The organism is Geobacter sp. OR-1, from assembly GCF_000813145.1.
In the GTDB taxonomy this organism is placed as follows: Bacteria; Desulfobacterota; Desulfuromonadia; order Geobacterales; family DSM-12255; genus Geoanaerobacter.
The window spans coordinates 110811-166601 of the sequence record NZ_BAZF01000007.1 but is presented as its reverse complement, the minus strand read 5'-3'; the positions used below and the strand labels follow the sequence as shown (position 1 = coordinate 166601).

61 protein-coding genes, 2 pseudogenes and 1 riboswitch (2 of these 64 running past the window's edge) are annotated in these 55791 nt (G+C 56.9%); of the genes and pseudogenes, 54 read left to right on the top strand and 9 right to left on the bottom strand.

Translation table 11 applies throughout. The features are described from left to right. The 9 genes in view from OR1_RS09535 to OR1_RS09495 are tightly spaced (at most 37 nt apart) and all read left to right on the top strand, a layout consistent with a single transcriptional unit that may run on beyond the window. Nucleotides 1-828 carry the 3' portion of a flagellar basal body P-ring protein FlgI gene (locus OR1_RS09535; RefSeq protein ID WP_041971635.1) on the top strand. 273 nt of this gene lie to the left of the window's left edge, so only the last 828 of its 1101 coding nucleotides appear in the window; its start codon lies beyond the left edge, outside the window; it ends in the stop codon at nt 826-828. A gap of 13 nt (nt 829-841) precedes the next feature. Next, entirely contained in the window at nt 842-1216 is a 375-nt protein-coding gene (locus OR1_RS09530) for a rod-binding protein (protein ID WP_370543344.1), read from the top strand. A 17-nt stretch (nt 1217-1233) separates the two neighbouring features. Then, on the top strand, nt 1234-1731 hold the full coding sequence (locus tag OR1_RS09525; RefSeq protein ID WP_041971518.1) for a flagellar protein FlgN: 498 nt from the start codon (nt 1234-1236) through the stop codon (nt 1729-1731). A gap of 1 nt (nt 1732) precedes the next feature. Then, a complete protein-coding gene (gene flgK / locus OR1_RS09520) occupies nt 1733-3403 on the top strand; it encodes a flagellar hook-associated protein FlgK (RefSeq protein ID WP_041971517.1) in 1671 nt (556 codons plus the stop codon). Nucleotides 3404-3414: 11 nt separating this feature from the next. Further along, the gene (locus OR1_RS22015) at nt 3415-5709 is read left to right on the top strand and encodes a hypothetical protein (protein ID WP_052440365.1); all 2295 of its coding nucleotides are present in this window, start codon (nt 3415-3417) and stop codon (nt 5707-5709) included. Further along, nucleotides 5675-5989 carry a flagellin gene (locus OR1_RS09510; RefSeq protein WP_052440364.1) on the top strand — a complete coding sequence of 105 codons (315 nt, stop codon included), beginning with the start codon at nt 5675-5677 and terminating at the stop codon, nt 5987-5989. The genes OR1_RS22015 and OR1_RS09510 overlap by 35 nt, the downstream gene beginning before the upstream one ends. Before the next feature lie 6 nt (nt 5990-5995). Further along, a complete protein-coding gene (locus OR1_RS09505) occupies nt 5996-6262 on the top strand; it encodes a flagellar FlbD family protein (RefSeq protein ID WP_041971516.1) in 267 nt (88 codons plus the stop codon). Nucleotides 6263-6299: 37 nt separating this feature from the next. Continuing rightward, complete coding sequence (locus tag OR1_RS09500; protein WP_041971514.1) at nt 6300-7061, top strand: flagellar motor protein; 762 nt, start codon at nt 6300-6302, stop codon at nt 7059-7061. 9 nt (nt 7062-7070) lie between these two features. Further along, a complete protein-coding gene (locus OR1_RS09495) occupies nt 7071-7859 on the top strand; it encodes a flagellar motor protein MotB (RefSeq protein ID WP_041971513.1) in 789 nt (262 codons plus the stop codon). A 25-nt stretch (nt 7860-7884) separates the two neighbouring features. Here OR1_RS09495 and OR1_RS09490 read toward each other — a convergent pair whose 3' ends face one another. Continuing rightward, the gene (locus OR1_RS09490) at nt 7885-8667 is read right to left on the bottom strand and encodes a PilZ-like domain-containing protein (protein ID WP_041971512.1); all 783 of its coding nucleotides are present in this window, start codon (nt 8665-8667) and stop codon (nt 7885-7887) included. Nucleotides 8668-9009: 342 nt separating this feature from the next. Between OR1_RS09490 and OR1_RS23250 the strand changes: the two genes are divergently transcribed. The 17 genes and pseudogenes from OR1_RS23250 (at nt 9010) to pseI (ending at nt 24838) form a co-directional block, all read left to right on the top strand. Continuing rightward, nucleotides 9010-10797 (top strand): flagellin, encoded by a 1788-nt coding sequence (locus OR1_RS23250; protein WP_052440363.1) that lies wholly within the window; start codon nt 9010-9012, stop codon nt 10795-10797. Nucleotides 10798-10892: 95 nt separating this feature from the next. Continuing rightward, entirely contained in the window at nt 10893-11591 is a 699-nt protein-coding gene (locus OR1_RS09475; protein ID WP_041971511.1) for a hypothetical protein, read from the top strand. Between the two features lie 36 nt (nt 11592-11627). Continuing rightward, on the top strand, nt 11628-12026 hold the full coding sequence (locus OR1_RS09470) for a flagellar biosynthesis repressor FlbT (protein ID WP_041971510.1): 399 nt from the start codon (nt 11628-11630) through the stop codon (nt 12024-12026). Next, on the top strand, nt 12007-12438 hold the full coding sequence (gene flaF / locus OR1_RS09465) for a flagellar biosynthesis regulator FlaF (RefSeq protein WP_041971509.1): 432 nt from the start codon (nt 12007-12009) through the stop codon (nt 12436-12438). Before OR1_RS09470 ends, flaF begins: the two co-directional genes overlap by 20 nt. Before the next feature lie 102 nt (nt 12439-12540). Beyond that, complete coding sequence (locus OR1_RS09460; RefSeq protein ID WP_041971508.1) at nt 12541-13143, top strand: hypothetical protein; 603 nt, start codon at nt 12541-12543, stop codon at nt 13141-13143. After that, the gene (locus OR1_RS09455; protein WP_041971507.1) at nt 13130-15088 is read left to right on the top strand and encodes a motility associated factor glycosyltransferase family protein; all 1959 of its coding nucleotides are present in this window, start codon (nt 13130-13132) and stop codon (nt 15086-15088) included. Before OR1_RS09460 ends, OR1_RS09455 begins: the two co-directional genes overlap by 14 nt. Further along, nucleotides 15075-16086 (top strand): annotated as a pseudogene (gene pseB, locus OR1_RS23245) (UDP-N-acetylglucosamine 4,6-dehydratase (inverting)). The gene OR1_RS09455 and the pseudogene pseB overlap by 14 nt, the downstream one beginning before the upstream one ends. Further along, nucleotides 16087-17262 carry a UDP-4-amino-4,6-dideoxy-N-acetyl-beta-L-altrosamine transaminase gene (gene pseC, locus OR1_RS09445; protein WP_041971506.1) on the top strand — a complete coding sequence of 392 codons (1176 nt, stop codon included), beginning with the start codon at nt 16087-16089 and terminating at the stop codon, nt 17260-17262. Then, the gene (gene pseF / locus OR1_RS09440; RefSeq protein WP_041971505.1) at nt 17259-17954 is read left to right on the top strand and encodes a pseudaminic acid cytidylyltransferase; all 696 of its coding nucleotides are present in this window, start codon (nt 17259-17261) and stop codon (nt 17952-17954) included. Before pseC ends, pseF begins: the two co-directional genes overlap by 4 nt. Nucleotides 17955-17965: 11 nt before the next feature. Then, nucleotides 17966-18592: a pseudaminic acid biosynthesis-associated methylase gene (locus OR1_RS09435; RefSeq protein WP_041971504.1), complete on the top strand. Its 627-nt coding sequence runs from the start codon at nt 17966-17968 to the stop codon at nt 18590-18592. Nucleotides 18593-18612: 20 nt separating this feature from the next. Beyond that, nucleotides 18613-19767 (top strand): N-acetyl sugar amidotransferase, encoded by a 1155-nt coding sequence (locus tag OR1_RS09430; RefSeq protein ID WP_082002887.1) that lies wholly within the window; start codon nt 18613-18615, stop codon nt 19765-19767. Continuing rightward, a complete protein-coding gene (gene hisH / locus OR1_RS09425; protein WP_041971503.1) occupies nt 19760-20374 on the top strand; it encodes an imidazole glycerol phosphate synthase subunit HisH in 615 nt (204 codons plus the stop codon). Before OR1_RS09430 ends, hisH begins: the two co-directional genes overlap by 8 nt. Nucleotides 20375-20386: 12 nt before the next feature. After that, the gene (locus OR1_RS09420; RefSeq protein WP_041971502.1) at nt 20387-21397 is read left to right on the top strand and encodes a radical SAM/SPASM domain-containing protein; all 1011 of its coding nucleotides are present in this window, start codon (nt 20387-20389) and stop codon (nt 21395-21397) included. Between the two features lie 12 nt (nt 21398-21409). Then, nucleotides 21410-22183, top strand: a complete 774-nt coding sequence (gene hisF / locus OR1_RS09415) for an imidazole glycerol phosphate synthase subunit HisF (RefSeq protein ID WP_041971501.1) — start codon at nt 21410-21412, stop codon at nt 22181-22183. Continuing rightward, the gene (gene pseG, locus OR1_RS09410; RefSeq protein ID WP_052440362.1) at nt 22184-23245 is read left to right on the top strand and encodes a UDP-2,4-diacetamido-2,4,6-trideoxy-beta-L-altropyranose hydrolase; all 1062 of its coding nucleotides are present in this window, start codon (nt 22184-22186) and stop codon (nt 23243-23245) included. After that, nucleotides 23232-23777, top strand: a complete 546-nt coding sequence (gene pseH, locus OR1_RS09405) for a UDP-4-amino-4,6-dideoxy-N-acetyl-beta-L-altrosamine N-acetyltransferase (RefSeq protein WP_041971500.1) — start codon at nt 23232-23234, stop codon at nt 23775-23777. Before pseG ends, pseH begins: the two co-directional genes overlap by 14 nt. Nucleotides 23778-23788: 11 nt before the next feature. After that, nucleotides 23789-24838, top strand: coding sequence for a pseudaminic acid synthase (gene pseI, locus OR1_RS09400; RefSeq protein WP_041971499.1), 1050 nt, complete (start codon nt 23789-23791; stop codon nt 24836-24838). 42 nt (nt 24839-24880) lie between these two features. Here pseI and OR1_RS09395 read toward each other — a convergent pair whose 3' ends face one another. Next, a complete protein-coding gene (locus OR1_RS09395) occupies nt 24881-26074 on the bottom strand; it encodes a tetratricopeptide repeat protein (RefSeq protein WP_041971498.1) in 1194 nt (397 codons plus the stop codon). Between the two features lie 133 nt (nt 26075-26207). Between OR1_RS09395 and OR1_RS09390 the strand changes: the two genes are divergently transcribed. Then, nucleotides 26208-26432 (top strand): hypothetical protein, encoded by a 225-nt coding sequence (locus tag OR1_RS09390; protein WP_041971497.1) that lies wholly within the window; start codon nt 26208-26210, stop codon nt 26430-26432. Between the two features lie 6 nt (nt 26433-26438). Here OR1_RS09390 and OR1_RS09385 read toward each other — a convergent pair whose 3' ends face one another. After that, nucleotides 26439-27287, bottom strand: a complete 849-nt coding sequence (locus tag OR1_RS09385; protein WP_041971625.1) for an HDOD domain-containing protein — start codon at nt 27285-27287, stop codon at nt 26439-26441. Nucleotides 27288-27417: 130 nt separating this feature from the next. Here OR1_RS09385 and yihA point away from each other — a divergent pair, with 130 nt between their 5' ends. The 24 genes and pseudogenes from yihA to OR1_RS09265 all read left to right on the top strand — a co-directional run bounded on the left by yihA (nt 27418) and on the right by OR1_RS09265 (nt 47735). After that, entirely contained in the window at nt 27418-28017 is a 600-nt protein-coding gene (gene yihA, locus OR1_RS09380) for a ribosome biogenesis GTP-binding protein YihA/YsxC (RefSeq protein WP_041971496.1), read from the top strand. 37 nt (nt 28018-28054) lie between these two features. Further along, nucleotides 28055-28243, top strand: a riboswitch (cobalamin riboswitch). 74 nt (nt 28244-28317) lie between these two features. Further along, nucleotides 28318-28842 (top strand): bifunctional adenosylcobinamide kinase/adenosylcobinamide-phosphate guanylyltransferase, encoded by a 525-nt coding sequence (cobU, locus tag OR1_RS09375; protein WP_041971495.1) that lies wholly within the window; start codon nt 28318-28320, stop codon nt 28840-28842. A 12-nt stretch (nt 28843-28854) separates the two neighbouring features. Further along, nucleotides 28855-29913: a nicotinate-nucleotide--dimethylbenzimidazole phosphoribosyltransferase gene (gene cobT / locus OR1_RS09370; RefSeq protein WP_041971494.1), complete on the top strand. Its 1059-nt coding sequence runs from the start codon at nt 28855-28857 to the stop codon at nt 29911-29913. A 63-nt stretch (nt 29914-29976) separates the two neighbouring features. Beyond that, nucleotides 29977-30720 (top strand): adenosylcobinamide-GDP ribazoletransferase, encoded by a 744-nt coding sequence (gene cobS / locus OR1_RS09365; RefSeq protein ID WP_041971493.1) that lies wholly within the window; start codon nt 29977-29979, stop codon nt 30718-30720. 9 nt (nt 30721-30729) lie between these two features. Further along, complete coding sequence (cobC, locus tag OR1_RS09360; RefSeq protein ID WP_041971492.1) at nt 30730-31332, top strand: alpha-ribazole phosphatase; 603 nt, start codon at nt 30730-30732, stop codon at nt 31330-31332. A 15-nt stretch (nt 31333-31347) separates the two neighbouring features. Further along, nucleotides 31348-32742, top strand: coding sequence for a cobyrinate a,c-diamide synthase (locus OR1_RS09355; RefSeq protein ID WP_041971490.1), 1395 nt, complete (start codon nt 31348-31350; stop codon nt 32740-32742). Nucleotides 32743-32818: 76 nt separating this feature from the next. Further along, the gene (locus OR1_RS09350; RefSeq protein WP_041971622.1) at nt 32819-33079 is read left to right on the top strand and encodes a BrnT family toxin; all 261 of its coding nucleotides are present in this window, start codon (nt 32819-32821) and stop codon (nt 33077-33079) included. Then, a complete protein-coding gene (gene brnA / locus OR1_RS09345) occupies nt 33069-33293 on the top strand; it encodes a type II toxin-antitoxin system BrnA family antitoxin (RefSeq protein WP_041971488.1) in 225 nt (74 codons plus the stop codon). Before OR1_RS09350 ends, brnA begins: the two co-directional genes overlap by 11 nt. 506 nt (nt 33294-33799) lie before the next feature. After that, nucleotides 33800-34540: an energy-coupling factor ABC transporter permease gene (locus tag OR1_RS09340; RefSeq protein ID WP_041971487.1), complete on the top strand. Its 741-nt coding sequence runs from the start codon at nt 33800-33802 to the stop codon at nt 34538-34540. A 91-nt stretch (nt 34541-34631) separates the two neighbouring features. Next, nucleotides 34632-34841 (top strand): annotated as a pseudogene (locus OR1_RS09335) (cobalt transporter); the annotation flags it as partial. Next, the gene (gene cbiQ / locus OR1_RS09330; RefSeq protein ID WP_041971485.1) at nt 34841-35596 is read left to right on the top strand and encodes a cobalt ECF transporter T component CbiQ; all 756 of its coding nucleotides are present in this window, start codon (nt 34841-34843) and stop codon (nt 35594-35596) included. The pseudogene OR1_RS09335 and the gene cbiQ, both read left to right, overlap by 1 nt. Further along, on the top strand, nt 35584-36438 hold the full coding sequence (locus OR1_RS09325) for an energy-coupling factor ABC transporter ATP-binding protein (RefSeq protein ID WP_041971484.1): 855 nt from the start codon (nt 35584-35586) through the stop codon (nt 36436-36438). The genes cbiQ and OR1_RS09325 overlap by 13 nt, the downstream gene beginning before the upstream one ends. Further along, nucleotides 36435-36821 carry a sirohydrochlorin chelatase gene (locus OR1_RS09320; protein ID WP_041971482.1) on the top strand — a complete coding sequence of 129 codons (387 nt, stop codon included), beginning with the start codon at nt 36435-36437 and terminating at the stop codon, nt 36819-36821. Before OR1_RS09325 ends, OR1_RS09320 begins: the two co-directional genes overlap by 4 nt. After that, entirely contained in the window at nt 36821-37456 is a 636-nt protein-coding gene (locus tag OR1_RS09315) for a precorrin-8X methylmutase (protein WP_041971481.1), read from the top strand. The genes OR1_RS09320 and OR1_RS09315 overlap by 1 nt, the downstream gene beginning before the upstream one ends. A gap of 3 nt (nt 37457-37459) precedes the next feature. After that, on the top strand, nt 37460-38512 hold the full coding sequence (locus tag OR1_RS09310; RefSeq protein WP_041971480.1) for a cobalt-precorrin-5B (C(1))-methyltransferase: 1053 nt from the start codon (nt 37460-37462) through the stop codon (nt 38510-38512). 153 nt (nt 38513-38665) lie between these two features. Then, nucleotides 38666-39880: a bifunctional cobalt-precorrin-7 (C(5))-methyltransferase/cobalt-precorrin-6B (C(15))-methyltransferase gene (locus tag OR1_RS09305; RefSeq protein WP_041971478.1), complete on the top strand. Its 1215-nt coding sequence runs from the start codon at nt 38666-38668 to the stop codon at nt 39878-39880. Continuing rightward, complete coding sequence (gene cobI, locus OR1_RS09300; protein ID WP_041971477.1) at nt 39880-40602, top strand: precorrin-2 C(20)-methyltransferase; 723 nt, start codon at nt 39880-39882, stop codon at nt 40600-40602. Before OR1_RS09305 ends, cobI begins: the two co-directional genes overlap by 1 nt. Beyond that, nucleotides 40599-40967, top strand: a complete 369-nt coding sequence (locus tag OR1_RS09295; RefSeq protein ID WP_041971476.1) for a hypothetical protein — start codon at nt 40599-40601, stop codon at nt 40965-40967. Before cobI ends, OR1_RS09295 begins: the two co-directional genes overlap by 4 nt. A 1-nt stretch (nt 40968) precedes the next feature. Then, the gene (cobM, locus tag OR1_RS09290; RefSeq protein ID WP_041971475.1) at nt 40969-41736 is read left to right on the top strand and encodes a precorrin-4 C(11)-methyltransferase; all 768 of its coding nucleotides are present in this window, start codon (nt 40969-40971) and stop codon (nt 41734-41736) included. 4 nt (nt 41737-41740) lie between these two features. Beyond that, nucleotides 41741-42796 carry a cobalt-precorrin 5A hydrolase gene (locus OR1_RS09285; RefSeq protein ID WP_041971473.1) on the top strand — a complete coding sequence of 352 codons (1056 nt, stop codon included), beginning with the start codon at nt 41741-41743 and terminating at the stop codon, nt 42794-42796. Continuing rightward, nucleotides 42793-45117, top strand: coding sequence for a cobyric acid synthase (locus OR1_RS09280; protein WP_041971472.1), 2325 nt, complete (start codon nt 42793-42795; stop codon nt 45115-45117). The genes OR1_RS09285 and OR1_RS09280 overlap by 4 nt, the downstream gene beginning before the upstream one ends. Then, nucleotides 45117-46073, top strand: coding sequence for an adenosylcobinamide-phosphate synthase CbiB (cbiB, locus tag OR1_RS09275; protein WP_193377095.1), 957 nt, complete (start codon nt 45117-45119; stop codon nt 46071-46073). The genes OR1_RS09280 and cbiB overlap by 1 nt, the downstream gene beginning before the upstream one ends. Beyond that, complete coding sequence (gene cobD / locus OR1_RS09270; RefSeq protein ID WP_041971470.1) at nt 46070-47161, top strand: threonine-phosphate decarboxylase CobD; 1092 nt, start codon at nt 46070-46072, stop codon at nt 47159-47161. Before cbiB ends, cobD begins: the two co-directional genes overlap by 4 nt. A gap of 196 nt (nt 47162-47357) precedes the next feature. Next, on the top strand, nt 47358-47735 hold the full coding sequence (locus OR1_RS09265; protein ID WP_041971468.1) for a PilZ domain-containing protein: 378 nt from the start codon (nt 47358-47360) through the stop codon (nt 47733-47735). Nucleotides 47736-47810: 75 nt separating this feature from the next. On the opposite strand, the gene OR1_RS09260 is transcribed toward OR1_RS09265, so the two are convergent. After that, entirely contained in the window at nt 47811-48545 is a 735-nt protein-coding gene (locus OR1_RS09260; RefSeq protein WP_041971466.1) for a hypothetical protein, read from the bottom strand. Nucleotides 48546-48698: 153 nt separating this feature from the next. On the opposite strand from OR1_RS09260, the gene OR1_RS09255 reads away from it, so the two are divergent. The 3 genes from OR1_RS09255 to OR1_RS09245 all read left to right on the top strand — a co-directional run bounded on the left by OR1_RS09255 (nt 48699) and on the right by OR1_RS09245 (nt 51358). Beyond that, entirely contained in the window at nt 48699-49655 is a 957-nt protein-coding gene (locus OR1_RS09255; RefSeq protein ID WP_041971465.1) for a metal ABC transporter substrate-binding protein, read from the top strand. Continuing rightward, the gene (locus OR1_RS09250) at nt 49643-50392 is read left to right on the top strand and encodes a metal ABC transporter ATP-binding protein (RefSeq protein WP_041971463.1); all 750 of its coding nucleotides are present in this window, start codon (nt 49643-49645) and stop codon (nt 50390-50392) included. The genes OR1_RS09255 and OR1_RS09250 overlap by 13 nt, the downstream gene beginning before the upstream one ends. Before the next feature lie 141 nt (nt 50393-50533). Continuing rightward, nucleotides 50534-51358, top strand: coding sequence for a metal ABC transporter permease (locus tag OR1_RS09245; RefSeq protein ID WP_041971462.1), 825 nt, complete (start codon nt 50534-50536; stop codon nt 51356-51358). Here OR1_RS09245 and OR1_RS09240 read toward each other — a convergent pair. The 5 genes from OR1_RS09240 to fdnG form a co-directional block, all read right to left on the bottom strand. Further along, on the bottom strand, nt 51325-52800 hold the full coding sequence (locus tag OR1_RS09240) for a formate dehydrogenase accessory sulfurtransferase FdhD (protein WP_152609854.1): 1476 nt from the start codon (nt 52798-52800) through the stop codon (nt 51325-51327). The two genes, OR1_RS09245 and OR1_RS09240, sit on opposite strands and share 34 nt — an antisense overlap. 44 nt (nt 52801-52844) lie before the next feature. Then, on the bottom strand, nt 52845-53687 hold the full coding sequence (locus tag OR1_RS09235) for a formate dehydrogenase accessory protein FdhE (protein WP_041971618.1): 843 nt from the start codon (nt 53685-53687) through the stop codon (nt 52845-52847). 70 nt (nt 53688-53757) lie between these two features. Then, nucleotides 53758-54375: a formate dehydrogenase subunit gamma gene (locus OR1_RS09230; RefSeq protein WP_041971461.1), complete on the bottom strand. Its 618-nt coding sequence runs from the start codon at nt 54373-54375 to the stop codon at nt 53758-53760. Further along, nucleotides 54368-55159: a 4Fe-4S dicluster domain-containing protein gene (locus tag OR1_RS09225; RefSeq protein WP_041971460.1), complete on the bottom strand. Its 792-nt coding sequence runs from the start codon at nt 55157-55159 to the stop codon at nt 54368-54370. The genes OR1_RS09230 and OR1_RS09225 overlap by 8 nt, the downstream gene beginning before the upstream one ends. Before the next feature lie 3 nt (nt 55160-55162). Further along, nucleotides 55163-55791: the final stretch of a formate dehydrogenase-N subunit alpha gene (fdnG, locus tag OR1_RS09220; protein ID WP_082002883.1), read on the bottom strand. 2548 nt of this gene lie beyond the right edge of the window; only the last 629 of its 3177 coding nucleotides appear in the window; its start codon lies off the right edge, out of view — the gene reads right to left on this strand; its stop codon occupies nt 55163-55165.

Here is a 55791-nt window from a genome sequence, read left to right as displayed (position 1 = left end):
ACCGCTACCTTGCCGCCGTTTGCCAAGCAAGGGTCGAAGATCGACGCCCTGGTGTCATCAATGGGGGATGCCAAGAGTATTGCCGGAGGGACGCTCCTGATGACGCCGCTCAAAGGGGCGGATAATCAGGTCTATGCCGTAGCCCAGGGGGGCGTTATAACCAACTCGTTCTCATATGGCGGTCAGGCGGCGTCGGCACAGAAGAACCATCCCACTGCCGGACGGATTTCCGACGGGGCGCTGGTCGAGCGTGAGCTTCCCAATGTGCTTGCTGACAGGTCCCAGTTAAAGCTGAATCTGTTAAAGCCGGATTTTACCACTGCGGCACGGATTACCGCATCGGTAAACGATAAGTTCAATGCGCCGGTCGCGGCCAGTCGTGACGCCGGATCTATCATGGTATCGATTCCCCCGGCCTACCAGGGGCGGACCGTTGAGTTTATTGCCGAGCTAGAGCGGTTGGAGATCAGGCCTGACAGCGTTGCCAAGGTAGTGATGAACGAGCGGACCGGAACGATTGTGATCGGCGAAAATGTCAGGATTTCTTCGCTGGCCGTTTCCCATGGCAACCTGACGCTGTTGATCCGTGAAACACCGCAGGTTTCCCAGCCCCCGGCACTGAGCGGCGGGGAAACCAGAACCGTTCCCCGGACCGAGCTGAAGGTCAAGGAAGAGGCGGGCGGGCTGGCAATCGTGCGGGAAGGGGCAAGCATCGGCGATGTGGTGCGGGCACTCAATGCCTTGGGCGTCACACCCAGGGACCTGATCGGAATAATGCAGGCGATCAAGGCCGCAGGGGCACTGCAGGCCGAACTTTCCATCATTTGAAAGGGGATTTTGAGTGGATATAAAAACGATTTCCCCTGATACCCTGGGGAGTACGATGCAAACTCCGCGAAACGCCGTCGGAAAGGCAGCCGGAGCAGAACCGGATGCCAAGACCAGGGCCGCTGCCCACAAGGTGGCAACCGAGTTTGAGGCGATGTTCGCGGGGATGATGGTCAAATCGATGCGTTCATCCAGCACTCCCGACAAGCTGACCGGCGGCGGCCATGGCGAAGAGGTATTCCAGTCGCTGCTGGACCAGGAGTATGCCTCTGCCATCGCCAAGCAGGGTGGGCTAGGCATCGCGAAAACCATTGAAAAGCAGCTTCTCGATGACGCCCGCAGGCATTTGCCGGCCACGGGAAGGCGCAATAACGGATCAACACCATAGTTTAGGAGATAACGGAAATGCCAAGCTGTCTGCCCCAGTTGGTAACGGCCCTGAACGGCAAGCGCGAAAAAATGGAGAATCTGCTGCTGCTGCTCAAGGATGAGCAAAAAAGCATCATTGAAGTGGATCTCGCCGGGCTTGAGAGCCTGGAATCGCGCAAGCGCGAACTCCTCGGGGCTATGGAGCGCGGCAACGCCGAATACCGGCTGCTGCTTAAAGAGGCAGCCAGGGAACTCAATCTTGAAAAGGTGGAAAATCTATCGCCCCTGATCAGTAAGAGCCCTGCGCCGTTCCGGGAAACACTGGGCAGACTCCAGTCGACACTCCTGGAAACCGGCGAATCACTCAACCGGATTCTGGATTTCAACCGCGAGCTGCTTGAAGGGTCGCTCAATCATGTCCGGGAGAATATGGCATTCTTCGATGCCATCATGAACCGGAGGAAGACCTACGGTGATTCTGGAACCATGGTCATGAACGGCAACAAGTCCAGGCTGGTCTGTAAGGAGATCTGACATGTCCATATCCGACATTTTCAACGCCGCAACTACCGGTATAACTTTGCAGCGGCTCGCCATAGAAGTCACCGGCGAAAATATCGCCAACGTCAATACCGAAGGTTATTCCCGGCAGAGAGTTATCCTGGAGACGGCACAGGTACGAGAGGTCGCCAACTATTCCCTTGGCACCGGGGTAAAGCTGGGGGCAATTCAACGCAGCTACGACGATCTGCTGCAAAAACAGATCATGGATGCCGGCAGCACCTACAACCAGAACCTTGCCCAACAGACCGCCCTCAATCAGATTGAGCCGCTCTTCAACGAATTGACTCAGGACGGACTTGGCAAGACAATTCAGGATTTCTTCGATTCCTGGCACGACCTTTCACTTAAGCCTCAAGGCACGGCCGAACGCCAGACTGTCCTTGCCCGCGCCCAGATCATGCTCGACGCCTTTCATCAGGCGAACGCGAGCCTGGAAAATGTCAAGACCAATGCCAATAGCTCGCTGGGGGCAATTACCGCCGACATCGCCGAAAAGGTCAAATCGATCGCGACTCTGAATGACCAGATACGGCTAGCAGAACTCTCTTCCGGAGCGAGCGCCAATGAGCTCAGGGATCAGCGAGACCTGACGATCCGCCAGTTATCCGAAAAAGTAGGCATTACCTATTTCGAGGAACAGGACGGCAGCCTGTCGGTCAACCTGGTCAACGGCCAGCAGCTGGTGAACGGCAGCAGTTACGGCACCCTTTACACCTATCCAAATGCCAGCGGTCTCAACGACATCTTCATAACCCAGATGGGTAACCCTCCCGCCGCGCCTGATCACAACCTGGACCGAAACATAACAAGGCTGGTTGATGGTACGGTAGGGAGCCAGGGAGAGCTTGGTGGGACATTCCTGGTCAGGGATGGCATAGTGCCGGACATGCAGGGCAAGCTGGACGAGCTTGCCTATAAGATCGCCAGCCAGGTAAACGAATTCCACCGCAGCGGGTGGGGCCTCTCGACAACCTCGACCAACCTCGATTTTTTCCAGGTAACCCCGTTCAACCCTGCAACATTGAATGGCGACACGACACTGAACAGCAATATTATTGCCAATATCCAGACAACCGGATTGCGGACCGGAATGTCGGTCAGCGGAGCGGGCATCCCTGCAAATGCAACCATTACCGAGATCCTGAACCCGACGAGCTTTAAAATCTCTGCTCCGGCAACCGCGACCGGAGCTGCTTCCCCCCTTACCATCGGCGGCGGTTACAGCAAGCCGACAGCTATTGTCATGAATATCACCGATCCCCGGGATGTGGCGGCAGGTCTGGCGACCAATCCACCGTTCTTTGGGGCCGGTGATGCTACGGGAGATAACAGGAACGCCCTCAGGATTGCCCAGCTGATGAACAGCTCAAGCGAGTTTTCGGTCGGCAATACTACCATAGCCGGATATTATTCTGCCCTTGTCAGCCAGGTGGGGCTTGAGACGCAGAGCCTTACCAATGTTTCGACCAGGGGAGAGGCATTCCTCAGGCAGTTGAAAACGCTCAGGGACTCCGGCGCTTCGGTGTCGCTTGATGAGGAGCTTACCAATATGATCAAGTACCAGAAGGCATTCGAGGGGTCCGCCAAGATGATTACCACTGCTACGGAAATGTTGGACATAGTCCTCAATTTGGTCCGTTAGGGAGCTTTGCCATGCGAATAACCCAGAATATGTCGGCTGACAATGCCCTGTACAATATTCAAAAGGGGCGGGCCAAACTAGATCGCCTGCAGGCGCAGATCGCTTCTGAACTGAACTATTTGAGCCCCAGCGATGACCCGATTTCAACCAGATACATACTTGATCTGGAAAATAAGATCAAAGAGAGCACCCAGTATGTGAAGAATATCCAGAATGCGAACATCTGGGTTTCCGTTACCGACCAGACCCTGACCGCAATGAGTGGTGTCCTCACCCAGGCCAAGTCGACGGTATCGAACATTCTCGGCGGCAGTAACGACCCCTCCTTGACCAAAATGGCGATAGGCCAGCTCACGGAGTTGAAAAAGCAACTGATCGACCTAGGCAATACGCAGGTGGGTGACGATTACATCTTCGGCGGATTCAAGAACAAGTATCCGCCGTTCAGGAATGATGTCTGGACGTTGCAGGGGGATACGGCGGTTGGTGCCACGGCTGTCGCCAACGTCGATACGACGAGCCTCATGGTCGGGATGCCGGTTACTGGCACCGGCATTCCGCCAAATACTACCATAACGGCGATAAACGGCCCGAACTCTCTTACCCTCTCGCAGGCGGCAGTTGCCGGCGCCGGTGTCGGCACATTCATGACGTTCGGTATGGACACTCAGGTGACCGGCGATACTCTGACCGGCAGCACCACTATCAAAAATGTCTATAATGCGAGTAACCTCTCCGTCGGCATGAAGATCAGCGGTGCCGGGATTCCTCAGGACACCACCATTACTGCCATTTCTGCCGATTCAGGCACTATCACCATTTCCAATGCGGCGACTGCCACGGCGGCGGATACCGTATTTTCGTACGCGATTCCCAACAGTATCTCCGGAAAGACCAATGCCAATAATGCCACGGTCCGCAACATCTTTGACACGAGCGGTCTGCAGCCGGGGATGTCGGTAAGCGGCCCCGGCATACCGGAAAATACGTCAATACTGTCGGTGGATTCCAAGAACCAGATTACCCTCAGCAATGTGTCGCTTCAGACCATCGACGGCGTCATGCTGACATTCGGCAACAACGGTACTATTGCCGGTACCGTAACCGGTAATACCACCTCCGGGAGCACCACCATTGCCAATGTGCCGACTGCCAACCTGGCGTTGGGGATGCCGATCGACGGTGCTTCGCTGCAGGACGGCACTGTGATCGGTGCAATCGCCCCTGCTGTCGGGCCGGTTACCGGCGATGTGATCGCCGGAACCAGCACGATTGGCAATATTGACACAACCGGTCTTGTGGTAGGAATGCCGTTCAGCGGGACCGGTATCCCTCCCGGGGCCGTTGTGACCGATATAGTTGGTGCCGGTCCCGGCAGCACAATAACATTCGATACCATTCCATCTGGCGGAACCGCAACTGCAACCGCAACGGTAAATGATCTGCAGTTCCAGAGCCTGGTGACAATTTCCAAGCCGGCCACAGGGTCGGCTGTGGGCGCTAATCTCTCTATTCCTCTTTCGGGCGACATCACCAACGGCAGTGTCACCGTAAGCAACCTGTTTGATACCTCTACCATGGCCAATGGTATGACCATCACCGGCCCGGGCATTCCTTCGGGGACAACGATCACGATTGTCGACGCTCATACTGTCACCCTTTCCCAACCCGCGACCGCAAGCGCAACAGGGAGCCCGTTGACCGTAAAATTTTCGGGGAATACCGTGGCCGGCAGTGCTACCGTTTCCTTTGGAAATATTTTTGACATGTCTTCGCTTTCGCTCGGGATGCCGATCACTGGCGCGGGAATCCCGGCTGATACGACCATAACGGCCATCGATCCCCTTACGCATCAGATCACACTCTCCAACGCGGCAACCGCAACCGGCACCGAGGTTCTTCTCGACCGGGCTATCGCCGGGAATACGCAAGCGCAAAGCAAGGTGCTTACCGGGCTTTTCTCCACGGCAAGCCTGCTCGTCGGAATGCCGGTAAGGGGCACCGGGATTCCGGATAATACGGTAATTACCTCCATTAACTCGCCGACCTCGATCAGTATCTCCAATGCGTCAACAGCAACCGCAAACGGAGTATCGCTGTCATTCGACAGGGATTACACCGGATTTTTCGGCACCGACGATCAGCTGAACGTGGATATCGACCGGGGGGTTGTCTTTTGGCATGAACCTGTCCGGCGGGAAACTGCTGCGCGGGGAGTTGCAGAACCCGGCTCCGCCACCAACCCAGGTAGGCATAGATATAATCAGGACATTGGACAACCTGATCACCGCAATAGCCAGCAATGACTCGGCATCGATTCTCAAGGGTGTTAACGATCTCAAGCTTTCCAACGACCAGATGAACGATGCCATGGCAGAAGTGGCGGGCAAACTGTTGCGCCTTGATTCAGCGGAAAAGATGCACGTTCGTACGGAAAACACCTTGAAAGATCTGATATCACAGCGGCAGGATCTTGACCTGACAAAGGCTGCTGTGGAAATGAACAAGGAAAAGACCGCGTTCGAGGCAGCGCTTTCTTCTACGGCAAAAATAACCCAGATCTCGCTGCTGGATTATTTAAGGTAAATATCGATGATCAAGCTTACTCGACTCAACGGTAGCCAGTTTTATCTGAACCCGTCTCTTATCGAGACGATAGAAGAGGCGCCTGATACGCATCTGACGCTATCCAACGGGAACCGTTACCTGGTGCTGGAGCCGGCACGGGTGATAATCGATCGGATCATGAGCCTGCAGGCCAGGATTCTCAGACGCGCATCGCATTCCGCGGAACAGAAGTATCTTCTGCGGCGAAATGCGGAAAACTATCGGCCTTATTGCCGGTTGGACGAGGAATAATATCACCAATATACTCCCGGGATAACTGAGACAACTTATGGATATTGCAACAATAATCGGGCTTTTGCTCGGATTCGGCGGGATCGTTGGCGGGGCGCTTGAAGAGGGATTGAGTCTGAAAGCACTCCTGCAACCAACAGCAGCGATCATAGTTTTGGGGGGCACATTCGGTGCCGCATTTATCAGTTTTCCTTTGCCGGTTGTCCTTAAGGCGTTCAAGGATGTGAAAATGGCATTTCTCATGCCGACCGAAAAGCACGAAAATATCATCAAGGATATGATCGGATATGCGGCAAAGGCGCGACGGAACGGTCTTATCTCCCTGGAGCAGGAGGCGCAGTCAATAAAAGATCCGTTCACAAAAAAGGGGATCTCTCTTGTCGTTGACGGTATTGACCCGCAAAAGTTGAAAGAGGCGATGGAGATCGAAATCGAGTCTTACGAGGAACACGAAAAGGGAAGCGCCGAGTTCTTTGAGGCTGCCGGCGGCTATGCCCCGACCATCGGGATCATCGGTGCGGTCATGGGACTCATTGTCGTTATGAGCAACCTTTCTGATACCTCCAAGCTGGGCGCCGGTATTGCAGTTGCTTTCGTTGCCACCATTTATGGTCTTCTGACGGCCAACTTATTTTGCCTCCCGGTAGGGACCAAGATCAAACACAGGATAAAGAGCGAACTCCTTCGCCGCCAGATGGTCGTAGAAGGTCTCATCGCGATACAGAACGGCGAGAACCCGCACTTCATCGAACAGAAACTGCGGGCCTTCATCCCCGCCCATGTTCCGGAAAAGAAATAGCGACCCTCCATGGCCAGAAAGAAAAAACACGAAAAAGAACCGAACCATGAGCGATGGCTGGTATCGTACGCCGACTTCATCACCCTTTTGTTTGCGGTTTTTACGACCTTGTATGCGATGTCGCAGACCGACAAGAAAAAGGTGGAAGAGATTGTAGCCTCGATTCGCGAATCATTCGGTTACAGTACGGCCTCTCTGGGCGGCAAGCCCGCCGTTATAGATGCAGGCAATATCAGTATTATTCCCACCATTAAACCAAAGGTCATGCCCCCTCCGGCCAGAAAGCAGGCCAAAGATATCGCCAAAGGGCGCGTCCATGCCCAGGAGCAGGATCTACTGGCAATCAAGACGTCCATAGAGGCATATCTCCTGAAAAAAGGGGCGCAGGACAAGGTAAGTCTTTCCATCGGGAAACGGGGGCTGACGATAAGCCTGAAAGAGGCCGGCTTCTTCAATTCCGGAAGCGACATCGTCAAAAAAGACTCCATGGAGTTGCTGGCAATGATTGCCGAATCCCTTAGCCACTACACGAATCCGTATCGTGTCGAGGGGCACACGGACAATGTGCCGATAAGTTCCGGCAAATTCCGCTCTAACTGGGAGTTATCGACCAGCAGGGCGACGAACATAGTCCAATACCTGATCGAGGCATACGGCTACGAGCCGGAAAGGTTGTCCGCTGCCGGGTACGGAGAGTTCAGGTCTGTGGCTGACAACGCAACTGCGGAGGGGAGAGCAAAAAACCGCCGGGTGGATATTGTGCTGCTTTCAGGGGGCAGTGAAACTATGGAGCCTTGATTTTGCCAAGGGGCTTGTATCGCCGTTAGAGCTGGGCGCGAAGGGCATTGCGTTGCTCGTTGAAAATATAGTTGATGATGCTCTCACGGTCTCGTTCGGCAAGAAAGACGAATTTCATCGCGGTTGTAAATGCCGGACGGTTGTCAAGGTTCAACCGTATTTCGGTCGAGCGGATAATCGACACGACCGCGTCGATCACCTTGATCGATGCCATCGGCAGAAACAGGTTCATATTCAGATAGGCACCTGGGGAGTACTGCTCCGGAGCCTTAATCCTGAGTCCTCCGCCGCTGAGATTAACCCTGGTTGGCTCGATATCCGGGCCGCCGTCCCAATTGAGGATTTTTACACTCTCTTGATAAGGAACGGCTTTGGGCAGATCGGTGAACTCGCACATCATGCGGCGGGCCTTCCATATACCTTCCACGCTGCTGATCTGCTGGTCATCGGGCAATGAATAGCAGATGGGGATGAAGACATCCATCCTGAAATGTTCTCGCCGCTGCTGAATCTCAGGTTCCCCATGGAGCCTTATCGTGAAGTCTCTGCCGACGGTGGTGTCAAAGACCCCTTGGCAGCGGCAGAAGGCCCAGTTTTCACTGCTCAGTATTATTGCCGGCGCGCCTGCCGATACCTGGGAAAGTTGGACGGTGCTGCTGCCGAATGTCTCCAGGTGGAGAATGTCATCATTGATGGATATGATGACAGCGTTGAGGTCGATGACATTATTGTCCGCCAGGTGGAATCCAACCCTGACCTGGTGCTGTGGCCTCAGATAGACACTGTATGGTCCGGGGCTTTCAGTCAATGTAATGACACCTTTGGCGTATTGTTCATAAAAATGACTCGAAAGTTTATAATGGCCTGCAGCAAGCGCTAACGGGAGTTATCATAGTACGATAATCGCACTTTGCAAGTATAAATAGAAAATAAATCTATTATAAGAAAAAAGGACTAAAGTTTTCTCAAGAGACAGCCGATATAGTACCCAACGCTATATAAACGTGGTCCAGAGAAGTCTAACAAAAAGAAGGAGGTGAATTTACAAAGTAGTTAAAATTGTTGCACTCTGGTCATGTACACAGGCCTAGAAAAGGCCACCAAAGCCCGGCTAGAATAGCCGGAGCTAATCCAGAAAGGAGCAGTACTCATGGCACTCAACGATATTTCCTTGACCGCAGGCATGCGGTCCAACCTCATCTCCCTTCAAGGCACCACCAAGCTTCTCGACAGAACCCAGGAAAGACTCTCTTCCGGTAAAAAAGTCAACAGCGCACTCGACAACCCGACCAACTTCTTTGCGGCCCAGGCACACACCCAGCGCGCTGCCGACCTCTCCGTCCGTAAAGACGGTATGACCGAGGCCGTTCAGGGCGTACAGGCCGCCAACAAGGGGATTACCGGTATTACCGCTCTGATTGAAGCTGCCAAAGGTCTTACCCAGGCAGCCCGTTCGGCCGACACCACGAACCGGAACTCACTTGCCGGCCAGTTCAACACCGTTCTGACCCAGATTTCCCAGCTTGCCAGCGATTCCGGCTACAAAGGCAAGAACTTCCTGACCGGCGATTCGCTCAACGTCCTCTTCAATGAGAGCGGCGGTTCCGCCCTGACCATCAGCGGCTTCAGCGCAACATCCACTGGTCTTGGTATCACTGCCGTCACGATCGCTAGTTCCGCGACAGTGTCCGGTTCCACCACCATCTCGGCAACGGCAGCCGTGGCCATCCATACCGGTACGCTGAACACGACCTCGTTTACGGGCGTCGCAACCGGTACGAACTTCCTCGGCGTGCCTCTGGCTGCTGGCAATACGACCATTGCGTCTGCTAATACTGTCAGCGGCGGTGGCGGCACCGGTACTGGTGTTGCTACTGGCACAGCGTTTGTCTTCAGCTTGACCGGGATCTCGGGTGCAAACTCGGGTAACCCACTGTACTCCGGTGCAATCACGGTCAACAAGATTTATGCCAATGGCGTGGATGTGAGTACGCTCTTTACCGGCGGTACTTTCTCCGGAACATCGGAGGCTGTTGCCGGCCAGTATACCATGACGCTGAACACGGGCATTACCGGTCTTGCTGCGCTGGCCGGGTTTAACACGACAGGCCTCGTCATAAGCCTCGACGTAACCATTAATCAACGGACCTCCAGCGGTGCCGCTGTCACCAATCCGGTGAACAATGTATTTGATCTGAAAACCGGCGATATCGGTTCCGGTCTCAGCGTGCTATCCGGACAGTCCTGGACCGGACCGTCGGGAAGCGCGGTTTCCGGCAATAGTGTGAATGGCCTTGCCGTCTATATCGATGGCAACTACATGTCGCAGGCATCAGGCTGGAGCGTGAGCGGCGATTCCATCGTGTTTGGCGCCGGCATCGTGCCGCCGTCAGCAACCGTGACCTATGCCTACAATACCGGCTTCACCGCTGGCGGGGCATTGGTTTTTGGCGGGGCAACATCCGTTACCATCAATAACTGGAATGCCTCGACGATGTCAGTATCTGGCGTATCGTTGGGTGGCGCAGCCCTTACCAGCGGCCAGTACAGTGTATCAACCGGCGGCGTTTTAACCGTGGCAGCAGGCGTTATGAATAGCGGCTCAGCAGCGCTTTCGTACAACGTTACTACAACGGTAGCCGGTGGCTGGGATTCTGAGACCGGTATCGACACGGCAGTCAACCAGCTCGACTCCGCCCTGTCAACCCTTAGAACCCAGTCTGCCAACCTGGCATCCAACCTGAGCGTCGTCACCATCCGTCAGGACTTCACCGACGGTATGGTAAATACACTGCTCAAGGGCGCCGACAACCTGACCCTGGCAGACATGAACGAGGAAGGGGCTAACATGCTGATGCTGCAGACCAGGCAACAGCTGGGTACAACCTCCCTGAGCATGGCTTCTCAGGCAGCCCAGTCGGTCCTGAGACTGTTCTAACAACCTGACCGGATAAGCACCAGGGGCGGGGGCAGAACGCCCCCGCCCCGCCACTGAACCGCTCCCAGGTGCTTTCCGAAAAGGAGAATTGAACCATGACAATACAACCACCATCAAATGATCAGGCTGTATTGGCAATGGGGAACAGCATCAGACCTACACCGACGACACCCGATTCGCAGACTGAGGCCGGAACCAGAACCAGTACGGCAATGCAGCGCCAGCAACCAGCGGTGGAAGCTACCAGTGTGACTATTGCGGCACAGACTGGGAGAATCCAGGCGGAGCAGTCTGTCAACAGCACGGCGGCCAGAGGAGTGAGGGCGCTCGATCAGGCAAGCAAGCAGATCGACGCCATGAAACAGTCTCTTAACGCGATTATCAAGAACTATCCACCTTTCCTTCAGGGGAGCGAGGAGCGGATCAAGCTCCTGATGAGCTTCAATGAGATCCGGAAGCAGATAGAGGCACTTACCTACCCTCCTGAAATTACAGCGCAGTCTCTGCAAGCCCAGAAAATATGGAGTGATCTGTTCTCCGGTATGCAGATCCCGGCTCTTGCCGATCAGCCCACCAACGACGCAACCGATGCGCAGATAATTTCGACCATTAACACTCTTGATGCTGCGCAAAAGACAGTGAGCGACCGGAGGCAAACTCTGGCTGCATCGCTCCCGCAGCTTCCGATCTCGCCAAGCGCTGCCATATCTCTGAGCTCGACAGTCGGGGCGGCCTTGCAGCAGGGAGCTGTGCCGTTGACATCAGGTGGCGGGGGATACCTGAAGTCAGTTTAAAGTTTGCTCCGGCATGTAGCTTGCACTTATAGCCGCATGCCACTGAAAATTACCTTAAAACCCCACGAAAGACTGATTCTCGGAGGAGCTGTTGTTACCAATGGTAGCAGCAGCTCCTCTTTTACTATCGAGAATAATGTCCTGATTTTGCGCGAAAAAGACATCATCAGGGAGGAGGATGCTACCTCACCCTGTAAGCGGATCTATTTCATCGTGCAGCTCATGTACATTGACGAGAAAAATTTGACACGGTACCACAAAGCATACTGGGAAAATGTCAGGGAATTGACTGATGCCGTTAAAACCATGATCCCTTATGTCGATCAGATGAACGAACATATTATTTCATCAGAGTATTACAAGGCGCTTAAGACGGCGAAGAAGATGATCGCCTATGAAGAGGAGTTGATAAGACATGCAACAGGCCGGAGTTAATGCCTATATGGCAATGCAAAAAGAAGGTTTGAGCGGCAGGGACCTTGAGGCCGCGGTACTGAACCGTGCTGCCAATATGCTGCGTGAATGCCAGGAAAAATGGGGGCAGGAAGGGTTTGAAGCTCTTTTGGACCAGGCTGTTACATTTAATCAGAGAATCTGGAGCTTTTTTCAAGGTGAACTCTCTTCGCCGGATAATCCGCTGCCAAGGGAGATCCGGGAGAACATCCTGAGCCTCAGCGTTTTTGTCGACAGCAGGTTGATTGATGTGCTGATGAACCCAGCTCCAGAGTTGCTTAATGTTGTTATAAGCATCAATCAGAATCTGGCCGCTGGTTTGATGCAAAAGACAAAGCAGGATGACGCGCAAGACCAGGCAGTAAATCCGGGGGAACTCGTGGTTTCAGCATGACTGTTTGTGTCTGCATCGCATGTAAAGCGGCTGCAGTAACAAGCCGCTTTTTTGTTAGAACGCCGGCATGTCCGGAGAAATAAAGGCTCCAGGGGAATCGAGATGCATGTGAGGATATCCACAGTTGAGTTTGACGTTCCCAATACTCCTGCCGGGATCGATGAGATGTTTGCTCGCATAGACGAGACCATGAGAGATTTCCAGGTCTATTTCAGCCATCTGAAGGTAAATGACGAGGATTTGCCGGATTCCAGCCGCGAGCGGCTGGTTGAGATGCTGGACGACATCCGCGCTGTCGAGGCGGTGTTCCAGACTGCCGAGCAGTATCTCTTGCAGGTTGTCGGCATTATGGAACACTTTATAGAAAAGGTCGTTCCGGTGATGCAGACGGTGGCTGAAGAATTTTACAGCCATTACGACGACGATACCTGGGAGCGGTTCAATATTATTGTCACCGTATTTACCGAAATCGTGCAGACGATCCGAGGGCTGGTTTCCAACGCGGATTTCCAGGGTAAAGTGAGCCGCTTCGAGGAGCTGGGCGAAGGGATCGTGCATGAGCTTACCGTGCTGAACGAGGCGATTGCCGGCAATGATATGATCCATGCCGCTGATATCCTGTTGTATGAACTGACGCCGTTTGCGGAAAACTTGCTTGCGGCGCTTCTGGAACTTTCCAGGAGGGAGCGTAATGATATTAACTGACAACCTGAAGCTGTTGAAAACATTGAATCCGAACCTGCACGCGTTCATGAAGGCGGTAGGAGAGACCCTGGGCGAGTCGGATGTGATCCTGTCGCATGCACGCAACGGCGAGCAGACGTTGCAGGTCAGGAAGGGCAATTCGTACATTTCGCTTCATAGTGGCTATGATCCGCGCCGCGAAGCAGAGGCGTTCATCGGGACTATCTCCGAGGAAGAGGTCGAGAATTACAACCATGTCTTCTTTTATGGTGTTGGCTTGGGATACCATATCGAGGCGTTTCTGAAGCGCTTTCCCAATGTGTTCGTGACCCTGTTCGAGCCGAACAAGCAGGTATTTTACCGGTTTCTTTCGCGCTTCAAGATGGATACGATTCCTCGTCGCTATCTCAAAGGCATTTATGTCGCCGACAAGACTGAAGACCTTGAAGGATTTGCGGTTGATTTCATGAACCGCTTCAATGACTCCTATCTTTTTGTCACGCTTCCTGCTTATGAACGCGCATTCAGCGAGGAATTCAGCCGCTTCAAGAGTTATTTTACTGATTCCATACGATTGATCAGGGCGAACCGTGCCACTATTTTGACCTTTGAAAAGCGCTGGACCATCAACAGTATGATGAACTTCATCCCGACGCTGACTGACACCGATGTCTTCACTCTGGATGGGGCCAAGTTCGCCCGTAAACCGGCTATTCTGGTTGCTGCCGGCCCTTCGCTGGAGGATGAGCTGGAGAGCCTGCGGAAAATCCGAGATGAGGGAACAGCCTACATCTTCACTGTCGGCTCGGCGATCAAGGCGTTGGTCAATGCCGGTATCAAACCGCATGCTGCGGTCTCCATGGACCCTGACGTCGTTACCCAGTATACCTTCGCGGAAATCGTGGAGAAGGGGATCACCGACATACCGTTCATCTACGGGACCTCGGTCGGTTTCGAGGCCGTACGCGATTATCCGGGGCCGAAACTGTACATGACCATGGACCGGGATACGATCTCGCCGTATTTTACCCGGTATACCAATGGGGTTCCGCGACATATGGTGAACGACGCGCCCACCATTGCGATCACTACTCTGCAACTGCTGGCAAAGCTCGGTTTCGATCCGATCATTCTGGTTGGCCAGAACCTTGGGTTCCGTGGCAATCAATATTATGCCAAAGGGATTTCCTACGATGCCGAGGAGTTCAAGACCGACCACATGGCGCCGGAGCAGCAACTTGCCAGTGCGGAGGAGATTGAGGACGTCTATGGCGGCAAGATCCTCGCCAGCAGTCAGCTTATCATCTTCCGGAAATCGATGGAGAATCTTATTGCTGCCATTGGCTCATCCCGGCGGGTTATCAACACAACCCGGGGCGGCGCCGCCATTGCAGGGACATCGTTCATGCATCTGGACGAGCTTATGTCGCAGGAGCTGATGACGAAGGTCGTGTCTGACACATGGACCGAGCCGCACTCCGGCACTCTGGACCTCAAGTACCTGGAGAAGCAGAAAGAAAAAATGAACGCCTCGCGGGAAAGACTGCGGAAATACCTGGATCATGCGGAAAAGATCGCTATCCGGCTTTCCGAAGTGTTCACCTACCGCAAGGTCCGTGAAATAGAGCCGTTGCTGCAGGATCTCGACAAAACATTTCAACTGATCATCAAAAATGACTTTTTCAAGATGTTTCTTTCACCACTGAATGCCATGGAATCTTTGGTGTTTTCCAACTATCTTGCCTACATCCGGTCGACGACCGAGATCGGCGAGCGTGCCAGGAGGGTGGCGCGTGGTTTTGGATCCTTCATTATCGAATGCAAGCGCGATATCGCATTCATAACCGATCAGCTGTATCCGTTGGTGTGCCAGGCGATTGATGAGCGTGTCCAGGCGGATGCCACGGACGCACCCGCTGCAACTGAGGTACTGAACATGACGGAGGCCTGCAATGCTGAACGGTAAATCAATTCTTGTAACCGGTGGCACGGGGTCGTTCGGTAAGAAATTTGTGGAAATGACCTTGCAACGATTCCCGGGGGTCGAACGACTGGTTATCTATTCCCGGGACGAGCTGAAACAGTATGAGATGCAGCAGCAGTTCAATGATACGATGTATCCCCAGATCCGGTATTTCATCGGGGATGTGCGCGACCGGGACCGGCTGATCAGGGCGTTTGAAGGGATCGACACGGTTGTCCACGCCGCAGCGCTGAAGCAGGTGCCGGCTGCCGAGTACAACCCGTTCGAGGCGGTCAAAACCAATATTCTCGGAGCGCAGAACGTCATCGAGTCTGCCATTGCTACCGGTGTCAAACAGGTGGTTGCGCTCAGCACTGACAAGGCGGCCGCGCCGATCAATCTGTACGGCGCCACAAAACTCTGTTCCGACAAACTCTTCACTGCGGCCAACCTTTTTCGCGGCAAGCGCGATCTCAATTTTTCTGTTGTCAGGTATGGCAATGTCATGGGGAGCAGGGGGAGCGTTATCCCGGTTTTTTCTGAAAGAGCGGCAGAAAGGGTGCATCCCAATAACGGACGAGGCCATGACCCGCTTCAGTATTACGCTGGAGGAGGGGGTCAACCTGGTGTATTACGCCATTGAAAACATGTGGGGAGGGGAGATTTTCGTCCCGAAGATTCCGAGCTACCGCATTCTTGACCTTGCCGAAGCAATTGCCCCGCGTTGCGAGAAAAAGGTGGTGGGTATCAGGCCTGGCGAAAAGATCCACGAGGAGATGATTACTGAGACCGATGCCATCAATACAATAGAGTTCGAGAAGTATTTCGTGATTTTGCCATCCTATCCCCTCTGGCAGGTTGACGATTACGTGAAAGCGTTCAATGGACAGTTCTGCCCGCACGGCTTCCGCTATAACAGCGGGGAAAATACCGAATGGTTGTCAGTCGACGAAATTCGCCAGTTGATCGTCAGCCATCTCGATCCGGAGTTCACCTGCTAAATGACCCAGCCTGAGCGATATATACCGTACGGCCGCCAAACCATATCAGAAGAGGATATCCAGGCTGTTGTCGAGACACTGCGCTCTGACTGGCTGACCCAAGGGCCGGCAGTAGAGCGGTTTGAGAGAGTAGTCTCCGACTATTGCGGTGCGCAATATGGCGTTGCGGTGAACAGCGCCACGTCGGCACTTCATATTGCCTGTCTCGCAGCCGGATTAGGGGCTGGCGATACCTTGTGGACCTCACCAAATACGTTTGTCGCATCGGCCAACTGTGCCCTTTACTGTGGCGCTAAAGTCGACTTTGTGGATATCGACCCCCGAACGTACAACATGAGTATCGATGCGCTGCGAGAGAAACTCGTCAAGGCAGAACAGGCGGGATGTCTGCCCAAAGTTGTAATCCCGGTTCATTTTGCCGGGCAGTCGTGTGAAATGGAACAGATCGGGGAACTTGCCGGTAAATACGGTTTTACTGTTATCGAGGATGCATCCCATGCCATTGGCGGCGAATATCAAGGCGTGAAAGTGGGGAGTTGCCGGTATTCCCAGATGACGGCATTCAGTTTTCACCCAGTCAAAATAGTGACAACCGGCGAAGGTGGCATGGTTGCCACCAACAGCAAGAACCTCATGGAAAAGCTCTTGCGGCTGAGGAGCCACGGGATTACCCGCGATCCGGCACTCATGGACCGAGCGAGCCACGGGGGCTGGTATTATCAGCAAATTGAGCTGGGGTTCAATTACCGGATGACCGATATCCAGGCTGCCCTTGGCGTCAGCCAGATGGCACGGGTCGATGAGTTTGTGGCCTCCAGAAACCGTATCGCACAACGTTACAACAAAGAACTCGCCGGTCTCCCGTTGATTCTGCCGTGGCAGGCCCCTGACGCCGCTTCGGCCCTGCATCTTTATCCGGTATGCATAGATCCGAACAGGACGCATTTAACCAGAAAGTCAATTTTTGAAGCCCTTAGAGATGCGGGCATTGGGGTCAATGTTCACTACATACCGGTGCATACACAGCCTTACTACCGGAATCTGGGTTTTATTGAAGGGATGTTCCCGGAGTCGGAGCGGTACTACGCAGCTGCCTTGTCCCTTCCAATTTTCCATGGACTCGATGAAGCATCCCAGGACTATGTAATAAATCAACTGAAGGTTGCCTTTACATGAAATCATACGCAATAATTCCCGCACGTGGCGGCAGCAAGAGAATCCCCCGGAAAAATCTGAAAGAGTTTGCAGGAAAGCCGATCATTGCCCATTCGATTATTGCGGCCCTTGAAAGCGGCCTTTTCTCAAGGGTCGTAGTTTCTACCGATGATGATGAAATTGCGGCTGTTGCAAAAAAGTTCGGTGCAGAAATCCCGTTTATGCGTCCGCCTGAACTGGCTGACGACCATGCAGTTACCGATGCCGTTCTGATCCATGCTCTGGAATGGTTCAGGCAAAGGGATGAACTCCCGGATTATTTCTGTTGTATCTATGCCACAGCACCATTTGTCTCTACCGAGAATCTCCGGAGAGGTTTTGATCTCCTCCGGGAACAAGGTGCCGCAACGGCTTTTTCCGTTACCAGTTTTGCTTCGTCAATTTACAGAGCTCTTCGCATAAGTGAGACCGGCAGAATAGAGCCGATATGGCCGGAGAATGCAGAAAAACGGTCCCAGGACCTTCCCGATGCCTATTTTGACGTGGGGCAGTTCTATTGGGGGAACACATCTCTGTATCTTTCAGAAGGGCACCTCTACTCCTCGAATGCGGTGCCTGTGCCGATCCCACGCTATCTGGCGCAGGACATAGACACTCCGGAGGACTGGAAAACTGCGGAACTTATGTATCGGGCACTTTACGAAATCAGATGAAGGAGATATGGATGAGCAGCTTCAAGACAGAGCAGGAGGAATTCTGGGCAGGAAGTTTCGGTAATGAGTATGTAGACAGGAACCGAAGCGCACAACTGCTGGCCAGCAATGTAGCGTTTTTCTCAAAAATAATCCCCGTGACCGGGGGTGTTGCTTCTCTGGTTGAGTTCGGGGCAAATATCGGCATGAACTTGCATGCTGTTCGGACCCTGCTCCCCAATGTTGAGCTTGCTGCCGTTGAAATCAATCAGCAGGCTGCTGCTGAGCTGAAGAAGTTTGAGAACATAACGGTCTATGAACAATCGATCCTGGAATTCATGCCGGATCGGAAATGGGACTTCTCCTTGATCAAAGGGGTGCTGATTCATATCAATCCTGAGTGCCTGAAGCAGGTCTATGAAATACTCTACCAATCCAGCAACAGGTATATCTGTGTTGCCGAGTATTACAATCCGTCTCCGGTTGAAATCATGTATCGCGGCCATTCCGGCAAGCTCTTTAAAAGGGACTTTGCCGGCGAGATGCTGAAGATGTTCGGCGATTTAAGGCTGGTAGATTACGGGTTCGCTTACCACGGAGACAACCATTTTCCTCAGGATGACATTACCTGGTTTCTGCTGGAAAAAACAAAAGGGTAATTACCGGGAGGCCTGCCGCCATGCTGAAATATTGTGTCAGATGTGTAATGCCGCACACCAAGCCGGATCTTCATTTCGATGATGAGGGCGTCTGCAGTGCCTGCAGAAGCTTTGAGAAGCGTACCGATATAGACTGGGATGTTCGCCGGGCAGAACTCGTCACTATTCTTGATCGATATCGTTCAAAGGATGGCAGTTCCTGGGATTGTATCGTTCCTGTGAGCGGCGGCAAGGACAGTACGTACCAGGTTGTGCGGATGCTGCAGCTTGGGATGAACCCTCTTTGCGTCACTGCAACAACATGTGATCTTTCGGATATCGGCAGAAAGAACATTGAAAATATCAAAAGCCTGGGGGTTGATTATATAGAATTCTCCCCCAACAAGAAAGTGCGCGCCAAACTCAACCGGATCGGTCTTACCCAGGTCGGGGACATTTCATGGCCGGAGCATGTCGGGATTTTTACCATTCCGGTGAAGGCCGCGGTTCAGTTCGGGGTGCCGCTTATTGTCTGGGGAGAGAACTCCCAGAACGAGTACGGCGGACCGGCAGCAGCCAGTGAAAACAATGTATTGAACCGAAGATGGCTGGAGGAGTTTGGCGGCTTACTTGGAATGCGCGTATCTGACCTTGTGGGGATGGAGGGAATTGAGAGACGGCACCTGGTTCCCTACACCTATCCTTCTGATGATGAGCTGAAACAAGCTGGAGTGACCGGGATATTCCTCGGATACTACATACCATGGGATGGTTATTCCAATGCTCTGATCGCCCAAGCGAGCGGGTTTTCCACACTGAGTACCACCATTGAAGGGTCGATCGTCAATTATGAGAACCTGGACAACCATCAGACCGGCATTCACGACTATTTCAAGTTCCTGAAGTTCGGGTTTGGGAGAGCTACCGACATTGCCTGTCTCCATTTGCGTCGTGGTAGGATAACAAGGCAGGATGCCATGGAAATGGTTGCCCGACATGACGGGAAATTCCCTTGGGCTTACTTGGGCAAACCTTTGGAGCAGATCCTGGAGCCTCTTGACCTGTCGGTGGAAGAATTCGTCAAAATTTGCGATAGGTTTACCAACAAGAAGATTTTCAAGGTTAATGCCCGGAACGAACTGATCAAGGACCGGCACGGCAATCTGACCAAGATCAATTACGACAATAATGAGTAAGACACTAATCGTTGATTATGGCATGGGCAATCTCGGCTCCGTAAGGCGTGCCTTTGAGGAGTGCGGGGCAGACGTCTTCATATCTGGCAATCCGTCGGATATATCAGTGGCGGATCATATAGTGCTTCCGGGTGTCGGTGCCTTTGCCGACGGCATGACGGCGCTCAACGCCGCCGGTTGGGTAGATGCCCTCAGAAGGTCAACTACTGAAATGATCCCTCTGCTGGGGATTTGTCTTGGAATGCAGTTGCTGGCCGACAGGGGCTTCGAGGGTGGAGAAACCGAAGGCCTTGGCCTTATCCCTGGCGAGGTGCGGCGCCTGGAACCGGATTCAGCGGAGACACGCATCCCTCATGTCGGCTGGAACGAGGTGCATCCTAGATGCGCTAACCCTCTCTTTTCCGCTATTGCCGAAGGGACCGATTTTTACTTCGTGCACAGTTATCATTTCATTCCTCTTACTGCAGACGATATCGCAGCAACAACTCCATACTGTGGAACATTTGTGTCGGCACTGAATCGGGGAACCGTTTTCGGAACACAGTTTCATCCTGAAAAAAGCTCACGTGCAGGTTTCCAGGTAATAAGGAATTTTTTGGCACTCTGATAGGATATGTGCATGCAGCTTTGGACAAAAGAAGAGAACGACCTCCGAATTACCCAGATAGAGAGATCGAGGAAAAGGCGGGAGTTGAAAGTAGCTCATACCCCCTACCGATTGAGAATCGAGCCTACAAATTTGTGCAATCTGGCTTGTACCTGCTGCCCGAATACTATCAACAGGCCACAAGAGGTAGGCTTTATAGATATCAACCTGTTCAAAGAGATTATTGCTCAGGCAGGGTGCTTTAAAAACAGGGTTAATCTATATCTGTATTTGGGTGGAGAGCCTTTGTTGCATAATCAATTAGTTGCTATGATTAACTATGCTGCTGACTATAATATCACAACTACCTTTAATACAAACGGGGCACTTCTTACAAAGGAGTTAGCTGAAGAGTTACTTGATTCTCAATTATATCATATTTCATTTTCCTTTGATGATATGACACCTGACCAATACGAGTCATTACGCAAAAACAGCAAATATGAAAAGGTGCTGAACAATATCAGATATATGTTAAAAAGGAAGCAAGAGCTTGGTAAATTGCTTCCAGCAATCTCCATAGAATCGCTCGCGACTTTTGAGCCATCGTTTAGAAGTTCCATTGATATCAATTCGCCGTTGGAATGTTCCGCAGAATTCATCGCCCTCTTCGAAGGACTCGGGGTCAATTATTTTCAGAAGAATTATGCCCATTCCTGGGCTGGCGGATATGATCTGTCAAATGGTGAAATCAAGTTGACAGGGCTGCAGCCATTGGCGGCAACATCCCAGAAAACTGCGACTGTGCCATGCTGCATCTTTCCATGGAAAGAGATGGTCATCAATTTCAAGGGTGATGTTGTTGCCTGTTGTTATGATCTTGGCTATGCGACCGTTCTGGGAAGTGTAACTAAGGCGTCGCTTGATCAGATCTGGAATAATAAAAATTACCAGCGTTTCAGGGAAATGCATATCCGAAAAAAATTACATGCACTGAAACCCTGCTCCACCTGTGCGATGCTCAAGGGTGAAGTGCTTGCATAGGGCGGCGTTATAATGTTGAAGACAAGGATCATTCCAACACTGCTATGGAAAAATATCGGGCTTGTCAAGGGGATCGCCTTTGACAGCTGGCGGCGGGTCGGCACCATCATGCCGGCGGTTAAGGTTTATAATGCCCGGCAGGTGGACGAACTGATCGTTGTTGATATAACGGCAACTCTGGAGGATCGTCTGCCGGATTTCGCAGAGGTAGAGGAGTTCTCGGCAGAGTGTTTTGTCCCTCTTACCGTCGGAGGAGGGATCCGGAGCATAGAGGATATAAAGCAGCTGCTGCGGGCCGGTGCCGATAAGGTGAGCATCAATTCTGCTGCCTACCTGCGGCCGGAGATCATCAACGAGGCCGCGGAACGTTTCGGTTCGCAGTGCGTGGTCGCCAGTATCGACGCCCGCCGGAATCCGGATGGGACGTATGTTTGTGTGAGTCACAGTGGCACCCGCGATACCGGTCGGCTGCCGGGGGAGTGGGCTGCTGAGCTTGAACTCCGGGGGGCTGGTGAGATACTGATAACGTCAGTCGAACTGGATGGTACCATGGAAGGGTATGACTTGGAGTTAATCCGGTCGATAACGGAACGGGTGCGGATCCCTGTGATCGCATCGGGCGGTGCGGGCAATTACGAGCATATGTATGCTGCGCTTGAGGTTGGCAGGGCTGCTGCTGTGGCGGCGGCAAGTATCTTTCATTTTACGGAGCAGACACCTCTGGAGGCCAAAAACTATCTTGCTGCCAGGGGCATTCCGGTAAGAAGCGCGAAGGTGCTTGTCTAGATGAGGTTTGTGATCCGTGCCGATGCATCGGTTGCCATAGGTTCCGGTCATGTAATGCGCTGCCTGACGCTGGCTGAGGCGTTGAGGGGGGAAGGGTCCGAGGTCTTGTTCGTCGCACGTCGGCTGGCCGGCGACAGCATCGAACTTATCGGTTCCCGGGGATTTGACGTACGGAGCCTCCCAGGAGGGGATCGATTCGATCCCGCTGTTGATGCCGAGCAAATGGCGGCAATTCTTGCCGAATACCGTCCGGATTGGCTGGTTGTAGACCATTACGGAATCAGCTCGGATTGGGAGGTCGTCGTCCGTCCCCATGTTGGCAGTATCATGGTTATTGACGACCTTGCTGATCGACCCCATGACTGTGACCTGCTACTCGATCAGAACCTGACTGACGGTATGGCCAGCAGGTACGTCGGTTTGCTTCCTCCTCACTGTCGAACGTTCATTGGCCCGAAGTATGCGCTGCTCCGCCCTGAATTCATCAATGTCCGCAAACGGGTGGGGTGTAGAACGGGACAGGTCGACCGGCTGTTCATCTTTTTCGGCGGTAGCGATCCGACAGGAGAGACGGGTAAGGCGCTCAGGGCGATCAGCAAGCTTGGCCGTCTGGAAATCTCCATCGATGTTGTCGTTGGTGCGGCAAATCCTCAGTTAGCCGAGATCAAGGCTCTTTGTCATGAGATGCCACAGGTGTCGTTCCACTTCCAGGTGGATAATATGGCTGAGCTGATGGCACGAGCCGATCTCGCCGTGGGTGCGGGAGGAACTACAACTTGGGAGCGTTGTTTTCTCGGGCTCCCAGCGCTGCTTGTTGTTGTCGCTGATAATCAGTCAGCACTGGCAACGACGGTTGCAAAAGCCGGCTTGGTACGCCTTCTTGGGGACTCTGCGACGGTTACCGAAGAGTCCCTGTCCGCATCTTTGTCAGAAGCAATTGCACGTCCCGATGAACTGCAGCAGATGAGCCAAGCCTGCCTGGAACTGTTCGGGGGACGGGAGTCGCCGCTTCATAACGATATTGTCGCGTGCCTTTTCGGGAGAAACCATGCAACGAGTTGATTGCAACCTGCGTCCGATTGAAGAACGGGATCTGGCAACAGTTCTTGGGTGGCGTAATTCGGAGCGCGTCCGTTCATATATGTACACCGACCATGTTATCTCTCCGGACGAACACCACGCCTGGTTCACACGGTTGTCGGGCGACCCGTTCCCAACGGTATTGATCTTCGAATATCGGGGAACTCCGGTTGGTCTCAAAAACTTTACTCAGATCGATCGTCGTAATAACCGGTGTTATTGGGGATTTTACCTGGGCGAGGCCGATCTCCCCCGGGGCTGTGGCACGGCGATGGGGTTTCTTGCCCTTGAGTATATCTTTGAACGCCAGCAGCTGCGTAAGCTCTGTGCCGAGGCCTTTGCCTTCAACGACGGTAGCGTGAAATACCATACACGTTTAGGGTTCCGACAGGAAGGGCGCTATCTGCAGCATGTTCTGAAGAATGGCGTCTATGAAGATATTGTGTCATTTGCATTATTCCGGGACGACTGGCTGGCGGGAAAAACGATTCTTGAGAACACGGTGTTCAGGTAAGGGGAACGGGGATGAAAGAGTTTGGCATAGGCGATCGGCAGATTGGCGTAAGGCATCCCCCGTTTGTCATCGCGGAGATGTCGGGTAATCATAACCAGTCACTTGACAGGGCACTCGCCATTGTTGATGCCGCTGCTGCGGCAGGAGCTCATGCCCTGAAGCTGCAAACCTACACGGCGGATACCATAACACTGGACGTTCACGAGGGAGAGTTCTTCATCTCAGACGATAAGAGCCTTTGGAAGGGGGAATCGCTGCATAGCCTCTATCAGCAAGCGTATACCCCATGGGAATGGCATGCTCCAATTTTTGAGCGCTGCCGCGAGAAAGGGCTGCTGTGCTTCAGCACCCCGTTTGACGAAACTGCCGTAGACTTCCTGGAACACCTCGGTGTCCCGGCGTATAAGATTGCCTCGTTCGAAAATATTCATTTGCCGTTGATTCGCAAGGCGGCAGCGACTGGGAAGCCGATGATCATGTCGACCGGCATGGCCTCTTTGGCGGAACTGGATGAAGCAGTTCAAGCGGCGCGGGATGCGGGGTGCTCAGATTTAGTCCTGCTGAAGTGCACCAGCAGCTACCCGTCAACGCCCGAGTTCTCCAATTTGCGCACTATCCCTCATCTGAGAGAACTATTCAAGGTCGAGGTCGGCCTCTCAGACCATACCATGGGAGTCGGGGCGGCAGTGGCTGCGGTTGCCCTTGGTGCAACGGTTATCGAAAAGCATTTCACTCTTTCCCGGGCTGATGGTGGTGTTGACTCTGTTTTTTCCCTTGAGCCGGCAGAGATGCAGGCGCTGGTGGTAGAAACTGAGCGGGCTTGGCAGGCGCTCGGGGTGGTTAGTTACGGTCCTTCGGAGAAAGAACAGGGGTCTCTGAAGTTTCGCCGTTCCTTGTATGTCGCCGCCGACATGGCCGCAGGAGAGGCGTTTACCCCCGAAAACTTACGGATTGTGAGGCCAGGGTACGGCTTGCCCCCCAAATTCTTCGATCTTATAATGGGCAGAAAGATTACGGTTGATGCGAAAAAGGGTACGCCGGTCACTTGGGATCTGGTGTAATTGAATCCTCGACTGGGTTCATCGTGTGCGGTCTACTGAAGGTCAGAACGCTTTGCCGGCAAAGCCGTCATACTCGTCGGCATTAGTATCTATCTGTGTCCCGTCAATATCCTTACCGGAAAACTTGAATACTAGATGCGACGGGTCGATGACCGCGTCCCCGGACGCATTCTGCTTGAGGGTAAAGGTCACGGTTGCCTGCTGTTTCGCCGGGTCGTAGGTGACGTTTTTCGCAAACGGCAGGGCCGCCTGTTTCTGGGGATAAAGCGTGTATCCGTGGTTGTAGTAGCCTGCCGTTCCTCCTGACGCCTTGCTGATCTTCCAGTTGGCAAGGGATTGCACTGAAACCGGGTCCATGTCGGTGTTGAACTGGAATACCACGGTAAAGTCCTTGCTGGCATTGGGTTGGGCAAGCGTATTTTCCGGGTCGGTCAGAGAAAGCATAGCCAAAGGTGTGTACGGGCCGAGCTGTGGATAGAAGGGGTTGTTGGAACCGTAATCCACGTTGAGTATTTTGGGCTTGAAAGTGGCATTCTGCAGCTCAAGGGCCGCTGAGGGATCAAGAGTCTGGAGTTTTGTGATCTGGCGACCGAGGTTATATTCGTCCCCTTTGCCGGCATAGGCATACCCCAGTTCGGTCTCGGCAAGCGTGAAATCCCGCTTCAGGGTCAGAGACTGTTTCAGGCTGGCAATGGCGGCATCGTATTTCTCCATTTTATTGTAGGTGGCTCCGAGGGCATAGAAGGCGTTGGCGTCTCTGGGTTTCATGCGTGTGACTTTCAGAAACTCGGTCTCGGCCTCCTTGAGCTTGTCTTGGAGAAGGTAGGTTTGCCCGAGGCTGTAGCGCGCAGTTACGCTGCCAGGACTGAGCTTGACGGCCTTGGCATACTGGAGTTCTGCCTCCTTGAAGTTCTTTGCCTGCGAATAGGCATTCCCCAGGCTTATCTTGGCTTCGGCATCAAAAGGCTTCATCGCTGCCAGCTTCTTGAAAGTGGCGATGGCATCATCGTTCTTGTTCAGCTGGAGATAGGTGTTCCCCAGATAATTGTAGGCATCGATGGAATCGGGGTTTAGGGCAAGCGCCCTCTTGAAGTGAACGACGGCATCTTCAGGACGGTTCTTCTGCAGCATCCTGACCCCTGCTATCAAGCTGTTGTTAGCCAGTGACTCATTCTGACCTGAGCGTGGTGAAAGCAAAGAAAAAAGCTGTTCGCCTAAAGAGGTTGTTGTTGCCATTGATTCCCTCGCAAAATACGGTTGCAGTCCTTATTGTTACCGCCTATTATAGCGCAAATTCCTGAAAAATTCTGAAAAAATTGCCGTCACTTCGGCCTGACGGTATAATTTTTTGATGATTGACGGGGGAAATATGCCTGAGAGAGACGATCCTGTATCCGGTATCCTGGGAGTCAGACCTGTCAGCGGGGAGCGTGACCGGTCCTGGCAGGAACGCAGGGCCGCCAGGCAGCGGCCCAAGAAGCCCGGCGAGGACAGCGTTGACATCTCTCCCCGGGCACGCCGCTTGTCGGACATTGAGGACCTTCTGGCAGGAGATGAGGCCGCTACGGATGAAGGCGATGCTCAAAAGCGATAACGAAGGCTAAGCGAACGTCTGCCGGTCTTTTTCGTATGCGGCGCTGAAGGTTTCCAGAAGCTCGTCTATCCGCTCACTGTCCAGATTGGCAATTTGGGCTGCCTTGCTCGACGCTATGTCCAGCTCTTCGTGGGGGTCTCGCGTGCCGATCCCCAGCCGGTTGCAGAACTGGTCGGCCAGGTTGACTACGGCCGTAAGGTTTGCGACGTAGGCATCGTCCGAAGAGGAAAAATCAAGCTTGTGGTGCTGCATGATGGTGGTAAACAGGGCGTCGGGGAAATTCCACTTCTTGATGACATATGCTCCCACTTCGTCGTGCGAGAACGGATAGACGTTTTTTTCCGCCTCATCGAACAGTATGCCGTCATTGTAGCATTTCTGCATGACCAGCTGAAACTTGTCGCGATCGAGCATATTCATGATGGTCTTGCCGATATCATGAAACAGCCCGGCGAGAAACGCCTCCTCTTCATTGGCAAGCTTGGTGGCCGAGGCGATTATTCTTGCCGCAAGACCTGCTCCGAAAGAGTGTTCCCACAGCATCTGCTCCGTAAGGCCGAAAGGCTTGTAAACCTGTTTCACCGATGCCGCGACAACCAGGCTTTTCAGGGTAGAGAACCCAAGAATGACTATGGCCATTGAGAGGCTTTGTATCTGGCGCTGGCAACCGTAGAACGAAGAGTTGGATATTTTCAGGACCCTGGCCGCTACGGCAGGGTCGGAAGCGACAATTTTGGCAAGTTCATCGGCAGTGGCATTTTCGCTTTCCAGAAGTTGCATGACTTTCATGGCAACTACAGGTATAGTCGGCAGGTCGCCAGCAGCCATTATCGCCTGTTCCAGTTCCTTGTTCATGATAATCATGCTCCGCTTCGATAAGATGACCGTTATCCTGCTAAGTAATTTATACCCGTTTTAATTCGAATCGGCAACTCCTTGGGCGCAATTAATCTCTGGACACGCTGGGCTCTGGAAGAGGGAAAACGTGCACGTAACAAATGTTGAGTTCATAAAGAGTGCGGTCAAGCCGGATCAGTACCCGCCTGCGGAGTTGCCGGAAATCGCATTCGTGGGGCGATCGAACGTCGGCAAGTCCTCGCTCATAAACCTGCTCGTAAACCGCAAAAACCTGGTCAGGACCAGCAATACTCCTGGCCGGACGCAGCTGATAAATTTTTTCTCCGTGAACAGCGATTCCTTCATGCTGGTCGACCTCCCCGGCTACGGCTTTGCGAAGGTGCCGCTGGCGATCAAGAAGCAGTGGGGGCCGATGATGGGGGCCTATCTCGCAAAGCGTGAGACCTTGCGGGGGGTTGTGCTGATCCTGGATGTGCGCAGGGTGCCCAGCCCGGAAGACATTCAGATGCTTGATCTTCTCCGGGCTCACTCGATTCCGCCGGTTTTGGTGATCACCAAGTGCGACAAGGTCTCGAAGAATGAGCGCAAGCGCCAGGCGCAGATAATTTCACGAACCATGCAGGTCCAGGAATCGGATTTCCTGTTCTTTTCCGCGCTTTCCCGGGAAGGGATCGATGAGATCTGGAGGGTGCTCGAACCGCTTGTCGCCACTCCACAATCAGTTTGACTTTGACCGGGCGGTCTGCTAGAACCGACTGAAAAATAAAATAGTATACCAATCAGGTGCGCCTGTTTTCCGCAGGCGATAATAGGGAAGAGGGTGAAAATCCCTCGCTGCCCCGCAACTGTAATCGGTGACGAACGCCGCTGTGTGCCACTGGGATTTCTTGGGAAGGCGCGGCCAGTAGGATGATCCGAGAGTCAGGAGACCTGCCCGGTTGGCAATTCAGGAACCTTCGTGGGAGAGGGACCGGCGCCGATTTAATCATGACCCCGTCTCCAGCTCAGGAGGCGGGGTTTTTATTTTATGGCAAAGGTAATTCTTGTAACCGGCGGCGCGCGCAGCGGCAAGAGCCGGCTGGCTGAACAGCTTGCAGAGCGGTTCGGCAGCCCTCTCGGCTACATCGCCACTGCCGCGGCGGGTGATGGTGAGATGGCGGCGCGGATCGCCAGGCACCAGCAGCGGCGAGGCCCTGATTGGCAGACCCTGGAGGAACCGCTCGACCTGTGCGGGGTAATTACCGGGCATGACGGGTATTTCCGGGCAATGCTGGTCGATTGCATCACGCTCTGGCTGACTAACCTGTTATTGCAGCACAACTCTCCCGAACCGGCCCTTGCCGAAGTGCGTCGACTGACCTCGGTGTTTGCCGCGCTGCAATCCCCGCTGGTGCTTGTTTCCAGCGAGGTGGGGATGGGGATCGTGCCGGAAAACGCCCTTGCCCGCTCTTTTCGCGACCTGGCCGGCGAGGCCAACCAGCTGATCGCGGCTGCGGCAGATGAAGTTTATACTGCGATAGCCGGAATACCCCTGAAGCTCAAGGGTGAATAAAGGAGAAACCAAATGGATCTTTTGACTAAAGCGCTGTCGGATATCAAGCCGCTGGATGGTGCGCTGCTTGATGCCGCCCAGGCAAAACTGGACAATAAAACCAAGCCGCTCGGGTCGCTCGGCCGTCTCGAAGAGTTTGCCCGCCGGGTTGTCGCCATAACCGGCAGTTTGGAGCCGGATACCGCGAAGAAGATCATCTTTACCTTTGCCGGAGATCATGGCGTTGTCGAAGAGGGTGTTTCGGCGTTTCCGAAAGAGGTAACCCCGCAGATGGTTCTCAATTTCCTGAACGGCGGGGCCGGGGTCAATGTCCTTGCCCGCCATGCCGGTGCCGAGGTGCGGGTGGTGGATATGGGTGTCGATTACGATTTCGAGCCGCACCCCGGGTTGATTATCAGAAAGATCGCGCATGGGACGAAAAACCTCAGCATTGGCCCGGCAATGACGAGGGGAGAGGCGATAGCCGCCATCGAAGTCGGGATTGAGCTGGCACGCAAGGCAAAAGAAGAAGGAGCTGCCATGATTGCCACCGGCGATATGGGGATCGGCAACACGACTCCGTCATCTGCGATAATAGCCGCATTTTCAGGTTTGACGCCGCGCGAACTGACCCACCGGGGCACCGGAATCGACGATGCCGCCCTGGAGCGGAAGGTGTCGGCCATTGAGAGAGGGCTCAAAGTTAATGCCCCTGATGCTGCCGATCCGCTCGATGTGCTGGCCAAGGTCGGCGGTTTGGAGATCGCCGGCATTGCCGGGCTTGTGCTCGGTGGTGCTGCCTGCCGCCTGCCGGTGGTGGTTGACGGGTTCATCTCTACAGCCGGGGCGCTGATTGCCTGCGAACTGAAGCCGGATGCCAAACAATACCTGTTTAGCGCCCACCATTCGGTCGAGATCGGCCACCGGGTCATGCTGGAAAGAATGGGGCTGGAGCCGATCCTCGATCTGAAGATGCGTCTCGGCGAAGGGACAGGCGCTGCACTGGCCATGGGGCTGATCGAGGCCGGGGTCAAGATACTGAAGGAGATGGCGACCTTTGCCGAGGCCGGAGTGACAGGGGAGACAGTGTAGAGGCAAACCTTGTGTTTGCCCAGAAAAACAGGGCGATCACAAGGATCGCCCCTACGGGGAACCATGCGTCTCTTTATCATTGCATTCCAGTTCCTGACCATCGTTCCGCTGCCGTTCCAGGTGCGGTGCGACGAGCGGGACCTTGGCCGGTCCATGGCGCTGTTCCCTCTGGTCGGCCTTGTCCTGGGCGGCCTGCTGGCGGGCGCCGATCTGTTGCTTGACGCCAGGGTGCCGCGGCAGGTCGCTGATCTGCTGCTGGTAACACTGCTGGCGCTGGTTACCGGTGCTCTGCATCTCGATGGCCTGGCCGATGTCTGCGACGGGTTTGCCGCCAGGGGGGGGAAGGAGCGATTCCTGGCAGTAATGAAGGACTCACGGGTCGGAGCGGTGGGGGTGGTCGGCCTGATATTGGGGATCGGTCTGAAATTCCAGGCAATCAATGCCTTGCAACCCGCTCTCAAGTGGCAGGCCCTGCTGCTTTTCCCGATGGTGGCGCGCTGCGGCCAGGTAGTCAGTGCTGTCGGAGCCAGGAGCGCGCGTTCCGAGGGGCTTGGCGCAGCCTTCATCAACGGGGTCGGCCCGTTACAGCTCTTGCTGGCATTGGTATTGACCGGCGGAACCGGGTTCATGCTGCTGGGGTTGCCGTGGCTGGCGCTGCTCCTGCTTCTGGCAATATTTACTTTCGGCTGCCGGAGGTATTTTGAGCAAAGACTGGGCGGAATCACCGGCGATATCATCGGTTGCGTCAGTGAACTGAATGAAATTGCCGTACTTATTTTGATACCGGTTTTTTGCGGTAGAATATAGAGGGTAGTTATGACAGAAAAAACAAGAATTTATCTCATCAGGCATGGTGAAGTCGAGGGTGCGGGCACTCCCCGGTATAATGGCCATGCCGATGTCGGCCTGACCGAGCGCGGGGTCAAGCAGTACCATGACCTGAAGCCGCGTTTCGGCGATGCCCGGATAACGGCCTGCTACAGCAGCGACCTGCAACGGTGCCGGATCGGTGCCGGGATCCTCGGAGAGCATTTCGGCGTTGAGCCGGTTTTCGACCCGGCGCTGCGCGAACTGAACATCGGAATCTGGGAAGGAATGACCTGGGCTGAGATCCAGGAGCGCTGGCCGCACGAGTGGCAGAGCCGCCTGGCGGATATTGTCAATTACCGGGTCCCGGGCGGTGAAAACCTGCTTGACCTCGAAGCCCGGATCATGCCTGCCATCGAGAGGATTGTGGCGAATCACCGCGGGGAGGATGTCCTGGTGGTGGCCCATGGCGGGGCAAACCGGGTGGTGCTGCTCAACGCCATCGGCGCACCGCTTTCCACGCTGTTCAACATCGAGCAGAGCTACTGCTGTCTCAATATCATCGACTGGTTTGCCGACGGCAACAGGGTGGTAAAGCTATTGAATGGTTGAACTAAGGGAGATCGCATGAAGGCATTCGTCATTGCCGCTCCTCACAGCGGCTCAGGAAAGACCACGATTACCCTTGGCATCATGGAAGTGTTGCGCCGGAGCGGACTGACCGTGGCGCCGTTCAAGGTCGGACCGGATTTCATCGACCCCGGTTACCACCGGCTGGTCACCCGCAGGCCGTCGATCAACCTGGATGGCTGGGTCTGCGGCCGGTCCGGAGTCCTGGAGAGCTTTTTCCGGCATGCCAAAGGAGCTGATGTCGCGGTTATCGAAGGGGTTATGGGCCTGTTCGACGGCTTTGGCGGGGTCTCGGCAGTAGGGAGCAGCGCCCAGGTGGCGGAACTGCTCAATGCGCCGGTCATCCTGGTGGTTGATGCCCGCGGCCAGGCCCGGAGCGTAGCGGCGCTGCTCAAAGGGTTCACCGAGTTCGATCCTGATATCACCATTGCCGGGATCATTTTCAATCAGGTCTCAAGTGACAGCCATGCCGATATTCTGGCCGAGGCCGTGGCCACGCTCGACTCGCCTCCCGCGATACTGGGCTGCATCCCGGCCGACAACCGGCTTGCCATCCCCTCCCGCCATCTGGGGCTGGTCACTGCCGAGGATAACCCGCTTTCTGCAACCTATCTCGATTACCTGGCAGCAACGATCCGTGAGCATGTCGATATGGCGGCCCTCTGGGCGATTGCCCAGGTGCGGCCAGACGACCATCCATTGCCCCTGCCGGAACCGGCCGAAACCGATATCCCGGCAGTGAAGATCGCCGTTGCCCGCGACGAGGCGTTCTGCTTTGTCTATGAAGAGAACCTCAGGCTGTTGAGCGAGGCCGGTGCCGAGCTGATCCCGTTTTCGCCGCTTCGCGACACCGGGCTTCCGGAAGGGGTTGCCGGGGTCTATCTTCCCGGAGGGTACCCCGAGCTTTATGCGCCGCAGCTGGCCGGAAATGGCGCGATGAAGGAGTCGATAGCCAACGCCGTTCAAAACGGGATGCCGGCTTATGCGGAGTGCGGCGGCTTCATCTACCTCACCGGCGGGGTTGCCGATTCGCCGGAGAAAGAGGAAGCTGCGCACCGGTTCGTGGGCGCCTTCCCGGTCGTCACCCGGATGCTCCCCAGGCGGAAGGCGCTCGGCTACCGCGAGGTGGAGCTTGTCGCTACCAGTATTCTGGGTGGCACGGGGGTGACGGCACGGGGGCACGAATTCCACTACTCGGAAATATCGGAAATGCCGCCGGAAGTGGAGCGGTTGTATAAGGTGCGCAAGGGGAAGAGTGACCTCGGCGCCGAGGGTTACCGGATCAAAAACTGTCTGGGCTCCTATATCCACCTCCATTTCGGCAGCTGCCCGGAGATGGCGGTGAATTTTGTGGCCAGCTGCCGGAGGTTTGGCGGGGCTAGTGGCAATTGATGGGGCGGGAGTGTACCCAACATCGGTAGGGATTTGATGTTGCTTGAATATGTCAGTGAGGTATAATTATTATACCATGAGCTTTGAGTTTGACCCTGACAAGAGCGCGACGAATCTGCAAAAGCATGGCATCGATTTCATGTTGGCGCAAGCGCTGTGGGATGATCCGGACCTGATCGAAATTCCGGCCAGAACTACTGATGAGGCGCGTTATCTCGTTATCGGCATGATTGAGGGCAGGCATTGGTCGGCGGTTGTTACCTATCGGGGAGAAAACATCCGCATCATTTCGGTGCGTCGCGCTAGGCCGGAGGAGGTGGCCATATATGAAGGCTAAGGAGTTTGAACAGAAGTTCGATGAGGGGGAAGATATTACCCAATATCTCGACCTGTCTCGCGCCCGACGGCCGGAGCAGGAGCAGAAGAGGGTAAACGTTGATTTTCCGGTCTGGATGATCCAGCAGCTTGATAAGGAAGCACGTCGGCTTGGTGTGCCACGACAGTCCATCATCAAGGTATGGGTGGCGGAACGGCTCCAGAAGGTTTCGTGACGAGGAGAAGCCGTGACAGTAAAAGGAATGATCGAACTTTTGCAACAATACCCGGCAAACATACCAGTTGTCGTAGCGCATGCCCGAAAACCCCAGCAGGTCAATGGCTGGCGAGTTCCGGGGGCAGGATACGTTTAGATTTGTATATGGGATGTCCCCATAACTGTCACCGGAGAAGTATTATGAAACTGCCGGAGATGCCGGTAGAAGTTAGGTGAGATTGAGACCAAATAAGGCTGAGTACACTCGTTTCGCCTCGTTGCGATTGTCTTTGAAATGTAGCCGGGATTATTTTGGGTAATAAAAAACCCCGGGATCGTCACCGATTCAAGGTCGGGAGAGGATTTCTCCGGGGGCTGCAAAAAAATAATAGCTTTTGCGGGTGATGCATGCAAGCAAGTTTTCGTCCGACTTCGTCGGGCAATATTACATGATGCCTCGGTGCCTACCGGACTCCGCTTCGCACCGCAGTTGTATCGGCCCAGTTATCTGAATCGAGAATCGCAATGCCTCGAATCACCCTGACATTACTGTTACTGACACTGGCCACTCCGGCCCATGCCATGCACATCAGCGAGGGTATCCTGCCGCTTAACTGGGCCGCGGTCTGGTTTGTGGTTGCGGCACCCTTTGTCGCACTGGGGCTCAGGCGGCTGAATGCGCTTTCCTGCGATGACTTGTCGGTGAAGCCGCTCGTGGGGCTGCTGGCGGCGGTGGTGTTCATCATCTCCTGCATGCCGATTCCGGTGCCGACTGCCGGAACCTGCTCCCACCCGTGCGGCACCGCCATCTCAGCGGTCCTGCTCGGGCCGTTCGTCAGCGTGCTTATCTCCACGGTGGCACTGTTGATCCAGGCGCTGGTCATGGCCCATGGCGGCCTTTCCACCCTTGGCGCGGATATCTTCTCCATGGGGGTCGTCGGCTCATTCGTCGGCTACGCAGTGTTCCGCGGGCTTCGCTCCATCGGCGCCGGGCTCGGCCTGGCCGGTTTTTTTGCCGGGCTGCTTACCGATTGGGCCACCTACCTGACCACTTCACTGGAGCTTGCCTCCGGCATTCGGGGGAGCGACCCGTTCTTTCCTCTGTTTGCAAAGATCGCACTGGCCTTTGTGCCGACTCAGCTGCCGCTCGGGGTCCTGGAGGGGGCGATGACCGCCGGGATGGTGCTGCTGCTGCATAAAAAGCGGCCCGACCTGCTGGTGAAGATGAATGTCCTGACAGCGGCGGAAGGAAAGGTCCATGCCTGATCGAAAAAGAAAACTGCGCATCCTGCTGATGCATATAGTCATATTGCCGACCCTGCTGTTCGTGTTCTACTTCTTCACCCTGGCGCCGCGCCCCTGGACCGGCGTTGACGAGGCAGTGGTGGAGAAGATCGCCAAGGAGCATGGCCGGGAAGCCAGGTCACCACTGATCAATAGCGACCGGGGCGACCTGCTGCTGTTCGTCTTTCTTGTCGCCGGGGTGATCGGCGGTTTTGTGGCCGGCTACTGCTGGCGGTCATTGTCAAAGAAGAACCAAGACGGAACAGGAGACAATAAGCAATAATGCGCTTTGCCGCCGCAGACATATCCGGGCAGGGGCATTTGCTCGCCCGGCTCGACAGCCGCCTGAAACTGCTGGCCAGCCTGGCGCTGCTGGTCATGGTGGTGAGCCATAAAGGGGTATGGTTTCCGCTGCTGACTGCTGCGGCCGGGGTTGCTATCTGTTTTAGCATGGGAGTTCGCCCCCGGCTGCTGCTGATCCGGTTCAGCGAGCCTCTTGTCATCGCGCTGGTGGTGCTGGTCCTCAAGGCGTTTTTCAGCGGCCAGACAGTGCTCTGGAGTTTCAATATCGCCGGTATGGCCATCTTCTGCCACCAGGACGGGCTGCTGGAGGGGATACGGATAGCGAGCCGGATCATGGGGGCCTGTGCCGTGGTGGCAACGGTCGGGTTTGCCACTCCGTTTACCGAGCTGCTGGCCGCTCTGGCCTGGCTCCGGGTGCCGCAAGGGTTGATCGAGGTAACCATGTTTGCCTGGCGCTACCTGTTTGTGCTGGCCGACGATGCCCAGGTGGTCTATGCGGCCCAGCGTAACCGGCTGGGGTATGTGGGGTTCCGCCGAAGCTTCCGCTCCTTCGGCACCCTGGCCGGGGCGCTGGTGATCAAGGCGTTCGATACCAGCCAGACCATGACCATTGCCATGGTGCAGCGGGGGTACGACGGCTCTTTGCCGATGCTCAAGCACAGGCCGTTCCGCTTGGAAGAGGTTTCGGCCGCACTGCTGGCAGTGCTCGCCATGGGGGTGTTGTGGCAGATGTAGCGCGGCTCCTGGTAAGCCTGGACTCCTTTGCCTACCCTGACGGAACGGTTGCCCTGGCGGATATCCGGTTGGCGGTCGGGTCAGGAGATTTTCTGGCCCTGCTCGGGGCCAACGGTTCCGGTAAGACGACGCTGCTGAAGCTGCTGGACGGGCTGATCCGTGATTACAAGGGGAGTGTGCTGCTTGATGGCGCAGATATTCTGAAGCAGCACCCCAAGGAGATCTACCGGAAGATGGGGCTGGTGTTTCAGAACCCGGACGATCAGCTCTTTGCCCATTCCGTGTCCGAGGATGTTGCCTTCGGTCCCCGCAATATGGGGTTTGACGACAGCGAGGTCAACCGGCGGGTCTTGACGGCGTTGGCCCAGGTCGAGATGGATGGGACCGGCCCCAGAAATATCCATCACTTGAGTTACGGTCAGAAAAAGCGGGTCTGCATCGCCGGGCTGCTGGCCATGGGACACGAGATCCTGCTGCTGGACGAGCCCACGGCCGGGCTTGATCCGGTCGGCGAGCAGCGGATGCTGGAACTGCTGGCAAATCTGAATCGCGACCACGGCGTCACCATCATCATGGCGACCCATGCGGTGGACCTGGCGCCGCTGTTCGTGAAACGGCTCGCCATCCTCGACAAGGGGCGGCTGGCCGCTGTCGGCACGCCGCAAGAGCTGCTGGCCGACCCGGCCGCCATGGCAGCGGTAAGGCTGCGTTTGCCCCAGGTTGCGGAGCTGTTCTGGCAGCTGCGTCATGAGGACGGTTTCCCGCCGGGCCCTCTGCCGCTCGGCATCGTTGAGGCACGGCGCGAGATCGTGGCAATGCATGGACACAAGGAGAAGAAATGAAAAAGACTGCAATATTACTGATGGCCCACGGCAGCCGCATTCCAGAGGCCAATGACGCGGCGCAGGAGATTGCCGCCATGGTCAGGAAAATGACCGGATACGATATCGTCGAGGTTTCCTACCGGGAGATGCACCTGCCGAACATCCAGCAGGGGATTGACGCCTGTGTGGCGCAAGGCGCGGAGCGGATTCTGCTGATGCCGTATTTCCTCTTCATCGGCGCTCATGTCCGGGAAGACCTGCCGGAGGAGATGGCGCAGGCTCAGGAGCGCTACCCGAACGTGGAGTTCGCCATGGGGAATCACCTCGGGGTCCACCGGAAGCTGGCCGAGGTGGTGGTGGAGCGGATTGCCGAAGGGCTGACCGCCACGGGGTGGCACTGATGTCGGTCCATCTCCGGCCGGAAGAGATCGAGGCCGAATCGTTCCGGATGATCGATGCGGAGGCGGGGCCGCATTCCTGGCCCCCTGCCGAGTGGCAGATCGTGCGGCGCGCCATCCATACCAGCGCCGACTTCGAGTATAGCCGGACGATGTTGATGTCGCCGGATGCCGTGTTGCAAGGCGTTGCCGCATTGCAGAGAGGTCGCGGCATCGTCACCGATACTAACATGGCGCTCTCCGGGATCAGCAGGGCGCGGCTCGACCCGTTCGGGATCTCTGCCAAATGCCTGGTCGCCGATCCGGTGGTAGCCAAGGCCGCAGAGAAGCTCGGGGTTACCCGTTCGCTGATGGCGATGCGGAGCGCTGCGGCAGATCCGGATAACGGCATCTTCGTCATCGGCAATGCGCCGACGGCACTGTTCGAGCTGTTGCGCCTGGTACGGCAGGAGGAGTTGCGGCCGGCGCTGGTGGTTGGGCTCCCGGTTGGATTTGTCGGCGCGGCCGAGAGCAAGGAGGAACTGGTGCGGACAGCGGAGCAGATCCCCTTCCCCTACATCACCAACCGCGGCCGCAAGGGGGGGTCGAACGTGGCGGCGGCAGTTGTCAATGCACTGCTCATACTGGCGGCAGGATAATATATGAAACGGCCGCTTCGTTCCGGTTACACCACCGGCGCCTGCGCTGCCGCTGCTGCCAAGGGGGCGGCGCTGCTGCTGCGGGACGGGCAGCCTGCCGGAACGGTTACTATTGCCCTGCCGTCCGGAGAAGAAGCGCGGTTCACGCTCCACAGGCAGGAACGCGAAGCAGATTCCGCAACCTGCAGCGTGATCAAGGATGCCGGTGACGATCCCGACATCACCAATGGCGCGGAGATTGTCGCAACGGTCGCATCTTTGACCGGAGAGAGCAGTGTTGTCATTGTCGGGGGATCCGGTGTCGGCCGGGTGACCAAACCCGGACTGGCCGTGGCTGTGGGCGAGTGGGCGATCAATCCGGTGCCGCGGCAGATGATCACCGCGGCGGTGCGCAGCGTATTCCCGGAGCCTGCTTCGGTTCAGGTGGCCATCGCCATCACCAACGGCGCGGAGCTCGCGCAAAAGACGCTCAACAACCGTCTCGGTATCGTCGGCGGGTTATCGATCCTCGGCACCACCGGCATCGTCCGGCCGATATCTGCCCGGGCCTGGACCGATACCATCGACGCAGCCATAGATGTGGCGCTGGCCTGCGGAAGCACGACCGTGGTGCTGTCAACCGGCCGGACCAGCGAGGTGGTTGCCCAGACGCCGCTGCAACTGCCGGAAGAGGCGTTCGTGATGATGGGGGACCATATCGGTTATGCCCTGGCCAGCTGCAGTCGTAAGGGGGTAGCAGAGGTGGTGCTGGCCTGCCAGTTTGCCAAGCTGGTCAAGATCGCCTGCGGTCACGAGCAAACCCATGTCTCGTCATCTGAGCTTGATCTGCAGATGCTGGCCTCGTGGGTTCGTAGCGAACCCCGGATTTCCGGGCTCGAATCTCGCGCCCGGCAGGCAAACACGGCCCGGCAGCTGCTGGAGGACTCGGACAACGATAGTGCCCTTATTGAGCTAGTGGCGGTCCGTGCCAGGGCCTTTGCCCGGAAACTGGCGCCGGAGTCGGAAGTAAAAGTTTTGTTGGCAGGGTATGACGGCAAAGTGCTATATTTCGCCTGAAACGAAACGAGCCCTTTCCACTCTGACGGCGTCAATCTGCGGTATTGCTTGTGCGACATACTTAACAGTATGCCTCCGCGCAATCCCTTGATTTCCTTGTCAGAGAGAAAAACTCTCGTTTCTCAACAGAGAATTTGAGTAAGGGAGGTTGTCATGCCTCAGAAAATCTATCTGGTTGGTGCCGGCATTACCGGTTGGGAAGGTTTCGGGCCCAAGGCCCAGGAGGTGATCGCCAAGGCGGATCTCCTGATCGGTCACCAGCGTCATCTCGATATCTTCCCCGATTTTAAAGGGAAGAAGCAGGAACTCGGCGATCTCTCCATCATGCTGGAGTCGTTGAAGAACTCCGAGCTGCGGACGGTCATCCTCGGTTCCGGGGACCCGAATTTCTTCGGCATTGCCAGGTTTCTCCTGCGCAACCTGCCGAAAGAGCGGATCGAGATCTTTCCCAACGTCACCAGCGTCCAGTATGCCTTTGCCAGGATCAAGGAACCGTGGGACGACGCCGTTTTCATCTCGGTTCACGGCCGCGGCATGGGACGGGCGGTGGACCGGATCGTGGCCTCGGAGAAGGTGGCGATCCTTACCGACGCTAACAACACCCCGGCCGCCATTGCCAACGAGCTGATCAATCGCGGGGCCGAGGGTTATGATGCCTGGCTGTGCGAGGATCTGGGGATGCCGGGGGAAAAGTTCACCAAGACCGATGTCCGCGGGCTCCTCAATCTCAAGCATTCGGAACTGAATATCCTGATCCTGATCAAGACCTGGGAACCGAACCTGGTCCATTACCCGCTGATCGGGATAGAGGATGATGAGTTTGCCACGGCCAAGAAGCTGATCACCAAGCAGGAGGTGCGGGCCGTAACCCTGGCAAAGCTCCGGCTTCAGGATGACCTGGTAATGTGGGACATCGGCGCCGGGAGCGGTTCGGTCTCCATCGAGGCGTCCAACCTGATGCCCAACGGCAGGGTCTTTGCCCTGGAAAAAAACAGCCAGTACCTGGTGTTCCTGCGCGATAACCTGAAGAAGTTCGTGGCGCGCAACGTCATGCTGGTGGAGGGATTTGCCCCTGAAGGGCTGGAAGACCTGCCGGAGCCGGACCGGGTCTTTATCGGCGGTTCGGGTGGGATGCTGGAGGAAATCATCGAGGCTGTCGACCGCCGCCTGAAGCCCGAAGGGGTGATCGTCCTGAACGCGGTGACGCTCGATACCCTGACCAAGTCGGTGGAGTTTCTGGAAGATCACGGCTACACCGTGGAGGTGACCTGCGTGAACATCGCCAAGACCCGCGGCCTGACCGAGTACAAGATGTTCGAGTCGCATAATCCGGTTTATATTGTCGCTGCCACAAAGGAAACGGAGTAATGGCATCCATTTACGCAGTCGGTGTCGGCCCCGGGGACCCGGAACTCATCACCCGCAAGGCCGAACGGCTGATCCGCGGGGCGGATGTCATCTGCGCCCCGACGGGCAGAGGTGATGCGGCCAGTTTTGCGCTCTCCATCGTCGAACCGTTTCTGGACCGGGACCGGCAGCAGATACTGACCCAGGTGTTTCCGATGCGCAAGGTCCAGGATGGGCTGGACGAATTCTGGACCGAGTCCGCCGCCGAGGTTGCCGCCCATGTCCGGGCCGGGCGCACAGTGGTGTTCATCACCATCGGCGACCCGATGCTGTACTCGACCTTTCTGTACCTTTACCGGATCTTCAGGGCGGAATATCCGGAAATACCGGTCGGGATCGTGCCCGGGATATCGAGCATCAATGCGGCTGCCGCAGTTGCCGGGATTCCGCTGGGGATGGCTTCAGACCGGATTGCGGTGCTTCCCGCGGTCTACGAGGACGAAGAGCTCCAGCGGACCCTGCTTGAGTTTGATACCATAATCATGCTGAAGGTCCACAAGTCGTTCGACCGGATTTATGCACTGCTCTGCAGGCATGGCCTGGAGCGGAGCGCCGTCTTTGTCCGCCGGGTGGGGTCGGATCTTGAAGAGGTGGTAACCGATCTGGACTCCCTGGCCGGTAAGGAGCTGGATTACCTGTCGATGCTGATCGTCTGCAAAAGACTATTGCGAGGTGAACCATGAGAAAACTTCCTTTCCTTCTCCCCTCACTGCTGGCGCTGTTGCTCAGCCTCCCGCTCACTGCGGCTGCCGAAGAGGAGCCGAACGGCGAAGAGGCGGCACCGGAAATACCTGCCCCCGTTATTCAGCCGGTAAGCGAAATCGGTCGTTTCAGGCTCTTCGACGGCCAGTATGCCGTGACCTCCCTGAAAGGGGCCGAGCTGCCGGAAAGAAACCTGTTCCGGATCGATACCGTCTCCGGCATTGTCTGGGTCGGCAAGCAGGTTCAATATGTCGACCGGAAGAGCGGCAAGGTGATTCAGCAACGTTACTGGGAGCCGTTCGAGCAGTACCTGGAAGGACAGGCGCACACAGTGGCGGAACGTTAGCATGGCGCTTCATTTTGTCGGCGCCGGTCCGGGCGATGCCGAACTGATAACCGTCAAGGGGGCGCGCTTGCTGGCCGGGGCAGATGTGGTCGTTTATGCCGGCAGCCTGGTGGACCGGGAACTGGTGCGGCAATACGCCCCCGATGCCCAGGTGTGGGACTCTGCCGGGATGACCCTGGCCGAGACCACGCAGGTGCTGGCCGAGGCTGTGCTGGCCGGACGCCGGACCGTACGGCTGCATACCGGCGATCCCTCTATTTACGGGGCGATCCAGGAGCAGATGGCCGAACTGGACCGGCTGGGGATCGGCTACGAAGTCGTCCCCGGAGTCACCAGCGCCTTTGCCGCCGCCGCATCGCTTCGCCAGGAGCTGACCCTGCCGGAGGTGTCGCAGACGGTCATCATCACCAGGATGGCCGGCCGGACGCCGGTGCCGGAGCGGGAACGGCTCGCCGCGATTGCTGCGATCGGCGCGACACTGGTTGTCTATCTCTCGGTTGCCATGATCGAAGCCGTGGTCGCCGAGCTGCTGGAAGGGGCCTATACCCCGGAGACCCCGGTGGCGGTTGTCGCCAGGGCTTCGTGGCCGGATGAACAGACCGTTGCCGGGACCCTCGGGGATATCGCCGCCAAGGTAAAGAGTGCCGGCATCGGCAAGCAGGCGGTCATCATCGTCGGCGACGTGCTTAAGGCCCGCACGCAAGGGCTTGCGGCAGTATCGAAACTGTATGATGCCGGCTTTTCACATGAATTCCGGACAATGACCTAGATCGATGCGGATCGCCGTCATTGCCATAACCCGTAACGGTGCCCGCCTGGGGGCCAGGCTGCGCGACGGGCTGGGGAGCACCGATCTTCATGTCCTGAGCAAGTACAAGGGGCAGGCCGGCAAGGAAGCCAAACCGTTTGCCGGAGAACTCGGCGAGTTGCTGAGCCGCCTGTGGCCTGAGTATGGCGGTTTTGTCTGCATCATGGCGACCGGCATCGTTGTCAGGCTGGTTGCATCGCTCCTGCAGAGCAAAGAGACCGATCCCGCCGTGGTTGTAGTGGATGATGCCGGCCGGTTCGCCATCTCCCTGCTTTCCGGGCACCTCGGCGGCGGCAACCTGCTGGCCGAGCGGACCGCAACGGTCATCGGCGCCCGGGCAGTGATTACCACAGCGACCGACAGCAATGAGCTCCCCTCCTTTGACATGATCGCCCGGGCCGAGGGGTGGGAGATCGACGATATCTCCAGGGTCAAGAACCTGAACGCCTGCTTGCTCGACGGCGAGGAGATCGCTATTGTCGATCCTACGGACCTGATCCAGTTCCATCTGCAGGGCAAGGCGCGCTTCTCGGTTCATGAATCGCTGGTCAATGCCCTGCGGAGTTCGGCCAAAGGGGTGGTGCTGGTTTCCAGCCGCCTGGTCCCGCCGCAGTTTCTGAACGACAGGATGCTGGTGCTCCGACCCAAAAGCCTTTACCTTGGGATCGGCTGCAACAGCGGCACCACAGCTGACGAGATCGCCGGGACAGTGGCAACGCTGCTGAAGCGCCAGTTCCTTTCCATGCAGAGCGTGGCGGCCATCGGGACTGCCGAGGCCAAAAGGGACGAGTCCGGGCTGCTGGAGTTTGCCGATCGGTACAGCATCCCGGTCCGGTTTTACACCAGCGAAGAGCTGAACGGAGTGGCTGTGCCGTCGCCCGCATCGCCGCATGCCCTGAAGGCGATCGGCGCCCGGGGGGTGGCGGAACCGGCAGCGCTTCTCGCCTCCGGCAACGGAGAGCTGATCCAGTCCAAGTACAAGAGCGGCAATGTCACCGTTGCCATAGCGGAGCGTACATGAGCAGATTATACGTCGTCGGGACCGGTCCCGGCGGTGTTGACCATATGACATTGGAGGCGCAGCGGGCCATCGAATCCTGCGGGGTCATTGTCGGGTACAAGACCTACCTGGATCTGATCGCGCCCATGCTTGCCGGCAAAGAGCTCGTTTCTTCCGGCATGCGCCAGGAGGTGGCCAGGTGCCGGGATGCCATTGCCCGCGCTGCTGACGGGGTCGATGTGGCGCTGATATCCGGCGGCGACGCCGGTATCTACGGTATGGCCGGGGTGGTCCTGGAACTGGCGGAGCAGTCTCCCGACCCGCCGGAAGTGATCGTAATCCCCGGCGTCTCCGCAGTGCAGGCTGCTGCGGCCCTGCTCGGCGCGCCGCTGATGCACGATTTCGCGGTCATCTCCCTGTCCGATCTCCTGACCCCCTGGGAGCTGATCCGGAAACGGCTGGCCGCAGCCGCAGCCGCCGATTTCGTCATCGCCCTTTACAACCCGAAAAGCGCCGGACGCACCACCCAGCTCGCCGAGGCCCGTGAGATAGTCATGGCGGAGAGAGGGGGGGCGACGCCGGTCGGAATCGTCCGGAACGCCTTCCGCAAGAACCAGGAAAAGACCGTTACCACGCTCTTGGAGCTTCCTGATCACGCCGTAGACATGTTTTCCCTGGTAATGATCGGCAATTCCGCGACGAGGGTGGACAGCGCCGGCAGGATGGTGACCCCGCGCGGTTATGAGACCGGTTCGAGGCCCGGCGGCCGATCACTGCCCGAGCCCGGTCATATCGGGAAGGGTGAGCACGTGAAGCCCGAAGTAATCCGGGGCAAGTCGCTCATGTTCTGCGGAACCGGTTCCGATGTCGGCAAATCGGTGCTGGCCGCCGGCTTTTGCCGGATTCTCGCCAACCGCGGCATCCGGGTGGCGCCGTTCAAGTCGCAGAACATGGCGCTCAATTCGGCCGTGACCCCCGAGGGAGGGGAAATCGGTCGTGCCCAGGCCGTCCAGGCCGAGGCGTGCCGCATTCCGCCCCACACCGACATGAACCCGGTGCTGCTGAAGCCTTCGTCCGACACCGGCAGCCAGGTCATCATCCATGGGAGCGCGGTCGGTCATATGCGGGTGGCGGAATACAACGCCTTCAAGCCCAAGGCGTTCGAAAAAGCAAGGGAGAGCTTTGCCCGGCTTCGGTCAGCCTATGACTGCATCGTTATCGAAGGGGCGGGGAGCATTGCCGAGATCAACCTCCGGCGGCACGATATTGCCAACCTCAAGGTCGCAAAAATGGCCGGTGCGCCGGTAATTGTCGTGGCCGACATCGACCGGGGCGGGGTGTTCGCCCAGATCGTCGGCACCATCGAGTTGCTGGAGCCTGCCGAGAGGCAGATGATCGCGGGAGTGCTTATCAACAAGTTCCGCGGCGACCCTTCCCTGCTCGGTCCGGGCATCGAGGAGGTTGAACGGCGCACCGGGGTGCCGGTGCTCGGCGTGGTCCCCTGGTTCAGCGGCTTCAGGCTGCCGGAAGAGGACAGCGTCGCGCTCCAGCGGCGGGCAAAGGTCTTGCGGATCAGGCCGCGCCGGGAAAAACTCGCGATCGGCGTGATCAGGCTGCCGAGGATCTCCAACTACACCGATTTCGACCCACTGGAGAACGAGCCGGACGTGGCGCTCCACTATGTCGAGCGGAGCGAGCAGCTCGAAAACCTCGATCTGCTGATTATCCCCGGCAGCAAGTCAACCATAGCCGATCTGAATCATCTGGCCGAATCAGGGCTGGCGGACGCGATCCGTTCGTTCCGGGGCGAGATTGTCGGTATCTGCGGCGGCTACCAGATGCTCGGGAAGCTGGTGCTCGATCCCGATTCGGTGGAGTCCGAGATCCGCCATGCCGAAGGTCTGGGTCTGATCGATGCGGCGACCGTGATGCAGCCGGCCAAGCATACCCACCAGACCGTTGCGACGCTGCTCGATGCCGGCCGGGAATTCGCGCCGTGCCGCAGCGGCGTTCTCAAGGGTTATGAAATCCATATGGGGGAAACGGTAATCGGCGAGGGATTGCGCCCCTTTGCCCGGATAAACAGCCGCTCCGGGGAGAAGGCGGATAGCCTGGACGGCGCTGTTTCACCGGATGGGCGGATCATGGGGACCTATATCCACGGCATCTTCGAGAATGCGGGGTTCCGCGCGGCCATGTTGAACCGTATCAGGCGGCAGAAGGGGCTTTCGACCGTAACCCCGGTAACCACGGATATCGACCCACTGGAGCTGTTGGCAGCGCATCTGGAGAAACACCTGGAAATCCCCAGGATCCTCCGGCTCTGCGGTCTGGCCGGATGATCACCCTTGCGCCGCTGATGGTTGCCGGCGCCGTACTGCTCGATCTGGTCCTGGGCGATCCCAGGTGGTTTCCGCATCCGGTCGTTGCAATTGGCACCCTGATAAAACGGGCTGAACCCCTCCTCAGAAGGATTGTGAAAAACGAGCGTGCTGCCGGTCTACTGCTGGTGGTGATTGTTGTTGGCGTGAGCGCCGGCACAGTCGGCCTGCTGCTGCGCCTTGCCGGCCTGATTCACCCGCTGGCCGCCCAAGCGGCCGGGATGGTCATCGGCTATACCTGTCTCGCCGCACGCTCTCTGCATCTCGAATCGGCACAAGTTGCCGGATCTCTCCTGAAGGGGGATCTGGTGGCGGCCCGCGCCAGCCTGGCCATGATAGTAGGGCGGGACACCGGGCATCTGGATGAACCTGAAATCTGGCGCGCTACAGTCGAGACGGTTGCGGAAAACAGTTCTGATGGCGTCATTGCGCCGCTCTTTTTTCTCCTGATCGGCGGGCCGGTGCTCGCCATTGCCTATAAGGCGGTAAATACTCTGGATTCAATGGTCGGCTATAAAAATGACCGGTATCTCCTTTTCGGTTGGGGCGCGGCGCGGTTCGACGATCTCTGCAACTGGGTCCCGGCCCGGTTGACCGGCGTGCTGATGGTGCTGGCCGCTCCGCTGGTCGGCCTGTCCGGTCGCAACGCCTGGCGGATGATGCGGCGCGACGGCAGGAATCATTCCTCGCCGAACAGCGGGGTTCCGGAGGCTGCCGCTGCCGGCGCTCTCGGCGTCCGGCTCGGCGGGGTCAACCGGTACTTCGGCCAGGAGGTACTGAAACCGGTCATCGGCGATCCGTTGCGGCAGCTTGACGCAGCGGCATGGCAGGGTTCAGTGAGACTGATGTACGGCGCGGAAGGGGTTTTGCTCGTGGCCTGGCTGACGGCGCTTGCCGTTTTCGGGAGGCTGGCGTGAGCAGCTACGATCATGGCGGCGATATTTTCGGGGCGGCCCGCAGGTCCGGCGTCGATCCGGCGCAGCTGCTCGATTTCTCGGCCAGCATCAATCCCATGGGGCTGTCCGATCCGGTCAGAAAGGCGATCATCGCAGGGATCGACCGGATCGTCCATTACCCCGAGCCGTTTGCCGAGCCGCTACGGAACATCCTCGCCAGCGCTCATTCCGTTGCCCCTGAGGAGATCCTCCCCGCAAACGGCTCTACCGAGCTGATCTATCTTCTCCCCCGCCTTGTTCAGGGACATCGGGCGCTGATCGTTGCCCCGGCCTTTTCAGAGTATGCCAAGGCCCTCACGGCAGCGGAATGGGAGGTCGATTACCATATCCTCGCGCCCGATAATGGCTTTGCCCTGGAGTGCGGGCCTCTGGAGGCGGTACTCGCCAAGGGGTACGATCTGCTCTTTCTCTGCAATCCCGGCAATCCCACCGGACGTCTTTACTCCAGGGGAGAGGCTCTGGAGCTGGTCAGGATTTGCCGTAAAGTCGGGGTCTTTATCGTCCTTGACGAGGCATTCATGGATTTCTGCGGCGAAGAGTTTTCGCTGCTTCCGGAACTGGTAGCCTCAGGCAAGGGGGTGGTCCTGAGATCGCTGACCAAGTTTTATGCCCTGCCGGGGCTGCGGCTCGGTTATGCTGCTGCTGCGGCTGATATCTGCCGCAGGCTGGGGGAGTTGCGCGGTCCGTGGAGTGTCAATGCGCTGGCGCAAGCCGCCGGGGTTGCTGCGGTCAACGATGCCGCCTATCGCCGGGCAACCGGGGAATTCGTGGCAGCCGAGCGGGATCTGCTGTCGCGCCGGTTGGCTGAGATACCGGGGTTGACCCCTTTTACCCCGGCTGCCAATTTTCTGCTGGTCAGGATCACTGCCGATCTGCCGGCCGCCCGATTGTGCCGTAGGCTTTTTGAGCGTTACGGGATACTGATCCGGGACTGCAGTAATTTTGTCGGGCTTGGAGACCGGTTCTTCCGGGTGGCGGTCCGCACCGGGAAGGAAAACGACCGGCTGGTCTCGGCATTACAGGAATTGCTGTCCGAATTGCATCGCTGAACCAACGGCACGGGACACGAGTGTAAAGTTTTACCTAATATGGTGTCGGAGAGCTTGACACTTTTGGGTGATATGATAAGCTGCAGATCGACAAGAGCCATGTATTTCAACTGGTTGGCGACAAGGCACGTTGTTTGCTTTCAAAATCGGTTAAGGTGATTTTTCCGAGGGCGCTGCATTTATCGAGGAGGAACAAATGGAAAAGAGAAAATACTCCAGGGTGCCGTTCCATGCGCCGGTCTTTGTCAGCAGCCGGGGCAAGACTTATGCGGGCGAGGTCGAAAACGTCTGCCATGGCGGCATGTTCGTAAAGACTTACGGTGATTTCAATGCCGGCGATCAGGTACTGGTTTCGGTGAGCTTTGCCGAAGGGAGTTCCCAGTTGTCCGTGACCATGCCGGGCAAGGTTGCGCGGCAGACGAGCGACGGCGTGGCGCTTCATTCACCGCACATCGACACCCATTCGCTGATTCACCTTGAGTACCTGATGGCAAGCAACAACAACCAGCGGGAACAGCTGATGACCGACTTCATCGACTATGTAACTTCGCAACAGGATCGTCACCTGCTGTAGCCTATTTCCTGCCGGCTGTCGCAATTCGATCCTGCGGCAGCCGGAATCCAGACCCCGCCGAATCCCGCTAACTGCTTAACCAGAATGCCGGGCATGCCGTCCCTTGATCCGGGCGTTGTGCTTGTGCATTTCCATGACCAGCGTTTCCATCTCTGCGTCGCTCAGATACCCGGATTGAATGAAATACCGGCCCAGCTTCTGCTGCCTGGAACGCTGGTGCGTCAGCAGGAGCGACAGCTGATGCCGTGTCAGCAGGCCGCGGCGCACGGCCTTTTCGCCAAAGCACCCGGAATGTTGTTTACAGCAGAGGATTGCCTGCACCGCATCGTCGGTGAGCATACCCCAGTTGCGGGCAATTCGCCCCAATGGCGGACGCTGGCGTCTCTGCCAGACCAGGGCGGCGATGAGCGACTGATAGGGGACGACCCCGCGGTAATACAGGTAGCGGCCGATCTCAAGCTGCCGGTCGGGGAGCGGGCCGTGGTGGTAGAAATTGCCGGCGCTGCTGGTCCTGTGGGGGCGCTGTTCGCGCCGGGAGGGATCGGGCTCGACCGGAATTCTCTGCTTCACGAAAGAGTTCAGAACATTATAGGCCTCGGTTACGCGATGGAAGGCCTCCGGTGGCGTGGCCTGATTGATATGGCCAGCCGGACAGCAGTCAGGGTGGGTCTCCCTGGCCCGGCGGCGAAAGGCGGCCTTGACCCCTTCGGGTTGGAGGTAGGAGAAGAACTCGCCCGGCGGATCCAGCTCGTTGCCGAAGAGCACCTTGCAGGCACGGCGAAGTTCGGCTTCATTGTATAATCCGGTCATTGCTCCCCCCAAATTTCTCCACGTTTGATTTATACATTACGAATAAATTTATGGCAATAATTGTGGTAAAGCTTATCTTGACATCATCGGGTGCCTGACTATTATTGACTGAGCTTGCCGGCGCTGTAAGACAGGTTTATCGGGAGTTGACGGATGAGGATCGGGTTTTTCCTGTTTGTGATCGGAATTGCGCTCGCGGTTGCTGCCGGGTGTAATCGGAAGGGGACTGCGCCTGAGTTGCCGGAGACCGGTTTCAAGGTGGTCACAACGCTTTTTCCGCTTTACGATATGGCTCGTGCCATATGTGGTGACAAGGCCGAGGTTGTCCTGCTGATCCCTCCAGGCGTGGAACCGCACCACTTCGAGCCCAGGCCGGATGATATGGTTCTGATCAGCAAGGCGGCGCTGTTCATCTATACCAGTCGTTACATGGAACCTTGGGCCGATAAACTGCTCCGAGGTGTCGGCTCGAAACGGCTTACTGTTATAAATGCCAGTGACGGTCTCAGGTTTCTGCCGGCCGGGGACCGGCACGAGCATGACGGCCATGCCGGCGAAGCAGAGTCCCACCCAGGCGGCATGGATCCCCATGTCTGGCTTGATCTTGCCAATAGCGCCAAGATGGTCGATCTGATCCTTGCCGGGGTTATCGGCCGGGATCCGGGCAACCGGGCATTTTATGAGGCCAATGCCTCTTCTTACAAAAAGCGGCTCGCCGACCTGGATCTCCGATACCAACAGGTTCTGGGGAACTGCGGCAACAGGACCCTGGTCCATGCCGGTCATTTTGCTTTCGGCTATCTTGCTGCACGGTACAAACTCGACTATCTGGCGGCAACCGGCGTGACTGCGGATGCCGAACCGACCCCGGCGCGCCTGGCCGAGCTGGTCAACCAGGTACGTAAACTCGGCATCAAGGCGGTCTTCACCGAAGAACTCGTGTCGCCCAAGCTTGCCGAGACCCTTGCCGGCGAGACCGGGGCGGAAATCCTGCGGCTACACGCCGGTCACAACGTCGGCAGGGATGAGCTGGCCAGGGGGATCACCTTTCCGGCACTCATGGAACAGAACCTCGTTGCGCTCGAAAAGGGGTTGCAATGCCGCCGGTGATCGAGGTATCCGGGTTATACTGCCGCTACGGCATGACCCACGCACTGTCGGATGTGAGCTTCGCGGTCGAGGCCGGTGACTACCTGGCGGTGGTCGGCCCCAACGGCTCGGGCAAGAGCACCTTGGTAAAGGCCCTGCTCGGGCTGTCGAGTTGCGATGAAGGCGAGATCACGCTGTTCGGGACGCCGCTGCCGGAATTTACTGACTGGCGCACCGTAGGCTATCTCCCCCAGAACCTCAACCTGTTCAATCCGATCTTTCCCGCTACAGTAAGTGAAGTCGTCGGCCTCGGGCTGCTGGCCGGGAAGCGTTTCCCGAAGCGGATCAGCCGGGACGATAAGTCACGGATTGCAGAAACACTGGAACAGATGGGGATTGCCGACCTGAGGCACAGGCTGATCGGTGACCTTTCCGGGGGGCAGCAGCAGCGGGTCATGCTTTCCAGGGCGCTGGTCAATCAGCCAAAGCTGTTGATCCTCGACGAACCTACCGCTGCGCTCGACCCCGAGACCAGGGACCGGTTTTACGCGCTTCTGACCGAGATCAACCGCAACAGAGGCACCACCCTGATCCTGGTGACTCACGATTCCGCTACGGTCGGCAACTGTGCCTCCAAACTGCTGTATCTGGATAAAAAGCTCATTTTTATCGGCACGTTCCAGGAGTTCTGCGTGTCACCGGAGATGACCGGGCATTTCGGGGGGGCGGCGCAGCACCAGATCTGCCGATTACACTAAGGCGAATCCGGTAAAAGTCCATCTGCTGCGTTACGCTCGTTTTCGTCACTGCGACGTACCTTCCAGGTACGACTCGTTCCTCATGCCTCGCAAGCCTTGCATCTGGAGCTTTTCCGAATTCGTGGAGAGTTGGGTTGAACTATGGGAATTACGGAAACCTTGTCATACAGTTTCATGCAGCGGGCGCTGCTGGCCGGCTCCCTGATCGGGGTGCTCTGCGCGGTGCTCGGCTGTTTCCTGGTGCTCCGGCGGCTGTCGCTGATCGGGGACGGCCTTGCCCACGTGACCTTTGGCAGCGTGGCCCTGGCGCTCTTTTTCAAACTCTACTCGGCAGCGGCGATCCTGGTATCGCTGCCGGTGGTCATGCTCTGTTCTCTGGGGATACTCCGGCTGTCGGAACGGGCCCGGATGACCGGGGATACGGCCATCGGCATCGTCTCGTCGCTCGGCATCGCGGCCGGCGTGCTGCTGGCCAGCCTGGGCGGCGGGTTCAACGTGGATCTCTTCAGCTATCTGTTCGGCAACATCCTGGCTATAAGCCGCGAAGAGGTGCTGCTGGCGATAACCCTATGCGGAATAGTGCTGGTGCTGGTGACCTTCTTCTATAACGACCTGATGGCGATGACATTCAATGAGGAGCTGGCCAGGGTTTCCGGGGTGAGAACCAGGGGGATCAGCGCCATGCTCGTGCTGCTGACCGCCCTGACCGTGGTGCTGGCCATGAAGGTGGTGGGGATCATGCTGATCTCGGCCCTGCTCATTCTCCCGTCGTCGGCTGCCCTGCAGCTTGCCAAGGGATTCAGGGCGGCACTGCTGCTCTCTGCCGGCCTGGCCGTGACCGGGGTGATCACCGGGATCTTTGCCTCGGTCGGTCTGAACCTGCCGACCGGCGCAACCATCGTGCTGGTCAATTTCGGGATCTTTGCCCTGGTCTATTCGGGCAAGCGGCTGTGGGCACGGGATTGAAGCCGGTTTTCGGGCTGATAGGCCGTATAGATATCCGGAACGTCGGTCGAGAACAGTCTCTCGGCTGGCTGCGGGGCCGGCCGGCTCATTGCCGGGACAGGCGAACCGTTGGCCATCGCGAAGAACAGATAGTCTTCCATGGTATTGATATTGACGAATGAAGAAAATGTCGGATCAAAAATGGCGACCTGCTCCTGATTCACCCTGCTGACATTGGTCCGGTCGAAAAATGAGACAATTCGCCGCTGCCCGCTCAGCAGGGTAGCCTCTATGGCAGCCAGGCAACCTTTCCCATAGGCCGCATGAAGCGGTTCGAGCCCCGCCGGTCCTTCGGGGATCAATACTCCGCCGGCATCGGCACGTTCTGCAATATGGCAGACCAGGTCCTCGACCAGATACGGCATGTCGCAGGCAGTGGCGAAGATGGCCGGACTGCTGCTGTGAAGAAGCCCGGAATGGATTCCGGCTAGCACCCCCATCCCGGCATACAGGTCGGGTACCTTGCGGCAGGGGATGAAATCGTAGATTTCAGGTGTATTGGTCACCAACAACACCTCGTCGAACAGTTCAGCCATCCGTCGGTAGATAGTAGCGATCAACGGCACGCCATTGACCTCCAGAAGCGCCTTGTTTTTCCCCATGCGAATCGATTGGCCGCCGGCAAGAATGACTCCGGTCACGTTTGAAAACCGCGGCTTCACCATCATCCGCACCCTCTCCGGACAGGCTGCCACACGGAAGCTTTCGCCCCGGACATAGCCGGCCAGGCCGATGCCCGCCTCCTTGCAGATACGGACCGCCATGTCGGTCGGTGAAGTTCGCGACGCGATCAGGGCCACCCCCAGTGAGGCTGCCTTGGCCGCCATCTCGGCCGACACCCGGCCCGATGTCAGCAACAGGCAACCTGTCAGGTCTACGCCGGCGAGCAGCGCCTGTCCGGCCAGGCGATCGATGGTATTGTGACGGCCGAGATCCTCGGCATGCATCAGTATCCGGGTACCATCACTGACCGCCGCTGAATGGATGCCGCCATGGCGTCCATAGCGCTCGGAAAGCTCCGCCATCTCACGCATCATGGCGAATATGGCCTCGGGCGGGAAACTGGCCTCCGGTGGCGGAGCCTTTGGCGGTCCGGCGGTGAAGGAGAAACTGATCCCGGCACCGCACCCGGACGTCAATACCGGGGTCAAACGCTCCGGGAGTTCGCCGCGAATCCGGACAATGGCCTCGCCGGATTTTTCGCACACCCCCATGACCAGAAAATCCTCTACCTGGCGCACAAAACCCTGGGTGCGCAGGAAACCGGCCACCAGGAAGCGGAGTTCATGGGGTGATGCCACCAGCGTAGCAATCTCGCGGTCGTTGACCGTCAGTTTCAGCGGGAACTCCGCGGGGAAATCGTCCGGTCTTTGGCTGATGATTCCTTTGTCGTATCGTAGCATAGGGTCTTCCCCGATCAGATGGTTGCTGAAACAGTGTCAAGTGTCTATTTGCCCCGTTCATATCCTTCCCTGGATGCCAGCAAGTCCAGGTGGATGGTCAGCAGGTCCTCAATTTCCAGCGGCACATCACTGTTCCCCTTGCGGGAATCACGGGTCTTTATGTAACGGCTGCAGGCCTTGCATGTATCCACTCGCGTCGCTCCCTCTCCCACGGTGAAGTATGAGAGTTTTTCCGTATCTTCGCTGCCGCAGGAGGGGCAATTCAGGCGCTTGAACGGCCATTTGAAGAAGCAGGTCGAGCAGCTGAGCAGTCTTCGCCCCTCCTCCCCGGACAGCTCCGCCATGCCCGGCCGTGATCCGCAGATTGGGCAGAAAGCCTCGTGCCAGTCGCTGACCGCGTCAGGCGGGACAGTGTCGCTATGAAGCTCCAGGCTGATCTTGATCGGGATCTCGATGAGGTATTCCAGTAGCGGCGCCGGCAGTCCCAGTGCTGCGGCCGCCTCATCCAGCGGGGCACGACGCCGTTCGAGCACCGCCAGTATCAGCGGACACGGGTCGAGCATTCCGGAGGCGAGCGCCCGGGTAAACTGGTCGAGGAGTTCGGTATTTTCTTTGCCATGCTGCCGCAGCACGGAGACCACCCCTTGCAGAAAGGAGCCCAGGTCTGCCCGGTCCATCCGCAGTTCCGCGGCCGTAACCAAGGGAAAGCCGGAGGCAATGCGTTCGCTACGGTTGACACCGGAGGTGTCCACGCTGATGCCGGTTCTTCCTCCCACAACCTGCGCATAATCGAAAAGCGCTGTAAACAGCGGCAGTATATCGGCATATTCGGGCGCCATCCCTGCCGCCTTCCTGAGCGCAGCCAGTTTATCTTCTATCGATGCCATGAAACCTCCGCGAGATCGGGTCTGCCAAAGAAACAGCGGCCCGAAGACCGCTGTCATCATGAGATTCAAATCATGGGTTGTCTTCGCCCACTTCCTTGTACCACTTGGGGTGATGCTTCCGCGCCCAGATCCTGCGCACATCGCCGTAGAGCATCGCCTCGATGGTGCCGGGGTTGCCGATAGTCGCCAGGTAGACATGGACGATCACGAACATGATCGAGCCGACGAACATCAGGCCGTGGAGCATGAGCGAAATCTGGACGAGCCAGCGGGGAAAGGTCAGCGGCATCCAGATCATGATGCCAGTGACGCCGAGGGTGATGGTGGCGGCATAGATGAAGATGGCGAACAGTTTCTGTCCCGGGTTGTATTTGCCGATATTGAAGTGCCGCTCTTCCCTGGAAAGATATCCCCCTCTGGCGTCGATCCAGGCCTTGTCGTCCTCGTCAAAGGTGGTGACATCCTTCTTGTGGTTCAGGAACATGTAGACCGAGCTGGCAAAGAAGACCACCCCGGCGATCTTGTGCACCAGGATGGCGCTGCTGCCGCCGCCGAACAGGTTGAAGTAGCCGTTGAACAGCCGGGAAAAGAGTCCCAGCCCGGAGAGTAGCAGGGTAAAGAAACTGCAGGTCACGACCCAGTGCAGGACGCGTTCGCTGGTCTTGAAACGTTCGATGAAGTTACTCATGGTTCTCCCCCTTGTCACCGGTGTCGTCGTCTACCTTTTTCGGGCCGATGGTCACGTAATGCAGCAGCATGGCGCCGATGCTACCCCAGAAACCGAGGATTCCGAGCGGCTTGATGATATCTTTCCAGAGGAAGATGGAGGTCGGAATACGGGGATTTGCCGGGAGGCCGTAACTGTCCGGTGGCCCTTCCAGGGCATAAACGACCCCGAGGCCGTTAAGGCTGTCGAGCCCGTAGAGGGTTTTCTTGGCAGCAGTGGCCTTGGCGATCAGATCCTTCCGGTTGCCGAACTTGAGGGTTTCGGTGGGGCACGCCTTGGCACAGGCCGGGGCCATGCCACCATCGACCCGGCTGAGGCAGAGGTTGCATTTGCTGACCTTTTCATCGCCGTCGTAGCGGGGGACGCCGAACGGGCAGGCGGAGACGCAGTACTTGCAGGAGATACACTTCTCCTTGTTGTAGGCCACTATTCCGTCCTTGGTCCGGTAAAGCGCACCGGGGGAGGGGCAGACCTTCATGCAGCCGGCATCGCCGCAATGCATGCAGCGCTCGCTGAAAAACTGCCAAGTCACTGCACCGGCATTCTCCTTTTCGACGAACTTGATCCGGTTGTAGAGAGCCGCGGTCAGGTCGCGGGGGTTCTCGAAGGTCCCCTGGTTGGCCGTCTTGTCCGCATCCAGCTTGTTCCACTGTTTGCAGGCCACCTGGCAGGAGCGGCAACCGATGCACCTGGCGGTATCGACGAGAAAACCCTTGCGGCTAGCCTGGTTGATAGTGTCGCTCATGGCTTACCCCTTTCTCGCGATCCCGACCATGAACGCCTTGGTCTCCGGGATCATCGTGTTGGCGTCGCCCGCGGTGGGGGTCAGCAGGTTGGCGGCGTCGCCCACGCCGGGGGTGTGCCAGCCGAAGCACCAGGGCATCCCGATCTCGTGCACGATCTTGTCGCCGATCTTGAACGGCTTGAACCGCGGCGTGACAATGGCGACTGCCTCGATCTTGCCGCGCGCCGAGGAGATTTCAACGGTGTCGCCGTTATTGATCCCCTTCTCCTTGGCCAGTTCCACGCTGAGCTCGCAGAACTGGCGCGGCTGCAGCTCCAGCAGCCAGGGGGTGTTGCGGGTCATGACCCCGGTCTGCCAGTGCTCGGTCACCCGGTAGGTGGTCCCCACATAGGGGAAGCGGGTATCGTTCGATGCCAGCACATCCTCTTTCACGTTGGGATCGTTGAAGATCTTCACGGCCGGGTTGGTCATCTGCTTGGACATGAAGTTTTCCGCGATCGGTGACTCCATCGGCTCGTAATGCTCCGGGAACGGGCCTTCCTTCATCCCCGGGCCGAAGAGGGCAGCCACGCCGTCGGCACGCATGATGAACGGCTTTTTCCCTTCCTTCTCGTCCGCCATCGGTGGCCAGG

Bases quoted from the DNA above. Each gene is read 5' to 3' on its own strand.
- OR1_RS09525 (WP_041971518.1), top strand. From the start codon at position 1,234: ATGCCAAGCTGTCTGCCCCAGTTGGTAACGGCCCTGAACGGCAAGCGC.
- flgK (WP_041971517.1), top strand. From the start codon at position 1,733: ATGTCCATATCCGACATTTTCAACGCCGCAACTACCGGTATAACTTTG.
- OR1_RS22015 (WP_052440365.1), top strand. From the start codon at position 3,415: ATGCGAATAACCCAGAATATGTCGGCTGACAATGCCCTGTACAATATT.
- OR1_RS09505 (WP_041971516.1), top strand. From the start codon at position 5,996: ATGATCAAGCTTACTCGACTCAACGGTAGCCAGTTTTATCTGAACCCG.
- OR1_RS09500 (WP_041971514.1), top strand. From the start codon at position 6,300: ATGGATATTGCAACAATAATCGGGCTTTTGCTCGGATTCGGCGGGATC.
- OR1_RS09495 (WP_041971513.1), top strand. From the start codon at position 7,071: ATGGCCAGAAAGAAAAAACACGAAAAAGAACCGAACCATGAGCGATGG.
- OR1_RS23250 (WP_052440363.1), top strand. From the start codon at position 9,010: ATGGCACTCAACGATATTTCCTTGACCGCAGGCATGCGGTCCAACCTC.
- OR1_RS09475 (WP_041971511.1), top strand. From the start codon at position 10,893: ATGACAATACAACCACCATCAAATGATCAGGCTGTATTGGCAATGGGG.
- OR1_RS09470 (WP_041971510.1), top strand. From the start codon at position 11,628: ATGCCACTGAAAATTACCTTAAAACCCCACGAAAGACTGATTCTCGGA.
- flaF (WP_041971509.1), top strand. From the start codon at position 12,007: ATGCAACAGGCCGGAGTTAATGCCTATATGGCAATGCAAAAAGAAGGT.
- OR1_RS09460 (WP_041971508.1), top strand. From the start codon at position 12,541: ATGCATGTGAGGATATCCACAGTTGAGTTTGACGTTCCCAATACTCCT.
- OR1_RS09455 (WP_041971507.1), top strand. From the start codon at position 13,130: ATGATATTAACTGACAACCTGAAGCTGTTGAAAACATTGAATCCGAAC.
- pseC (WP_041971506.1), top strand. From the start codon at position 16,087: ATGACCCAGCCTGAGCGATATATACCGTACGGCCGCCAAACCATATCA.
- pseF (WP_041971505.1), top strand. From the start codon at position 17,259: ATGAAATCATACGCAATAATTCCCGCACGTGGCGGCAGCAAGAGAATC.
- OR1_RS09435 (WP_041971504.1), top strand. From the start codon at position 17,966: ATGAGCAGCTTCAAGACAGAGCAGGAGGAATTCTGGGCAGGAAGTTTC.
- OR1_RS09430 (WP_082002887.1), top strand. From the start codon at position 18,613: ATGCTGAAATATTGTGTCAGATGTGTAATGCCGCACACCAAGCCGGAT.
- hisH (WP_041971503.1), top strand. From the start codon at position 19,760: ATGAGTAAGACACTAATCGTTGATTATGGCATGGGCAATCTCGGCTCC.
- OR1_RS09420 (WP_041971502.1), top strand. From the start codon at position 20,387: ATGCAGCTTTGGACAAAAGAAGAGAACGACCTCCGAATTACCCAGATA.
- hisF (WP_041971501.1), top strand. From the start codon at position 21,410: ATGTTGAAGACAAGGATCATTCCAACACTGCTATGGAAAAATATCGGG.
- pseG (WP_052440362.1), top strand. From the start codon at position 22,184: ATGAGGTTTGTGATCCGTGCCGATGCATCGGTTGCCATAGGTTCCGGT.
- pseH (WP_041971500.1), top strand. From the start codon at position 23,232: ATGCAACGAGTTGATTGCAACCTGCGTCCGATTGAAGAACGGGATCTG.
- pseI (WP_041971499.1), top strand. From the start codon at position 23,789: ATGAAAGAGTTTGGCATAGGCGATCGGCAGATTGGCGTAAGGCATCCC.
- OR1_RS09395 (WP_041971498.1), bottom strand. From the start codon at position 26,074: ATGGCAACAACAACCTCTTTAGGCGAACAGCTTTTTTCTTTGCTTTCA.
- OR1_RS09390 (WP_041971497.1), top strand. From the start codon at position 26,208: ATGCCTGAGAGAGACGATCCTGTATCCGGTATCCTGGGAGTCAGACCT.
- OR1_RS09385 (WP_041971625.1), bottom strand. From the start codon at position 27,287: ATGAACAAGGAACTGGAACAGGCGATAATGGCTGCTGGCGACCTGCCG.
- cobU (WP_041971495.1), top strand. From the start codon at position 28,318: ATGGCAAAGGTAATTCTTGTAACCGGCGGCGCGCGCAGCGGCAAGAGC.
- cobT (WP_041971494.1), top strand. From the start codon at position 28,855: ATGGATCTTTTGACTAAAGCGCTGTCGGATATCAAGCCGCTGGATGGT.
- cobS (WP_041971493.1), top strand. From the start codon at position 29,977: ATGCGTCTCTTTATCATTGCATTCCAGTTCCTGACCATCGTTCCGCTG.
- cobC (WP_041971492.1), top strand. From the start codon at position 30,730: ATGACAGAAAAAACAAGAATTTATCTCATCAGGCATGGTGAAGTCGAG.
- OR1_RS09355 (WP_041971490.1), top strand. From the start codon at position 31,348: ATGAAGGCATTCGTCATTGCCGCTCCTCACAGCGGCTCAGGAAAGACC.
- OR1_RS09350 (WP_041971622.1), top strand. From the start codon at position 32,819: ATGAGCTTTGAGTTTGACCCTGACAAGAGCGCGACGAATCTGCAAAAG.
- brnA (WP_041971488.1), top strand. From the start codon at position 33,069: ATGAAGGCTAAGGAGTTTGAACAGAAGTTCGATGAGGGGGAAGATATT.
- OR1_RS09340 (WP_041971487.1), top strand. From the start codon at position 33,800: ATGCCTCGAATCACCCTGACATTACTGTTACTGACACTGGCCACTCCG.
- cbiQ (WP_041971485.1), top strand. From the start codon at position 34,841: ATGCGCTTTGCCGCCGCAGACATATCCGGGCAGGGGCATTTGCTCGCC.
- OR1_RS09320 (WP_041971482.1), top strand. From the start codon at position 36,435: ATGAAAAAGACTGCAATATTACTGATGGCCCACGGCAGCCGCATTCCA.
- OR1_RS09315 (WP_041971481.1), top strand. From the start codon at position 36,821: ATGTCGGTCCATCTCCGGCCGGAAGAGATCGAGGCCGAATCGTTCCGG.
- OR1_RS09310 (WP_041971480.1), top strand. From the start codon at position 37,460: ATGAAACGGCCGCTTCGTTCCGGTTACACCACCGGCGCCTGCGCTGCC.
- OR1_RS09305 (WP_041971478.1), top strand. From the start codon at position 38,666: ATGCCTCAGAAAATCTATCTGGTTGGTGCCGGCATTACCGGTTGGGAA.
- cobI (WP_041971477.1), top strand. From the start codon at position 39,880: ATGGCATCCATTTACGCAGTCGGTGTCGGCCCCGGGGACCCGGAACTC.
- OR1_RS09295 (WP_041971476.1), top strand. From the start codon at position 40,599: ATGAGAAAACTTCCTTTCCTTCTCCCCTCACTGCTGGCGCTGTTGCTC.
- cobM (WP_041971475.1), top strand. From the start codon at position 40,969: ATGGCGCTTCATTTTGTCGGCGCCGGTCCGGGCGATGCCGAACTGATA.
- OR1_RS09285 (WP_041971473.1), top strand. From the start codon at position 41,741: ATGCGGATCGCCGTCATTGCCATAACCCGTAACGGTGCCCGCCTGGGG.
- OR1_RS09280 (WP_041971472.1), top strand. From the start codon at position 42,793: ATGAGCAGATTATACGTCGTCGGGACCGGTCCCGGCGGTGTTGACCAT.
- OR1_RS09265 (WP_041971468.1), top strand. From the start codon at position 47,358: ATGGAAAAGAGAAAATACTCCAGGGTGCCGTTCCATGCGCCGGTCTTT.
- OR1_RS09260 (WP_041971466.1), bottom strand. From the start codon at position 48,545: ATGACCGGATTATACAATGAAGCCGAACTTCGCCGTGCCTGCAAGGTG.
- OR1_RS09255 (WP_041971465.1), top strand. From the start codon at position 48,699: ATGAGGATCGGGTTTTTCCTGTTTGTGATCGGAATTGCGCTCGCGGTT.
- OR1_RS09250 (WP_041971463.1), top strand. From the start codon at position 49,643: ATGCCGCCGGTGATCGAGGTATCCGGGTTATACTGCCGCTACGGCATG.
- OR1_RS09245 (WP_041971462.1), top strand. From the start codon at position 50,534: ATGGGAATTACGGAAACCTTGTCATACAGTTTCATGCAGCGGGCGCTG.
- OR1_RS09240 (WP_152609854.1), bottom strand. From the start codon at position 52,800: ATGCTACGATACGACAAAGGAATCATCAGCCAAAGACCGGACGATTTC.
- OR1_RS09235 (WP_041971618.1), bottom strand. From the start codon at position 53,687: ATGGCATCGATAGAAGATAAACTGGCTGCGCTCAGGAAGGCGGCAGGG.
- OR1_RS09230 (WP_041971461.1), bottom strand. From the start codon at position 54,375: ATGAGTAACTTCATCGAACGTTTCAAGACCAGCGAACGCGTCCTGCAC.
- OR1_RS09225 (WP_041971460.1), bottom strand. From the start codon at position 55,159: ATGAGCGACACTATCAACCAGGCTAGCCGCAAGGGTTTTCTCGTCGAT.